The 56,331-nt window shown below is 59.1% G+C and carries 54 protein-coding genes (2 of these 54 running past the window's edge); 22 read left to right on the top strand and 32 right to left on the bottom strand.

Annotated elements, in window-relative coordinates; all coding sequences use genetic code 11:
* Both glpK and AACY49_RS05195 read right to left on the bottom strand, forming a co-directional pair.
* A protein-coding gene (gene glpK / locus AACY49_RS05190) for a glycerol kinase GlpK (protein ID WP_339522097.1) crosses the window boundary here: on the bottom strand, window positions 1–216 show its 5' end (the start). 1,290 nt of this gene lie to the left of the window's left edge; the window shows 216 of its 1,506 coding nt (coding positions 1–216); it begins with the start codon at window positions 214–216; the stop codon falls past the left edge of the window.
* A gap of 76 nt (window positions 217–292) precedes the next feature.
* Window positions 293–1,144, bottom strand: a complete 852-nt coding sequence (locus AACY49_RS05195) for an MIP/aquaporin family protein (RefSeq protein WP_339522099.1) — start codon at window positions 1,142–1,144, stop codon at window positions 293–295.
* Between the two features lie 369 nt (window positions 1,145–1,513).
* Between AACY49_RS05195 and ybaK the strand changes: the two genes are divergently transcribed.
* The gene (gene ybaK, locus AACY49_RS05200) at window positions 1,514–1,984 is read left to right on the top strand and encodes a Cys-tRNA(Pro) deacylase (protein ID WP_339522101.1); all 471 of its coding nucleotides are present in this window, start codon (window positions 1,514–1,516) and stop codon (window positions 1,982–1,984) included.
* A 125-nt stretch (window positions 1,985–2,109) separates the two neighbouring features.
* Here ybaK and AACY49_RS05205 read toward each other — a convergent pair whose 3' ends face one another.
* Both AACY49_RS05205 and argF read right to left on the bottom strand, forming a co-directional pair.
* Window positions 2,110–3,219, bottom strand: a complete 1,110-nt coding sequence (locus AACY49_RS05205) for an ABC transporter ATP-binding protein (RefSeq protein ID WP_258699308.1) — start codon at window positions 3,217–3,219, stop codon at window positions 2,110–2,112.
* Window positions 3,216–4,136, bottom strand: coding sequence for an ornithine carbamoyltransferase (argF, locus tag AACY49_RS05210; RefSeq protein ID WP_258699309.1), 921 nt, complete (start codon window positions 4,134–4,136; stop codon window positions 3,216–3,218). The genes AACY49_RS05205 and argF overlap by 4 nt, the downstream gene beginning before the upstream one ends.
* A gap of 405 nt (window positions 4,137–4,541) precedes the next feature.
* Between argF and AACY49_RS05215 the strand changes: the two genes are divergently transcribed.
* The 3 genes from AACY49_RS05215 to grxD all read left to right on the top strand — a co-directional run bounded on the left by AACY49_RS05215 (window position 4,542) and on the right by grxD (window position 7,514).
* Window positions 4,542–4,832, top strand: coding sequence for a hypothetical protein (locus AACY49_RS05215; RefSeq protein ID WP_258616910.1), 291 nt, complete (start codon window positions 4,542–4,544; stop codon window positions 4,830–4,832).
* Window positions 4,833–4,966: 134 nt separating this feature from the next.
* A complete protein-coding gene (locus AACY49_RS05220) occupies window positions 4,967–7,075 on the top strand; it encodes a molybdopterin oxidoreductase family protein (protein ID WP_339522107.1) in 2,109 nt (702 codons plus the stop codon).
* Window positions 7,076–7,172: 97 nt separating this feature from the next.
* Complete coding sequence (grxD, locus tag AACY49_RS05225; protein WP_258699311.1) at window positions 7,173–7,514, top strand: Grx4 family monothiol glutaredoxin; 342 nt, start codon at window positions 7,173–7,175, stop codon at window positions 7,512–7,514.
* A 197-nt stretch (window positions 7,515–7,711) separates the two neighbouring features.
* On the opposite strand, the gene bfr is transcribed toward grxD, so the two are convergent.
* Together bfr and AACY49_RS05235 are read right to left on the bottom strand one after the other, a co-directional pair.
* Entirely contained in the window at window positions 7,712–8,185 is a 474-nt protein-coding gene (bfr, locus tag AACY49_RS05230) for a bacterioferritin (RefSeq protein WP_007898512.1), read from the bottom strand.
* Between the two features lie 200 nt (window positions 8,186–8,385).
* Window positions 8,386–8,604: a bacterioferritin-associated ferredoxin gene (locus tag AACY49_RS05235; RefSeq protein WP_258699312.1), complete on the bottom strand. Its 219-nt coding sequence runs from the start codon at window positions 8,602–8,604 to the stop codon at window positions 8,386–8,388.
* A gap of 314 nt (window positions 8,605–8,918) precedes the next feature.
* Between AACY49_RS05235 and AACY49_RS05240 the strand changes: the two genes are divergently transcribed.
* Complete coding sequence (locus AACY49_RS05240; protein ID WP_253416557.1) at window positions 8,919–9,521, top strand: peroxiredoxin; 603 nt, start codon at window positions 8,919–8,921, stop codon at window positions 9,519–9,521.
* A gap of 196 nt (window positions 9,522–9,717) precedes the next feature.
* Here the strand turns inward: AACY49_RS05240 and rnt are convergent, their stop codons facing one another.
* Entirely contained in the window at window positions 9,718–10,395 is a 678-nt protein-coding gene (gene rnt / locus AACY49_RS05245; protein ID WP_007898509.1) for a ribonuclease T, read from the bottom strand.
* A complete protein-coding gene (gene pyrC / locus AACY49_RS05250; RefSeq protein ID WP_205887390.1) occupies window positions 10,392–11,438 on the bottom strand; it encodes a dihydroorotase in 1,047 nt (348 codons plus the stop codon). Before pyrC ends, rnt begins: the two co-directional genes overlap by 4 nt.
* Before the next feature lie 157 nt (window positions 11,439–11,595).
* On the opposite strand from pyrC, the gene AACY49_RS05255 reads away from it, so the two are divergent.
* Entirely contained in the window at window positions 11,596–12,504 is a 909-nt protein-coding gene (locus AACY49_RS05255; RefSeq protein WP_258699314.1) for a flagellar protein MotY, read from the top strand.
* A 129-nt stretch (window positions 12,505–12,633) separates the two neighbouring features.
* Window positions 12,634–13,851 (top strand): argininosuccinate synthase, encoded by a 1,218-nt coding sequence (locus AACY49_RS05260; RefSeq protein WP_007938916.1) that lies wholly within the window; start codon window positions 12,634–12,636, stop codon window positions 13,849–13,851.
* A 174-nt stretch (window positions 13,852–14,025) separates the two neighbouring features.
* Here AACY49_RS05260 and AACY49_RS05265 read toward each other — a convergent pair whose 3' ends face one another.
* Window positions 14,026–14,607 (bottom strand): hypothetical protein, encoded by a 582-nt coding sequence (locus AACY49_RS05265; protein WP_320393461.1) that lies wholly within the window; start codon window positions 14,605–14,607, stop codon window positions 14,026–14,028.
* 550 nt (window positions 14,608–15,157) lie between these two features.
* Here AACY49_RS05265 and AACY49_RS05270 point away from each other — a divergent pair.
* Entirely contained in the window at window positions 15,158–15,784 is a 627-nt protein-coding gene (locus tag AACY49_RS05270; protein ID WP_018926602.1) for a response regulator transcription factor, read from the top strand.
* Window positions 15,785–15,875: 91 nt separating this feature from the next.
* Here the strand turns inward: AACY49_RS05270 and AACY49_RS05275 are convergent, their stop codons facing one another.
* The 8 genes from AACY49_RS05275 to metG form a co-directional block, all read right to left on the bottom strand.
* Window positions 15,876–16,055 (bottom strand): PA3496 family putative envelope integrity protein, encoded by a 180-nt coding sequence (locus tag AACY49_RS05275; RefSeq protein ID WP_007898493.1) that lies wholly within the window; start codon window positions 16,053–16,055, stop codon window positions 15,876–15,878.
* A gap of 107 nt (window positions 16,056–16,162) precedes the next feature.
* Window positions 16,163–16,801: an endonuclease III gene (gene nth, locus AACY49_RS05280; RefSeq protein ID WP_258699318.1), complete on the bottom strand. Its 639-nt coding sequence runs from the start codon at window positions 16,799–16,801 to the stop codon at window positions 16,163–16,165.
* Entirely contained in the window at window positions 16,798–17,415 is a 618-nt protein-coding gene (locus AACY49_RS05285; protein WP_339522128.1) for an Rnf-Nqr domain containing protein, read from the bottom strand. The genes nth and AACY49_RS05285 overlap by 4 nt, the downstream gene beginning before the upstream one ends.
* Entirely contained in the window at window positions 17,408–18,019 is a 612-nt protein-coding gene (locus AACY49_RS05290) for an RnfABCDGE type electron transport complex subunit G (RefSeq protein WP_339522130.1), read from the bottom strand. Before AACY49_RS05290 ends, AACY49_RS05285 begins: the two co-directional genes overlap by 8 nt.
* Entirely contained in the window at window positions 18,016–19,008 is a 993-nt protein-coding gene (locus AACY49_RS05295) for an RnfABCDGE type electron transport complex subunit D (protein ID WP_320393465.1), read from the bottom strand. Before AACY49_RS05295 ends, AACY49_RS05290 begins: the two co-directional genes overlap by 4 nt.
* The gene (gene rsxB / locus AACY49_RS05300; RefSeq protein WP_339522132.1) at window positions 18,995–20,002 is read right to left on the bottom strand and encodes an electron transport complex subunit RsxB; all 1,008 of its coding nucleotides are present in this window, start codon (window positions 20,000–20,002) and stop codon (window positions 18,995–18,997) included. The genes AACY49_RS05295 and rsxB overlap by 14 nt, the downstream gene beginning before the upstream one ends.
* The gene (locus AACY49_RS05305; RefSeq protein ID WP_320393467.1) at window positions 19,999–20,568 is read right to left on the bottom strand and encodes an Rnf-Nqr domain containing protein; all 570 of its coding nucleotides are present in this window, start codon (window positions 20,566–20,568) and stop codon (window positions 19,999–20,001) included. The genes rsxB and AACY49_RS05305 overlap by 4 nt, the downstream gene beginning before the upstream one ends.
* A 129-nt stretch (window positions 20,569–20,697) precedes the next feature.
* Complete coding sequence (gene metG / locus AACY49_RS05310) at window positions 20,698–22,749, bottom strand: methionine--tRNA ligase (RefSeq protein ID WP_258699324.1); 2,052 nt, start codon at window positions 22,747–22,749, stop codon at window positions 20,698–20,700.
* Window positions 22,750–23,117: 368 nt separating this feature from the next.
* Between metG and apbC the strand changes: the two genes are divergently transcribed.
* Window positions 23,118–24,212, top strand: a complete 1,095-nt coding sequence (gene apbC, locus AACY49_RS05315; RefSeq protein WP_019581546.1) for an iron-sulfur cluster carrier protein ApbC — start codon at window positions 23,118–23,120, stop codon at window positions 24,210–24,212.
* Window positions 24,213–24,342: 130 nt separating this feature from the next.
* Here apbC and AACY49_RS05320 read toward each other — a convergent pair whose 3' ends face one another.
* The gene (locus tag AACY49_RS05320; RefSeq protein ID WP_258699325.1) at window positions 24,343–25,101 is read right to left on the bottom strand and encodes an SDR family oxidoreductase; all 759 of its coding nucleotides are present in this window, start codon (window positions 25,099–25,101) and stop codon (window positions 24,343–24,345) included.
* A 165-nt stretch (window positions 25,102–25,266) separates the two neighbouring features.
* Between AACY49_RS05320 and AACY49_RS05325 the strand changes: the two genes are divergently transcribed.
* The 4 genes from AACY49_RS05325 (at window position 25,267) to groL (ending at window position 28,775) form a co-directional block, all read left to right on the top strand.
* Window positions 25,267–25,998: a HugZ family pyridoxamine 5'-phosphate oxidase gene (locus tag AACY49_RS05325; RefSeq protein ID WP_339522137.1), complete on the top strand. Its 732-nt coding sequence runs from the start codon at window positions 25,267–25,269 to the stop codon at window positions 25,996–25,998.
* Window positions 25,999–26,064: 66 nt separating this feature from the next.
* A complete protein-coding gene (locus tag AACY49_RS05330) occupies window positions 26,065–26,541 on the top strand; it encodes an FxsA family protein (protein ID WP_258699327.1) in 477 nt (158 codons plus the stop codon).
* A gap of 247 nt (window positions 26,542–26,788) precedes the next feature.
* Entirely contained in the window at window positions 26,789–27,082 is a 294-nt protein-coding gene (locus AACY49_RS05335; protein ID WP_007898444.1) for a co-chaperone GroES, read from the top strand.
* Window positions 27,083–27,131: 49 nt separating this feature from the next.
* Window positions 27,132–28,775, top strand: coding sequence for a chaperonin GroEL (gene groL, locus AACY49_RS05340; protein ID WP_105345112.1), 1,644 nt, complete (start codon window positions 27,132–27,134; stop codon window positions 28,773–28,775).
* A 171-nt stretch (window positions 28,776–28,946) separates the two neighbouring features.
* On the opposite strand, the gene AACY49_RS05345 is transcribed toward groL, so the two are convergent.
* Both AACY49_RS05345 and AACY49_RS05350 read right to left on the bottom strand, forming a co-directional pair.
* Window positions 28,947–29,690 (bottom strand): phosphatase PAP2 family protein, encoded by a 744-nt coding sequence (locus AACY49_RS05345; RefSeq protein ID WP_258699328.1) that lies wholly within the window; start codon window positions 29,688–29,690, stop codon window positions 28,947–28,949.
* A 53-nt stretch (window positions 29,691–29,743) separates the two neighbouring features.
* On the bottom strand, window positions 29,744–31,702 hold the full coding sequence (locus tag AACY49_RS05350; RefSeq protein ID WP_339522143.1) for an LTA synthase family protein: 1,959 nt from the start codon (window positions 31,700–31,702) through the stop codon (window positions 29,744–29,746).
* A gap of 201 nt (window positions 31,703–31,903) precedes the next feature.
* On the opposite strand from AACY49_RS05350, the gene colR reads away from it, so the two are divergent.
* The 5 genes from colR to AACY49_RS05375 all read left to right on the top strand — a co-directional run bounded on the left by colR (window position 31,904) and on the right by AACY49_RS05375 (window position 35,699).
* The gene (gene colR / locus AACY49_RS05355; protein ID WP_007938890.1) at window positions 31,904–32,587 is read left to right on the top strand and encodes a two-component system response regulator ColR; all 684 of its coding nucleotides are present in this window, start codon (window positions 31,904–31,906) and stop codon (window positions 32,585–32,587) included.
* Window positions 32,577–33,857, top strand: a complete 1,281-nt coding sequence (locus AACY49_RS05360) for a sensor histidine kinase (RefSeq protein WP_258699330.1) — start codon at window positions 32,577–32,579, stop codon at window positions 33,855–33,857. The genes colR and AACY49_RS05360 overlap by 11 nt, the downstream gene beginning before the upstream one ends.
* A 225-nt stretch (window positions 33,858–34,082) precedes the next feature.
* The gene (locus AACY49_RS05365) at window positions 34,083–34,751 is read left to right on the top strand and encodes a class I SAM-dependent methyltransferase (protein ID WP_258699331.1); all 669 of its coding nucleotides are present in this window, start codon (window positions 34,083–34,085) and stop codon (window positions 34,749–34,751) included.
* A gap of 4 nt (window positions 34,752–34,755) precedes the next feature.
* Complete coding sequence (locus tag AACY49_RS05370) at window positions 34,756–35,469, top strand: lipopolysaccharide kinase InaA family protein (protein WP_339522148.1); 714 nt, start codon at window positions 34,756–34,758, stop codon at window positions 35,467–35,469.
* A gap of 2 nt (window positions 35,470–35,471) precedes the next feature.
* Complete coding sequence (locus AACY49_RS05375) at window positions 35,472–35,699, top strand: hypothetical protein (protein ID WP_026331876.1); 228 nt, start codon at window positions 35,472–35,474, stop codon at window positions 35,697–35,699.
* A gap of 186 nt (window positions 35,700–35,885) precedes the next feature.
* On the opposite strand, the gene AACY49_RS05380 is transcribed toward AACY49_RS05375, so the two are convergent.
* The 10 genes from AACY49_RS05380 to AACY49_RS05425 all read right to left on the bottom strand — a co-directional run bounded on the left by AACY49_RS05380 (window position 35,886) and on the right by AACY49_RS05425 (window position 50,051).
* Window positions 35,886–38,912, bottom strand: coding sequence for a multidrug efflux RND transporter permease subunit (locus AACY49_RS05380; RefSeq protein WP_339522152.1), 3,027 nt, complete (start codon window positions 38,910–38,912; stop codon window positions 35,886–35,888).
* Between the two features lie 13 nt (window positions 38,913–38,925).
* Window positions 38,926–40,074 carry an efflux RND transporter periplasmic adaptor subunit gene (locus tag AACY49_RS05385; RefSeq protein ID WP_339522154.1) on the bottom strand — a complete coding sequence of 383 codons (1,149 nt, stop codon included), beginning with the start codon at window positions 40,072–40,074 and terminating at the stop codon, window positions 38,926–38,928.
* Between the two features lie 154 nt (window positions 40,075–40,228).
* A complete protein-coding gene (locus AACY49_RS05390) occupies window positions 40,229–41,329 on the bottom strand; it encodes a DUF1513 domain-containing protein (RefSeq protein ID WP_339522156.1) in 1,101 nt (366 codons plus the stop codon).
* Between the two features lie 14 nt (window positions 41,330–41,343).
* The gene (locus AACY49_RS05395; RefSeq protein ID WP_258699337.1) at window positions 41,344–42,408 is read right to left on the bottom strand and encodes an imelysin family protein; all 1,065 of its coding nucleotides are present in this window, start codon (window positions 42,406–42,408) and stop codon (window positions 41,344–41,346) included.
* Window positions 42,409–42,435: 27 nt separating this feature from the next.
* Complete coding sequence (locus AACY49_RS05400; protein WP_339522159.1) at window positions 42,436–43,863, bottom strand: di-heme oxidoreductase family protein; 1,428 nt, start codon at window positions 43,861–43,863, stop codon at window positions 42,436–42,438.
* A gap of 268 nt (window positions 43,864–44,131) precedes the next feature.
* Window positions 44,132–45,475 carry an imelysin family protein gene (locus tag AACY49_RS05405; RefSeq protein ID WP_339522161.1) on the bottom strand — a complete coding sequence of 448 codons (1,344 nt, stop codon included), beginning with the start codon at window positions 45,473–45,475 and terminating at the stop codon, window positions 44,132–44,134.
* A gap of 236 nt (window positions 45,476–45,711) precedes the next feature.
* A complete protein-coding gene (locus AACY49_RS05410) occupies window positions 45,712–47,763 on the bottom strand; it encodes a putative bifunctional diguanylate cyclase/phosphodiesterase (protein ID WP_258699340.1) in 2,052 nt (683 codons plus the stop codon).
* 506 nt (window positions 47,764–48,269) lie between these two features.
* On the bottom strand, window positions 48,270–48,866 hold the full coding sequence (locus tag AACY49_RS05415; protein WP_056852722.1) for a superoxide dismutase: 597 nt from the start codon (window positions 48,864–48,866) through the stop codon (window positions 48,270–48,272).
* 175 nt (window positions 48,867–49,041) lie between these two features.
* Window positions 49,042–49,644, bottom strand: a complete 603-nt coding sequence (locus AACY49_RS05420; RefSeq protein ID WP_339522169.1) for a LysE/ArgO family amino acid transporter — start codon at window positions 49,642–49,644, stop codon at window positions 49,042–49,044.
* A 5-nt stretch (window positions 49,645–49,649) separates the two neighbouring features.
* Window positions 49,650–50,051, bottom strand: coding sequence for an ACT domain-containing protein (locus AACY49_RS05425; RefSeq protein WP_258699342.1), 402 nt, complete (start codon window positions 50,049–50,051; stop codon window positions 49,650–49,652).
* A gap of 96 nt (window positions 50,052–50,147) precedes the next feature.
* Between AACY49_RS05425 and AACY49_RS05430 the strand changes: the two genes are divergently transcribed.
* The 3 genes from AACY49_RS05430 (at window position 50,148) to AACY49_RS05440 (ending at window position 53,081) form a co-directional block, all read left to right on the top strand.
* Window positions 50,148–51,041, top strand: a complete 894-nt coding sequence (locus AACY49_RS05430; RefSeq protein ID WP_258699343.1) for a LysR family transcriptional regulator ArgP — start codon at window positions 50,148–50,150, stop codon at window positions 51,039–51,041.
* Between the two features lie 61 nt (window positions 51,042–51,102).
* Window positions 51,103–52,095 (top strand): NAD-dependent epimerase/dehydratase family protein, encoded by a 993-nt coding sequence (locus AACY49_RS05435; protein WP_339522173.1) that lies wholly within the window; start codon window positions 51,103–51,105, stop codon window positions 52,093–52,095.
* A 116-nt stretch (window positions 52,096–52,211) separates the two neighbouring features.
* Window positions 52,212–53,081, top strand: coding sequence for an ATPase (locus AACY49_RS05440; protein ID WP_258699345.1), 870 nt, complete (start codon window positions 52,212–52,214; stop codon window positions 53,079–53,081).
* Between the two features lie 143 nt (window positions 53,082–53,224).
* On the opposite strand, the gene AACY49_RS05445 is transcribed toward AACY49_RS05440, so the two are convergent.
* Window positions 53,225–54,742 (bottom strand): MDR family MFS transporter, encoded by a 1,518-nt coding sequence (locus AACY49_RS05445; protein WP_258699346.1) that lies wholly within the window; start codon window positions 54,740–54,742, stop codon window positions 53,225–53,227.
* A 79-nt stretch (window positions 54,743–54,821) separates the two neighbouring features.
* Window positions 54,822–56,015 carry a 4-hydroxybenzoate 3-monooxygenase gene (gene pobA, locus AACY49_RS05450; RefSeq protein ID WP_258699347.1) on the bottom strand — a complete coding sequence of 398 codons (1,194 nt, stop codon included), beginning with the start codon at window positions 56,013–56,015 and terminating at the stop codon, window positions 54,822–54,824.
* Window positions 56,016–56,194: 179 nt separating this feature from the next.
* Here pobA and AACY49_RS05455 point away from each other — a divergent pair, with 179 nt between their 5' ends.
* On the top strand, window positions 56,195–56,331 hold the start of the coding sequence (locus tag AACY49_RS05455; protein ID WP_339522177.1) for a helix-turn-helix domain-containing protein. Its footprint extends 760 nt past the window's final position; 137 of the gene's 897 nt are visible here — the first part of the coding sequence; the start codon lies at window positions 56,195–56,197; its stop codon lies off the right edge, out of view.

Genomic DNA, 56,331 nt, shown 5'->3' on the forward strand with positions numbered 1-56,331 from the left:
GCCGGCTTGGGCCAGGGCCTCGACCATCACGGCGCTTTGGGTGGCGAAGATTTCCATCGGGTCATGCTCGACCCAGCCGGCTTGTGGGTAATGCTGTGCGAATTCACGCTGGGCAGTGCAAACCACGTTCGCGTCGCGGTCGAAAATGATCGCGCGGGAACTGGTCGTACCCTGATCGAGGGCAATGATGTAGTTCTTATTCTGAATGTCGGTCATGTCGATTGCCTTGGACGAAATAAGGAAAGTGAAGTCAGGCGCGGGACCCAATGGGCAGGATCACGCGCCAACGGTTTCAAGACGTTCTTGGTTTGCCGTCAATGGCCGGTGTTGCGTTCTTTGTAGCAGGTATGACGCTGGGCAGATGACGGGCAATCAGCCCGCGATAAGCTGCAGCACCGAGGCAGGCACCGACAATCGGTGCAAAAACCGGAATCAGGAAGTACGGGATGTCGCGACCGCCAGTGAAGGAAATTTCACCCCAGCCTGCAAAGAAAGTCATCAATTTAGGGCCGAAATCACGCGCCGGGTTCATCGCAAAACCGGTCAGCGGGCCCATCGAGCTGCCAATCACGGCAATCAGCAGGCCGATCAGCAACGGCGCCATTGGCCCGTTGGGCAGGCCATTGTTGTCGTCGGTCAGCGACATGATCACGCCCATCAGGATGGCGGTGATGATCACTTCGACCAAAAAGGCCTGGGCCGTGGACAGGGCAGGGTTGGGGAAGGTGGAGAACACAGAGGCCAGCTCAAGGCTGGCCTCGGTGCCACGAATCATTTGGTGAGTTTGTTCGAAATCGAAAAACAGGCTGCTATACAGCGTGTAAACCAATAAGGCCCCGCAGAAGGCGCCGGCCACTTGGGCGAAGATATAAAAGGGTAGTTTGCGCTTTTCGAAGTCAGCGAAAATGCTCAGCGCAATACTCACGGCCGGGTTGAGGTGCGCGCCGGAAACGCCGGCGGTGAGGTAGATCGCCATGCTGACGCCAACCCCCCATATGATGCTGATTTCCCACAGACCGAAGCTGGCACTCGCCACCTTGAGCGCGGCAACGCATCCGGTGCCGAAAAATATCAGCAATGCAGTACCCAGAAACTCGGCCATGCATTGGCTCGAGAGCGACGGTTGTTGTAAAGCAGTTGTCATTGAAACCTCTTTTTTGTTGTTGTCTGGCGCTTCTTTCATCATGGCCAAAGCGCGATTTCCACCGAGGCAGGATCCCCATCCTGTGCTCGGCTTACTGCCGGGTGCTGTGGTGAGACATTCGTACAATATTCAGATTCGAAAAAATATAGACAAGAAACGCTGCTGTCAAAGGTCGAAAGTGAACCGTCAGTCACAAATCAACTACTAGTCACGTGAATGATTGCATCGTTCACGTGGCAGGCTGGCTGCGGACGAGTGGTCGAAGGTGCGGCCAAACCTTTGAAACGGCGCGGCAATAGAGCCTTTTGTTGATCAATGACCTAGAATCCGGCGCAGTATTTTTCTTCTGCCGCCTGGCCCGGAGCTGCCATGACCCCTGCATTGGATTTGTTGAAAAAAGTTCGTGCCGAACATCGCGTGCACAGCTACGAACATGATCCGAAGGCAGCGTCCTATGGTCTCGAGGCTGCGGAGAAACTGGGCCTGGACCCGGCGCAGGTGTTCAAGACGTTGCTGGTGGCCAGCGAGAAGGGGGAGTTGTTGGTGGCAGTGGTACCGGTCGTCGGAAGTCTTGACTTGAAGGCACTTGCGCAGGCCGCTGGCGTGAAAAAAGTCGAAATGGCCGATCCTGCTGCCGCACAGCGTTCGACGGGGTATCTGTTAGGCGGCATCAGCCCGCTCGGGCAGAAGAAGCGTCTGCGTACCTTTATCGATCATTCGGCTCAGCCTTTTTCCAGCATTTTCGTCAGCGCCGGACGGCGCGGTCTGGAAGTCGAGCTGGCGCCCGCTGTGCTGGCTGAACACACCCAGGCGAAGTTCGCCGATATCGGTCGCGCCTGAGCAGAAGGCCCCTAGGGGGAAGATTGGTGGGGATGAGCCGAAAAGATCGCAGCCTTCGGCAGCTCCTACAGGAGTACGCGTTGCATTGTAGGAGCTGCCGAAGGCGGCGATCTTTTAGCGGTGGTTCAGCTGGCGGGGCTGTAGCGCCGGACACTGGACTCGACCGCTGGAATCTGCGCCGCCGTGCTGCCGGAGGCCTGGAACAGCACCAGGTGTTCAGCCGCTACCCGGATGCCAACTTCAGCACCGACCAGATGATCGGCGTGACTCGGGAAGATCGACTCCAACTGCGCGCCTGTCGGCAATTGCAGGCGGTATAGGGTCGATGCACCCTGGAAACTCTTGCCGATAATCTGCGCCTTCAGAGGGCTGGCCGGCGCGTAGACGATATCGTCCGGCCGCAACAGCACGTCTACGGCGCCACCGATCGGCCAGGTGTAGGCACGATTGCCGCGCAGTTCGCCCAACTCGGTCTGTACCGACTCCGGGCTGCTCAACTGGCCGCGAATGAAGTAACCCTGGCCAATGAAACTGGCCACAAACGGCGTCAGGGGTTCGTGATAGAGGTTGTAGGGGGTGTCCCACTGCTCCAGGCGACCTTCCTTGAAAACACCGACATGGTCACTGACCGCGAAGGCTTCTTCCTGATCGTGGGTCACCAGAATCGCACTGGTGCCGCGCGCCTTGAGAATATCGCGTACTTCATGGCTGAGCTTGCGTCGCAGTTCGCCGTCGAGGTTGGAGAACGGTTCGTCGAGCAACAGCAGTTGCGGTTCCGGCGCCAGAGCGCGGGCCAGGGCGACACGTTGCTGCTGGCCGCCGGACAGCTCATGGGGGAAGCGCTTGCCGAGGTTCTTCAGGTTGACCAGTTCGAGCAACTCTTCGGTGACGCGATCCTTTTGCGGATGCTTGCGGATCCCGAAAGCGATGTTCTCGGCCACGCTCAAATGCGGAAACAGCGCGTAATCCTGGAACACCATGCCGATGCGGCGTTTCTCCGGAGCGAGGGTGAAGCCAGCGCTGGAGATAGTCTCGCCCGCCAGCTGGATTTCACCTTCGTGCACCGGTTCGAAACCGGCAATCGCTCGCAGGGTGGTGGTTTTGCCGCAGCCCGAAGACCCCAGCAGGCAACCGATATCGCCGGCATTCAAATGCAGGTTGAGGTTCTGCACAACCCGCTGGTTTTGATAACCGCAGGCGAGATTGCGCAGGTTCAGCAGTAATGGCTGGCTCATGCGTGGTGATACGACGGCGGGACAAGGAACTCGAGCAGGGCCTTTTGTGCGTGAAGACGGTTTTCGGCTTGATCCCAGGCCACCGAGCGTGGGTCGTCAAGCAAGTCGAGGCTGATTTCCTCGCCACGGTGGGCTGGCAAGCAATGCATGAACAGCACGTCCGGGGCGGCCAGGTCGAGCAGGGCGCGGTTGACCTGGAACGGTGCGAACAACTTCAGGCGCTTGGCGGTTTCCTCTTCCTGGCCCATGGAGGTCCAGACGTCGGTGCTCACCAGGTGTGCGCCGCGCACGGCTTCCTGCGGATCGCGGACGATGGTCACCCGATCGCCGGCCTTGGCCACGAATTCAGGATTGGGTTCGTAACCTTCCGGGCAGGCGATGCGCAACTGGAAGTCGAACTGAATCGCCGCTTCTATATAGCTGTTGCACATGTTGTTGCCGTCGCCGATCCAGGCCACGGTCTTGCCTTGAATCGAACCGCGATGCTCAAGGAAGGTTTGCATGTCGGCCAGCAACTGGCACGGGTGGAGGTCATCGGACAGGCCGTTGATGACGGGCACACGGGAGTTGGCAGCGAATTCGGTCAGAGTGTTGTGGGCAAAGGTACGGATCATCACTGCATCGAGCATGCTCGACATGACGATGGCGCAGTCGCCGATCGGCTCGCCACGGCCCAGTTGGGTGTCGCGCGGCGACAGGAAGATCGCCTGACCACCGAGCTGGATCATGCCGGCTTCGAACGAAATACGGGTGCGGGTCGAGGACTTCTCGAAAATCATCCCCAGGACGCGGTTCTTCAACGGCTCGAACAGTACGCCGCGGTTACGCAGGTCCTTGAGCTCAACGCCTCGACGGATCACGCTGACCAGCTCTTCGGGCGTGCAATCCATCAGGGAGAGAAAGTGCCTTGCGCTCATCATTGACTACCTTTTTGCAACAGACCGCAGATACTCAAAGCCTTGTTTAACTGAAAAACGGGCGAGACCTGCGGCGTAAGCCGCACGGGGCGACGAAATAGGGGAAGGCGCGATATTGACATTAAATGTCGCGTTTTTCCAATGGGCTACGGTGTTGGGGGATTTCAGAGGGGCTACGGGGTGACCGCAGTAGCGCTTTTGAAGCCTGTTTCCTGACAGTAGCTGACCATTTGTACACCGGCCCCGTCGGGCTTGGCAATCAAACGGGGCGTGGGCGATGCGTTGACGGTCGGTTTTTGACCTGTCATTCGAGCCTCTGGCGGGCAATGTGTGTTGTCCGAAATATTTGCTAAAGCAAAGTGCTGGGTTATAACTAAAGCACGAGCGACGCAGGAAGCCTTTGGAATGGAATCGAAAGAACAGCTGTTGATGGAGCTACTTGGCCTTACGGCACGCTCCCTGACCCACCTCACTGCTTCCATGACCTCGATGTCTTTCGAATTGTTGCGTAGTGAAGACGAAGTCACGAAGGTGGCCGGCCGGCGCATGATCGACCGCATGGCCACCATCAGCGCCGGGCTCGACGAGCATTGGCGACTGATCGGCGAGCTCACCGGCGTGCATGTTGCCCACGAGCAGATCGAAACCATCGAGGAGATCCAGTTGCAGGCGCCGCCGAGTCTGCCATCGAACTGATCCCTTGCTGCCATCGGCTGGCCTGATAGTCACCGATTCACAAGACGAACGTCGCTGGCAAAGGGGCGAGTCGCGCGCCATAGTTTTGTTCCCGCGGCCGATATTGCCCGCCCAGAACAAAACAGAGACTGGCCATGACCAAGACTCTCCATCACCGTGCGTGCCACCTGTGTGAAGCCATCTGCGGTCTGACCATCGAAACCACCGAGGTCGAAGGCAGCGGCGTGCAGATTACCTCGATCAAGGGGGATCCTCAGGACGCCTTCAGCCGTGGGCATATCTGCCCCAAAGCGGTCGCGCTGCAAGACATACAGAACGACCCGGATCGCCTGCGGCAGCCGATGCGGCGTGTGGGTGGCGAATGGCAGCCCATTGAGTGGGAAGACGCCTTCGCCCTTGTAGCCGAACGCCTGGCGGCGATTCAGGCACGTCACGGGCAAAATGCGGTGGCGGTCTATCAGGGCAATCCCAGCGTGCACAATTACGGGCTGATGACCCACAGCAATTATTTTCTCGGTCTGCTGAAAACCCGTAACCGGTTTTCAGCGACGTCGGTCGATCAGTTACCCCATCACTTGACCAGTCATTTGATGTACGGCCACGGCTTGCTGTTGCCGATCCCGGACATCGATCACACCGATTTCATGCTGATCCTGGGCGGCAATCCACTGGCGTCCAACGGCAGCATCATGACCGTGCCGGATGTAGAGAAGCGCCTCAAGGCGATTCAGGCCCGGGGCGGCAAAGTGGTGGTGGTCGATCCGCGTCGCAGCGAAACGGCGGCGATTGCCGATCAGCATCTGTTCGTGCGCCCCGGTGGCGATGCGGCGCTGTTGTTCGGGCTGCTTAATACGTTGTTTGCCGAAGGCCTGACCTGCGACAGTCATTTGCCGGTCGATGGTCTGGATGAGATGCGTCAGGCCATCGTCACCTTCACTGCCGAAGCCATGAGCCCGTTGTGCGCAGTGCCCGCCGAACAGATTCGTCAACTGGCGCGGAACTTCGCGGCAGCTCCGACTGCGGTCTGCTACGGTCGCATGGGCGTTTCGACCCAGGCTTTCGGCACCCTGTGTCATTGGCTGGTGCAACTGATCAATCTGGTCACCGGCAACCTCGATCGGGTGGGCGGTGCGTTATGCACCGAGCCTGCGGTGGACCTGGTAGCGTCTACTTCGGGCGGTCATTTCAATCTGTGGCAAAGCCGCGTGTCCGGGCGTCCTGAATACGGTGGCGAGTTACCGGTGTCGGCACTGGCCGAAGAGATGCTCACCGAAGGGGAAGGGCAGGTCCGCGCACTGATCACCGTTGCGGGTAATCCGGTGCTGTCCACGCCCAATGGCCGACAGCTCGAGCAGGCGCTGGACGGACTGGAGTTCATGGTCAGCGTCGATCTGTACATCAATGAAACCACGCGTTATGCCGACCTGATCCTGCCGTCGACGTCGGCGCTGGAAAACGATCATTACGACACCACCTTCAACATGTTCGCGGTGCGCAACGTCACTCGTTTCAACCGGGCAATCCTGGCCAAGCCTGAAGGCGCGCTGCATGACTGGGAAGTCTTCGTGGGGCTGGCCAAAGCCTTTGCGACCAAGACCGGCAAGGAGCTGAAACCGACCATCGCGCCGGCGCAGATGATCGATCGGGGGCTGCGGATGGGGCTGTATGGCGACGCTTCGGAACACAAGCTGTCACTGGCGACCTTGTTCGATCACCCTCACGGTATCGATCTCGGCGCGCTCAAACCCAACCTGACGCCACGCCTGAAAACCGCCAATCAACGAGTCCAGGCAGCGCCTGTCGAGATCCTCGTCGATCTGGCGCGCTTCGCGGCGCTACAAGCACCGGCCGCCGATGAGCTGCTGATGATCGGTCGCCGTCATGTGCGTAGTAACAATTCATGGATGCACAACTATCACCGTCTGGTGAAGGGCAAACCGCGCCATCAACTGCTGATGAACCCGGACGACCTCGCCAGCCGGGGGCTCAGCGATGGGCAGCGGGTGCGCGTCAGTTCGCGGGTTGGCGTGATCGAGGTTGAAGTGGTCGCCAGCCTGGATATGATGAAAGGTGTGGTCAGCCTGCCTCACGGTTGGGGTCATGCGCGGCCGGGCGTGCAGATGACGATTGCCAGTGGCCAGCCAGGTTCCAGCGCCAATGACCTGACTGACGAATGTCAACTCGATGAGTTGTCGGGCAACGCGGCGCTGAACGGCGTGCCGGTGACCGTGGCGGCGGCATGAACATGACTGTCGGGGAGGCCGAGCATGGCGCTCGGGTTTCCGTTACAATGCGCCACCGTGCCGACCACTGAGTCGGAAAGTTCAGCCGAGGTGCTCCATGGATATCATCGAAACGATTAAAGAGCAGATTGCCAACAACACCATTCTGCTTTACATGAAAGGCTCGCCGAATGCCCCACAGTGTGGGTTCTCCGCGAAAGCCGCTCAGGCTGTAATGGCCTGTGGCGAAAAGTTTGCCTATGTGGACATCCTGCAGAACCCGGAAATCCGCGCCAACCTGCCAAAGTACGCCAACTGGCCAACCTTCCCGCAACTGTGGGTCGGTGGTGAGCTGGTCGGTGGTAGCGACATCATGACTGAAATGTCTGCTGACGGTTCGTTGCAAGCGACGATCAAAGCCGCTGTTGAAGCTGCTGCTGCCAACAAGACCGACGCCTGATTCGCTGAGTGAGGGAGCGGGCTTGCTCGCGAAGACGGTACAACATTCAACAGATTGGTTGACTGACCTACCGCTTTCGCGAGCAAGCTCGCTCCCTCACTTGTTCCAGGGTGAGCCTGAAATTCGGTCATTAAAAAGCCCCGCCTCTTTAAAAGAGAGCGGGGCTTTTTATTGTCTCGAGGTTAGCGGGTGCTAACTTACTCTTCGCCCATCTGCGATTGCAGATAGTTCTCAAGACCGACTTTATCGATCAGGCCCAGCTGGGTTTCCAGCCAGTCGATATGTTCTTCTTCGGATTCGAGAATGTCTTCGAGCAGTTCACGGCTGCCGAAGTCGCCGACGGTTTCGCAATGAGCGATAGCGACTTTCAGATCGGCATGGCCGTCGCGTTCGATCTTCAGGTCACACTCAAGCATTTCCTTGGTGTGTTCGCCGATGTGCAGCTTGCCCAGGTCCTGGACATTCGGCAGGCCTTCAAGGAACAGGATGCGCTTGATCAGCTTGTCAGCGTGCTTCATCTCATCGATGGATTCGTGGTACTCGTGCTTGCCGAGCTTGTTCAGGCCCCAATCTTCATACATGCGCGCATGCAGGAAGTACTGATTGATCGCGACCAGCTCATTGGCAAGGATTTTGTTGAGATGCTGGATGACTGTAACGTCGCCTTTCATGATGGGAGTCCTGCCCTGTATTCGCTGTATATAAGGCAGAGTCTGAGCTGCGTAATTAACAGTGTCAAACCTAAGTTATTGAAACTTAAATGAAAATTAATCGGAATAAGAATGTTTGTGTTCCGCGTCTAGGGCCTAAGCGATTGATTTTCAGACATAAAAAAACCGGACATCAAGTCCGGTTCTTTGAAATACGGTAGTTATGCAGCGGTAAATTCTACGGGGTAGGCGATCGCTGCCTGGGCCGTTTGCAGTTTGCCCAGTGTTTCACGGACCACTTCCTTGGCAAGGCAGGCGCATTTACCGCATTGGCTGGCTACGCCGGTAGCCTGACGGACTTCCTTGTAGCTGCAGCAACCTTCATAGATTGCATCGCGGATTTGACCGTCGGTGACGCCAGTGCAGAGGCAGACATACATAAGTGAGAACCGTCGCTGGTTGTGACTCAATTGCGATGGATCTTAATGTTAACGAGAATGATTGTCAAAGTGGTTTCTGAAGGCTTTTCGTCATAAGGGCCTGTGACTGACGAACGGTTTGCTCTCGCGCCTGTGAAGAAAATATAGCGGCGGCCATTTTGCCCGTCTGAAAAAAACCGCTAAGGACAGGCGAAAAACGCGGTGTATGATGGTCGGCCTTTTGCGAAGGAGGTTCGTGTCACAGGGCTGTCGCTTGAGGGTGACAGGCTGGCATGAACCCTGTTCTTCAACGTTATTACACCAGGAGATATCCAATGAGCGTACTCGTAGGCAAACAAGCCCCTGACTTCACCGTACCGGCCGTACTCGGCAATGGCGAAATCGTAGACAGCTACACCCTGTCCTCGGCCATCAAAGGCAAATACGGCCTGGTGTTCTTCTACCCACTGGACTTCACCTTCGTTTGCCCGTCCGAGCTGATCGCTCTGGACAACCGCATGGCTGACTTCAAGGCACGCAACGTTGAAGTGGTCGCCGTTTCGATCGACTCTCACTTCACCCACAACGCATGGCGCAACACCCCGGTGAACAATGGCGGCATCGGCCAGGTTCGTTACACCATGGCTGCCGACATGAAGCACGAAATCGCCAAGGCCTACGACGTTGAGTCCGAAGGCGGCGTGGCTTTCCGTGGCGCGTTCCTGATCGATGACAAAGGCGTTGTCCGCTCGCAGATCATCAACGACCTGCCACTGGGCCGTAACATGGAAGAGCTGATCCGTCTGGTCGACGCTCTGCAATTCCACGAAGAGCACGGCGAAGTTTGCCCTGCCAACTGGAAAAAAGGCGACAAAGGCATGAACGCTTCGCCAGAAGGCGTTGCGGCTTACCTGACCGAGAATGCTGCTGCGCTGTAAGCCAGGCGTCCGGCAATAAAAAACCGGCCTCAGAGAGGCCGGTTTTTTTATGGGCGGGATAAACCCATGCTGTTCACCTGTGGCGAGGGAGCTTGCTCCCGCTGGACTGCACAGCAGTCCCATTCTTTCAGGAAGAGAGTGGGGCCGCTTCGCTGCCCAGCGGGAGCAAGCTCCCTCGCCACAGATTGGTGGCGGATCAGTCGTTGTAGTCTTCCCAGCCACCCATTTGTTTCCAGCGATTGACGATGCCGCAGAACAGGTCAGCCGTCTTCTCGGTGTCGTAGCGAGCCGAATGTGCCTCACGTCCGTCGAAGTCGATGTCCGCTGCCTGGCAGGCCTTGGCCAATACGGTTTGACCGTAGGCCAGACCGGCGAGGGTCGCGGTGTCGAAGCTGGAGAACGGGTGAAACGGGTTGCGTTTCATGTCCAGGCGCGCGACAGCGGCGTTGAGGAAGCCCAGGTCGAAGCTGCTGTTGTGCCCGACCAGAATCGCCCGTTTGCAACCGTTGGCCTTCAGGGCCTTGCGCACACCGCGAAAGATATCGGTCAGGGCCGCTTCTTCACTTACCGCCATGCGTAGCGGGTGGTCGAGCTTGATTCCGGTGAACTCCAGGGCTGCCGCTTCGATGTTCGCACCTTCGAAAGGCTCGACCCGGAAGAAGTAGGTGTGCTCAGGGTACACAAAGCCTTTTTCATCCATGCCAATCACGGTGGCGGCGATTTCCAGCAGGGCGTCGGTGGCCGAGTTGAAGCCACCGGTTTCTACGTCGACGACTACCGGCAGGTAACCCCGGAACCTGGCTGCCATTGGATGACGGGAACCGCCCCCGCCGCCATTACCGTCCTGTTCGTCATCGAAATGGTCTTCACTCACGCGTGTTCCTCCAGCAAGCGCCAGCGCAGTTTTTCACCGGCGCGCAGCGGGATTACGGTCAGCTCGCCAAATGGCAGGCTGGTTGGGGCGGTCCACTCGTCGCGGACCAGGGTGATGCGATCGGTGTTCGCCGGCAGGCCGTAGAAACGCGGGCCATTGAGGCTGGCGAAGGCTTCGAGCTTGTCCAGCGCATTACGCTGTTCGAAGGCTTCGGCATACATCTCGATCGCGGCATAAGCGGTGTAGCAGCCGGCACAACCGCACGCCGCTTCTTTGGCGTGCTGGGCATGGGGCGCCGAATCGGTGCCGAGGAAGAACTTGTCGCTGCCACTGGTGGCGGCGTCGAGCAGGGCTTCCTGGTGGGTATTACGCTTGAGGATCGGCAGGCAATAGAAGTGCGGCCGAATCCCGCCCACCAGCATGTGGTTACGGTTGTACAGCAGGTGGTGCGCGGTGATGGTCGCGCCGACGTTGGCCGAAGCCGCGTTGACGAACTGCACGGCGTCAGCGGTGGTGATGTGTTCGAACACCACTTTGAGGGTCGGAAAACGCTCGACTACCCGCCGCATATGCTCATCGATGAAGATTTTTTCGCGATCGAAAACGTCGACATCGCCGCGGGTGACTTCACCGTGAACCAGCAAGGGCATCCCGACTTCGGCCATGGCCTCGAGTGCAGGGAAAATCTTGTCGATGCTGGTGACGCCAGAATCCGAGTTGGTGGTCGCGCCGGCCGGGTACAGCTTGGCGGCGTGAATGAAACCGCTGGCCTTGGCCTCACGAATTTCTTCAGGCTGGGTGCGGTCGGTCAGGTACAGAACCATCAACGGTTCGAAGCGGCTGCCGGCCGGACGTGCGGCGAGAATCCGCTGGCGATAGCCATCGGCTTCAGCAGCGTTGCGCACCGGAGGTACCAGGTTGGGCATGATGATGGCGCGACCAAAGGTGCGCGCGACATCCGCGACGGTATTGGTCAACACAGCACCATCGCGAAGATGAATGTGCCAGTCGTCGGGACGCAGCAGGGTCAGGCGGTCGGACATGAGGGGATTCCAGGCGGGTCAAACTCAGGGGAATGCTACCGGAAAAGACTCTTCCAGGCACTCGCTATCAAGTTTTACGACAAGCATCCGATACCCAACAGGTATGCCCTAAACCTGTGTGTCGGTCTTTTCGTTGTAGAAGCCAGTGGAGCCTCCCGTGCGCCAGCGTTATTTAGCCTTGCTCAGTGTGTTTGCCAGCCTTCCTGCAATGGCGCTCACTTTCCAGACTCGTCTGGAGAGCATTGAGTGGACGGTCGAAGGTGACAAGTTCGAATGCCGTCTGACTCAACCGATCACCGATTTCGGTTCGGGTGAGTTCGTGCGTCGCGCTGGCGAGCAGGCAACATTTCGTCTTAAGGCCTACAACTCGATGATCGGAGGGGGTTCCGCAACCCTGCTGGCGGCCGCTGCGCCATGGCAGCCGGGGCGTGGCGACATCAATCTGGGCTCGGTGAGAATCGGCAGTGGCAACGTGCTGTTCAACAGCTCGCAAGCTCAGGCCGGGCGCCTGATCAGCGGGTTGATGGATGGTCGCAGCCCGGTCGTTCGACACTCCTCGGGCGACGGTCGGGTGTCTGAAGTCCGACTGCTGCCGGTCAAATTCGGCAAGGCCTACGGCGACTATCAGGGGTGCGTGGCCAAGTTGCTGCCGCAGAATTTCGAGCAGGTGAAGCAATCCGAGGTCGGGTTTACGGGTGAAGGCGTCGATCTCGATGCCAGGGCCAAGGCCCAGTTGCAGGTCATGCTGGAATTCATGAAAGCCGATCCAACGGTCAACCACATTGAGCTTGACGGCCATTCCGACAACAGCGGTAACCGCCTGATCAACCGTGAACTGTCACGACGCAGGGCGCTGGCGGTGATGGATTTCTTCAAGGCCAATGGTATTCAGGAATCGCAGATCACACTGCGTTTTCACGGTGAGCGCTATCCGCTGGCGCCGAACAACAACGCTGCCAATCGGGCGAAGAACCGCCGGGTTGCCGTACGTCTCGAACGGGTAGCCCCGACCGAGAAACCGGCGCCTCAAGCCACTGCCACCGCGAGCGGCGCTACAACCTCCTGAACCGGCTGAAATCGTCGCTCGCTCGACATAATCTGTCGCTTCGTCGTCATAAGCTGTCGCGCCTCTGTAAATTATCCTGCATGAGCGGTAGACTTGACAGCTTTCCGTAGAACCCCGTGGAGTGATGGCATGGCGGACGTAAACAAGGTCGTTCTGGCGTATTCCGGCGGCCTGGACACTTCGGTGATCCTCAAGTGGCTGCAGGATACTTATAACTGTGAAGTAGTGACCTTCACCGCTGACCTGGGTCAGGGCGAAGAGGTCGAGCCGGCCCGCGCCAAGGCACAGGCCATGGGCGTAAAAGAAATCTACATCGACGATCTGCGCGAAGAGTTCGTGCGCGATTTCGTGTTCCCGATGTTTCGCGCCAACACCGTTTACGAAGGTGAGTACCTGCTGGGTACTTCCATCGCTCGTCCGTTGATCGCCAAACGCCTGATCGAAATCGCCAACGAAACCGGCGCTGACGCCATTTCCCACGGCGCGACCGGCAAGGGCAACGATCAGGTTCGTTTCGAACTGGGCGCCTATGCCTTGAAGCCGGGCGTGAAAGTGATCGCTCCGTGGCGCGAATGGGACTTGCTGTCCCGTGAAAAGCTGATGGATTACGCCGAGAAGCACGCGATCCCGATCGAGCGTCACGGCAAGAAAAAATCCCCGTACTCGATGGATGCCAACCTGCTGCACATCTCCTATGAAGGCGGCGTGCTGGAAGACACCTGGACCGAGCACGAAGAAGACATGTGGCGCTGGACCGTCTCTCCGGAGAACGCTCCTGACAAGCCGCAATATCTGGAACTGACCTACCGCAACGGCGACATCGTGGCACTGGACGGCGTCGAAATGACTCCGGCCACCGTTCTGGCGACCTTGAACCGTATCGGCGGCGAACACGGTATTGGCCGTCTGGACATCGTCGAAAACCGCTACGTCGGCATGAAGTCCCGTGGCTGCTACGAGACGCCTGGCGGCACCATCATGCTGCGCGCTCACCGTGCGATCGAATCGATCACCCTGGACCGCGAAGTGGCTCACCTCAAAGACGAGCTGATGCCGAAATACGCCAGCCTGATCTACACCGGTTACTGGTGGAGCCCTGAGCGTCTGATGCTGCAACAGATGATCGACGCTTCCCAGGCTCATGTGAACGGCGTTGTGCGCCTGAAACTGTACAAGGGCAATGTGATCGTCACCGGCCGTAAGTCCGACGAGTCGTTGTTCGACGCCAACATCGCGACCTTCGAGGAAGATGGCGGCGCCTACAACCAGGCCGATGCGGCGGGCTTCATCAAGCTCAACGCCTTGCGCATGCGTATCGCGGCGAACAAGGGCCGGAAGCTGTTCTGAGACCTTTGATGCGGTAATGGATTTGTGGCCTTGTCGATGACAAGGCCACAATTCTGAAAAGGGGTTGCTGCATATTACGTTTCGCTTTCTTCTTGTTTCTTCCAACCGTTCCTTCTGCTTCCTGCCTTTGATCTCACTTCAAGGGCTGTCTTCTGCTGCGCGACAGATCAAACCCTAGCCCATAATCGTTACGCCATGTGAGCTCAAATTGTAAGAAATACAGAACGCTGCGCTGTTGCGTTTCTTTATTTGTTTCCAATGTTTGAGCGCGTTTTCCTTCAGTAATATCTCCGAATCGGCGCACGTGAGAAATACGATCACTTGTGCGGGATTATCCGGAGGGTGCTGGATACTCTCCATCAAGGCGCTGAACGCCATTTTTTTGTTGATCCACCGTGCGTCAATGATGTGCAGATCCTTTAGGGGGGTAGGCAGCTGCACATGGTGTTGGGTCGAGCTTTCAGGCTGTCCCCTGGAAGTGCTGCTTCCCGAGTGATCAGCGTTATCCATGACTTTTATAAAATGCTTTTCCTTCTCGAAATCGGAGGGCGCGTAAAGCGATCGATAATTGAAGTTGAGTGTGGCGAAGAAAAGAAAAAGCAAATAAAAGGGAAAGCTGATCAAAAACCAGACATAGAGTTCTCTCTCCTTATTGTCGAGGAAGGGAAGGGATACAGCGGCTGATGTTTCGGACAGTGCTGCAAATATCGCAATGATTGTCATAGGGGTGGTGATTCTTTTTTTGAGTTTTATCATGTTTTCTGCTCATGAGGTATTATCTTTTCTCTGTTGACTTATGGGGGTGTTTCAGTGGTGATAACGAATTTGTGAGTGTGTTTTCGTTGTGTTGAGTTCCTTTTTTGTGGGGTTGAAGTTGTTATAGTAGCTGTATTGTTTCTGGTTTGGGTATGACTGTTTATTTGTTTTAAGGTGATGTTGTTTTGTTTTGCTGTTGAAGTGTTGCTGTGTGTGAACTTTTCTTGAGTTGTGGGAGGCTGGGAAATGCCCGTTGCTTTTAAGGGTAGCTCATTATCCAAAGTGTGTCGGATTACCAGCATTGAACCCTGTTCTTTTGTTTTTTTTTGTTGTGAATTGATACAAAGAAACTGTCGTGGCGTTGAGCAAGTGTTCGGCCAATAAAGTCTCTGGCTCATCGCGTGCAATGATTTCTTGTAGGAATAATCCGCGTTGTTTGTAGGTGATGTCTCTCGGTGCGAGTGGCTAGGGGGGGCGGCATGCCATGGGTGAAACGACTAGGCTATGGTGCGGGCTCTAAAAATTCGAACAGCGAAAATTGGACTTGCCCATGAATAAAGTGCTGATCGTGGATGATCACCCCGTCATTCGTCTTGCGGTACGTATGCTAATGGAGCGTCATGGCTACGAAGTCATTGCAGAAACAGACAATGGCGTGGATGCATTGCAACTTGCCCGTGAACTTATGCCGGACATTGTCATTCTGGATATCGGAATACCAAAACTGGATGGACTGGAAGTTATCGCGCGCCTGACATCGGCGGCGATGCCTCTTAAAGTATTGATATTGACGTCTCAGGCGCCAGGGCATTTTTCCATGCGTTGCATGCAATCCGGTGCCGCCGGATATGTCTGCAAACAACAGGATCTCACTGAATTGCTCAGTGCGATAAAAGCGGTACTGTCAGGTTACAGCTACTTCCCTAATCAAGCGCTGCATACTGTGCGTTCGAGTCTTGGGAATGCCAGTGAAGCCGATATGGTGGATCGCCTGTCTGGGCGGGAAATGATGGTTCTGCAACAATTGGCGCGAGGAAAGACAAACAAGGAAATCGCCGATGGAATGTTCCTCAGCAATAAAACGGTTAGTACTTACAAGACCCGTCTGTTGTTAAAACTCAATGCTCGCTCACTGGTCGATCTCATTGAGCTGGCTCAACGCAATGGTCTGGTATGAGTGTGCCAGGGTTTGACGAGGCATGATGAACGGGCGTTTATCGGGGATCGGCACTTAGTAAAAAGCCTCCGTTTCGGGAGGCTTTTAGGTGTCATAGGTCAAAATCGTAATCGGCCAATTGCTTTTGCAGTCGGCGCTCCTCCAGCAGATTGTCGATGGTGCGGCGTTTGCTCAGGTTGGTCTTTGCCACTTCCACCACCGGTTCCGCGTCATCGGCCTCAACGGGGGTGAAGTCGTCTTCTACGTCCAATTGCTCTTTGCCAGTGCTCATAAGGTTAACTCCAGGCTAAGACTGCCTTTGGCGCTCCTTATATCGACAATCTCTCGGCGGGTAAAAAAGATTTTTTCAATCGGTTAATCAAAAAAACTAATAGCGCCTCAATCGTCGGAGGTCTTTTGCTTGTATTCGCATAGATCTTCGATCCGGCAGCTGCCACAGCGAGGCTTGCGGGCCAGGCAAACGTAGCGTCCATGGAGAATCAGCCAATGATGGGAGTCGAGAAGGTATTCTTTCGGCACGAACTTCATCAGTTTCTTCTCCACCTCGACCACATTCTTGCCTGGAGCAATGCCGGTACGGTTGCTGACCCGGAAAATGTGGGTGTCTACCGCCATGGTCAGCTGACGAAATGCGGTATTGAGCACCACGTTGGCGGTCTTGCGGCCGACGCCGGGCAGGGCTTCCAGCTCCTCGCGGGTCTGCGGTACTTCACCTCCATGCCGTTCCACCAGCAAGCGACAGGTTTCGATCACGTTTTTCGCTTTGCTGTTGAACAGGCCGATGGTCTTGATGTACTCCGACAGCCCTTCGACCCCCAAGGCATGAATCGCCGCCGGCGTATTGGCCACCGGAAACAGTTTGGCGGTGGCCTTGTTGACGCCGACATCGGTCGATTGCGCCGAGAGAATCACGGCGATCAGCAGTTCGAACGGCGAGGAATAGGCCAGTTCGGTCTTCGGCTCCGGGTTGTCCTCGTGAAACCTGCGGAAAATTTCAAGACGTTTTGCGGCATTCATGGGCGATGCGTTTCCTCGAAAGCGGTCAAGTGTGAGGGCGTCGGACGGGTCCAGGCCTGACGTGCGGCGATCAGCAGTCCGAGCAGAATAAACCCACCGGGGGCCAGTGTGGCCAAGCGCAGACCGCCGTCGGCGGTGAGCACCCAACCATGCCAGTCCGGTTGCGCAGCACCGGCCAGCCAGGACAGGTGGCTACCGATTGTCCCTTTGCCGATGAGCTCGCGCAGCAGGCTCAGGCCAGCCATCAAGGCGCCGAACAGGCCACACAGGCGCAGGCGATCGCGCCATGTGTTCTGGAAAAAACCATTGTGTTCCAGTACGACGCATTGCAAGGCGATCAATCCTGCATACAACCCCAGGTGCTGGTGCCATTGAAGTGACCAGGCTTGGGTGGCGAGTTCCGCGCAACTGGTCAGCGTGGCAGCCAGCAGGAGGCAGGCCAGCAAGTGTGTTGCCGGAATCAGTCGCGAGCGCAGGGCGCCCATGCTCACACCATAAATACTGAGCACCACGATAAACATCAGCCACAGGCCCAGGGCCGTTACCAATGAATCAGTGACGCCGATCAACGGCGTTAGCATCAGAGAGTTCTGCAGGGGCGATGACTTATTCATGGGCACTGCTCCCGATCAGCGATAGCCGGTGTTCATCGAAGTAGCGCAACGCGTCATGGGTGGCATTGATCACCGCTCTTGAGGTGATGGTTGCGCCTGCGATCTGATCGAATTGCCCTTGGTCCTTTTTCAAGGCCCAACCATTGTCGCCGGGTTCGGTTAGAGACTTGCCGGTAAATACCTGAAGCCAGGCATTGGGCCACTCGGCGAGCTTGCCACCCAGCCCCGGGGTTTCCGATTGCTTGAGGGTTTTGACTCCCATTAACTTGCCATTGATGTCGATAGCGATCAGCAAGTCGATGGAGCCGGCGTAGCCCAGTGTCTGGCTTCGCAGCAATACGGCACTCGGTTGGCCGGCCGTGGACGCCAGGTACCCGCCCAGCAGCGTGCTGTTGGCCAAGCGCGTGTTTTCGAGGCTGAGGGGCTGTTCCAGAGGCTGATTGTCATAGCTGCCGGGCGCTAGAAGATCCAGCAACTGATGGCTGTCGATCAGGCGTTGTTCGGCGGCAATACGCGCGGCGCTGGTGTGCTGCACGAAGTAAGTCGCGCCCATCCCCAGGCCTGCCAGCAATACCAGGCTCACAATGCTCGTCGCTCGGTTCATGGGGTAACCTGCTCCTGCCGGGACGCGGCAAACCGCTCCAGCGCCGGTACACAGAGGTTCATCAGCAAGACCGCAAACGCCACCCCGTCCGGATAACCGCCCCACGTCCGAATCAGGTAAGTCAGCAATCCCACGCCTACGCCGAAGAGTAATCGGGCAGTGGGGCTTTTCGCACCGGATACCGGCTCCGTCACGATGAAGAAGGCACCCAGCATGCTCGCGCCGGTGAGTAGATGAAACAGTGGCGAGCCATGAGAGTCGGAGCCTGTACCGTTCCAGCACAACAGGCTGATGATGAACAGGCTGGAGAGCATGCCGACCGGCGCATGCCAACTGAACACCCGCCGTTGCAGTAGAAACGCACCGCCCGCCAGAAAGGCCAGGTTGACCCATTCCACGCCTCGGCCGCCGAAATGGCCGAATGCCGGGTTGCCAGCGAAGAGTTCGTCCATGGTCAGGCTTTTGTTGATCCGCAGGCTGTCCAGCGCTGTAGCCTGGGCCCATGCATCTGGCGTCTGGCCGAGGCTGAAACCGAACACCTGTTGCAGACCACCAAGCAAGTCCATGCCATGGGGCGACGGCCAATGGGTCATTTGCTGGGGAAACGTCACCAGGACCAGCGCGAAACCAAGCATTGCCGGATTGAACGGATTTCTGCCGACGCCACCGTACAGTTGCTTGCCAAAAAAAAGTCCGAATGCCGCGGCGCTGATCGTCAGCCACCAGGGGCAATAAGGCGGCAAGGCCAGTGCCAGCAGCGTTGCACTGACGAGGGCGCTGCCATCGCTCAGCGTCGGTTTTACAGGTTGCTTGCGCAGCTGCAACACCGCCGCTTCAACGGCCAGTGCGGTGGCCGCCGCCAGAATCAGATTGATCAACACCCCCCAGCCGTACAGCCAAAACAACATCAGCATCCCCGGCACGGTGGCCAGCAATACCAGCTTCATGGCTTGCTGAAGGCGTTCGTCCACCGATTCAGGGCGTGACATAGGCATCCACCTGACGCTCGGCTTCGCTGAGCGCGTGTTCCAGTGCGGCGATCTGTTCGGCCGGCGCTTCGTTTGTTTGAGCCTTCTTGAGTTCGGCGCGGCGCATGGCCAACTGGATCTTCGCCCGTTTCAGTTCGGCATCTTTCGCCGGAACAGGTGGCGCAGACACCACTGGTGCATGGCTTTCCAGTTGCGCCAGCGCCTGCTCGGCGGCTTCGAACTGCTGTTGCAGCACGATCAGCTGCGATTGCTGTTCGAAGGTCGGTGGATGCCCGAAAGCCTTGAGCGACTTGTTCAACTGCGCCCGACTCATCGCCAGATCGACCTTGGCCTTTTTCAGTGCCGCATCGGCATTGGCGGCCTTCTGTGCGCGGACGCGTTCGAGTGCAGCCTGAACCGGGTCGAGCGTCACTTCGCTGTGCTGCACGGCGCGTTGGGCCCGTGCCTGGCGTTCGGCGAGTTTCTGTTCCTCTTCGCGATGCAAGCGGGCATTGCGCTGTTCGAAACGGCGTCGCGCACGGTTGCGCTTGGCGGCCCGGGCCTGTTGTTCCTCCAGGCTGAACGCCAGCCCGCCGACAATCGGCAGCACCGTGGCCAGCGGTAACGGATGCATCTCGATGCAATCCACCGGGCAGGGCGCCACGCAGAGATCGCAACCGGTGCATTCGTCGACGATGACGGTGTGCATGAATTTCGCCGCGCCGACAATGGCGTCGACCGGGCAGGCCTGAATGCACTTGGTGCAGCCGATGCATTCGGCTTCGCGGATGTAAGCGATTTGCGCCGGTGCCGAGCCGCGACTGGTGTCCAGCTCCAGCACCGGCACTTTCAGCAGATCGGCCAAGGCCGCAATGGTTTCGCTGCCGCCCGGTGGGCACTTGTTGATCGGCTCGCCGCTGGCGATGCCTTCAGCATAGGGTTTGCATCCGGGATGGCCACACTTGCCACATTGGGTTTGCGGCAAGAGGGCGTCGATGCGTTGAATCAGACTCATGTTTTGATCAGCCCGCTGAATCCGAGAAAAACCACCGCGATCAATCCGGCGCCGATCAACTCGATCGGCAGGCCGCGAAAGGGCAGGGGGATATCATTGTCGAGTGTGCGCTGGCGCAAGTCGCTGAACAGACTCAGCACCAGCCAGAAACCCAGCCCGGCGCCGAGGCTCAGGGCTATGGCTTGGAAAATTCCCTTGTCGTCTTGAGCGTTGAGCAAGGTCAGCCCAAGCACGCCGGCATTCCCCAGCAGCAGGGGCCAGAGGCCATCGAATGAAAGTTTCGCCAATAACCGTGAAAGCAGCTTCAGCAGCGGACCAATCAGCAGAACGCTCAACGGCAGGAACACGAACAGACGCAGCGACGTCAGCCCCAACGGCACCAGTAACCAGTGGTAGAGCGCATAGCCAAGTATGCCGACGATCAGCATCAGGCACGTCGTCGCGATGCCCAGCGCGTGGACCTGTGGCCGCTCGCTGCCCAGCACCGGATCGACGCCCAGCGGCCAGTGCAACACGAGGTTGTTGATCAGGGCAGCGCTGACAAGCGTAAGAAGCAGTTCGGTCATGATCGTGCCGGCAAAAGGAGGCCTGTCTAACAAGGTTAGGCATTATCCGGCAAGGAGGGAGGGTGGGCCAGACATGAAAATCCCACAGTCGCGCCGGGCACGACTGTGGGATCGGTTTACCGCGGAGCTTTACTTGATGCGTTGACCCGGCTTGGCGCCGCTGTCGGGGCTCAGCAGGTAGATTTCTTCACCGCCGGGGCCGGCCGCCATCACCATGCCTTCGGAGATCCCGAATTTCATTTTGCGGGGCTTGAGGTTGGCGATCATCATCGTCAGGCGACCATTGAGCTTGGACGGGTCCGGGTAGGCGCTCTTGATGCCGGAGAACACGTTGCGTTGCTCGTCACCGATGTCCAGGGTCAGGCGCAGCAGCTTGTCGGCACCTTCCACGGCTTCGGCCTTGACGATCAGCGCAACGCGCAGGTCTACAGCGGCAAAGGTGTCGAACTCGATCTCTGGCGACAACGGATCCTTGGCCAGTTCGCCGTTGCCGGCGGGTGCAGCTTCGCCGGTGTCGGTTGCGCTGGCGGTCAGGTCTTCTTTCGAGGCGTCGGTCATGGCTTGCACTTTTACCGGGTCGATGCGGGTCATCAGCGGTTTGAACTCGTTCAGCTGATGATTGCTGAGTAAGGTGGCGTGGTCGTTCCAGGTCAGCGGGGCGACATTCAGGAACGCCTCGGCATCGGCGGCCAGCAGCGGCAGCACCGGTTTGAGGAAAATCACCAGTTGGCGGAACAGGTTGATGCCCAAGGCGCAAATGGCCTGGACTTCATCCTGCTTGCCTTCCTGTTTGTTCAGCGACCACGGCGCCTTGTCGGCGATCCAGGCGTTGGCGCGGTCGGCCAGGCCCATGATTTCGCGCATGGCACGTGCGAAGTCGCGAGCTTCATAGGCTTCGGCAATGCTTGGCGCTGCGGCCAGGAAGGCATCGGTCAGTTCCGGCGCGGCGTTGCCGGCTACCAGTACACCGGCGTTGCCTTTATGGATGAATCCGGCGCAACGGCTGGCGATGTTGACGACTTTGCCGACCAGGTCGGAGTTGACCTTCTGCACGAAGTCTTCGAGGTTCAGGTCCAGGTCGTCGACGCCACGGCTCAGCTTGGCGGCGTAGTAGTAGCGCAGGTATTCCGGCGACAGGTGATCCAGGTAAGTCCGGGCCTTGACGAATGTGCCGCGGGACTTGGACATCTTCTGGCCGTTGACGGTCAGGTAGCCGTGTACGTTGATGCCGGTCGGTTTACGGAAACCCGCGCCTTCGAGCATCGCTGGCCAGAACAGGGCGTGGAAGTTGACGATGTCCTTGCCGATGAAATGGTACAGCTCGGCGGTGGAATCCTTGCCCCAGAACGCGTCGAAGTCCAGGTCCGGACGGCGGGCGCAGAGGTTCTTGAAACTGGCCATGTAGCCGATCGGCGCGTCCAGCCACACATAGAAGTATTTACCCGGCTCGTCGGGAATCTCGAAGCCGAAGTACGGCGCGTCGCGGGAGATATCCCACTGTTGCAGGCCGGCATCCAGCCATTCGGCGATCTTGTTGGCCACGGCTTCTTGCAACGTGCCGCTGCGGGTCCAGGTTTGCAGCATTTCCTGGAAGTCTGGCAGTTTGAAGAAGAAGTGCTGGGAATCCTTGAGCACCGGCGTGGCACCGGAAATCGCCGACTTCGGATCTTTGAGGTCGGTCGGTGCATAGGTTGCGCCGCATTTTTCGCAGTTGTCACCGTACTGGTCTTCGGTGCCGCATTTCGGGCAGGTGCCCTTGATGAAGCGGTCGGCCAGGAACATTTTCTTTTCCGGGTCGAAGTACTGAGTGATCGAACGCGTGGCGATGTGCCCGGCGTCGCGCAGCTTCAGGTAGATCTGGCTCGACAGCTCACGGTTTTCTTCGGCGTGAGTGGAGTGGAAGTTGTCGAAGTCCACCAGGAACTCGGCAAAGTCGGCGCTGTGTTCAGCCTGGACGTTGGCGATCAGTTGTTCCGGGGTGATGCCTTCCTTTTCCGCACGCAGCATGATGGCCGAACCGTGAGCGTCGTCGGCGCAGACATAAATGCATTGATTACCGCGATGCTTCTGGAAGCGCACCCACATATCGGTCTGGATGTACTCCAGCATATGGCCGAGGTGGATCGAACCATTGGCATAGGGCAGGGCGCTGGTGACGAGGATCTTGCGTGGCTCGGACATGGGGCTCGGCTACTTGATGAAACGGAGGTCGGCCACTATAAAGCGCCGGCGCATATTTTTCACCCTTCGGGCCTGTTTCCGGATGCATCGACCCTGAAAAAAGGTGGTGATGAGTTTGCTGGGTGCAAGAGGGCTTTTGTGGCGAGGGAGCCTGCTCCCGCTGGGTGGCGAAGCCGCCCCAACCCCAGCAACCCGGTTCCGACAGAAGGATCGCGTCAACGTGATTACGACTGCTGTGCAGTCGAGCGGGAGCAAGCTCCCTCGCCACAGGGATGTGTTTGCCACAAATCATCGTGGGGCATGCCGTCTATGATGTAGAACGGTTAGGATACCCGCCTGATTTTCCAGTCTTGCTATCGGAGTTGCCCATGAGCGCCGTCAATCGCGCAGCGGTGGAAGCCGTCCTTCGTCAATACACCGACCCTTACCTGAACCAGGACCCGGTCAGCGCCGGGTGCGTGCGCAGCATCGATATTCAGGGTGATCGCGTCAGCGTTCAGCTGGAGCTCGGTTACGCCGCCGGTCTGTTCAAGAGTGGCTGGGCGCAGTTGCTGCAACTGGCCATCGAAGGCCTGGACGGCGTGGTCACCGCCCGTGTCGAGATCACCAGCGTGATCGCCGCGCACAAGGCCCAGGCGCAGATTCCAGGGCTGGCCAACGTCAAAAACGTCGTGGCCGTGGCGTCTGGCAAGGGCGGTGTGGGTAAATCCACCACGGCGGCCAACCTGGCCCTGGCGCTGGCTCGTGAAGGTGCCAAGGTCGGGATTCTCGACGCGGACATCTACGGTCCGAGCCAGGGCATCATGTTCGGCATCCCGGAAGGCACCCGTCCTCAGGTCAAGGATCAGAAATGGTTCATTCCGATCGAGTCCCATGGCGTCGAGGTGATGTCCATGGCCTTCCTGACCGACGACAACACGCCGATGGTCTGGCGCGGGCCGATGGTTTCCGGCGCGTTGTTGCAGCTGGTCACGCAAACGGCCTGGGGCGACCTGGATTACCTGGTCATCGACATGCCACCAGGCACCGGCGACATCCAGCTGACCCTGGCGCAGAAAGTCCCGGTGGCCGGTGCGGTGATCGTGACCACGCCGCAGGATCTGGCATTGCTGGACGCGCGCAAGGGGGTGGAGATGTTCCGCAAGGTCAACATCCCGGTGCTGGGCGTGGTCGAGAACATGGCCGTGCACATCTGCTCCAACTGCGGGCATGCCGAGCATCTGTTCGGTGAGGGCGGTGGTGTGAAGCTGGCCAATCAGTACGGTGTCGAACTGTTGGCTTCGTTGCCGCTGTCGATGCTGATCCGTGAACAGGCTGATGGCGGCAAGCCAACGGTGATCGCCGAGCCTGACAGCCAGATTGCGATGGTTTACCAGGAACTGGCCCGCCATGTCGGCGCACGGATTGTGTTGCAGGAAGCGGCAACGCCGGCGATGCCGAACATTACCGTCAGCGACGACTGATTCGCTGAAGAAATGCGATCCAATGTGGGAGCGAGCCTGCTCGCGATAGCGATGTAACAGTCACCATCAATGGTGAGTGTTATGCCCTCATCGCGAGCAGGCTCGCTCCCACATTTGTTTTGTGTTGACCCTAGATCCGCAACCCGCCATCCAACTCCAGAATCCGACCGGTGTAGTAGTCGTTCTCGAAAATGTAGGCCGCCGACTGGGCGATTTCTTCGGGTTTGCCCATGCGCTTGAGCGGAATCCCGGAGGTCATTTTTTCCAGCGCTTCCGGCTTCATGCTCAGGGTCATTTCAGTTTCGATGAAGCCCGGCGCAATGCCCGCCACGCGAATGCCGTAGCGCGCCAGTTCCTTGGCCCAGGTCACGGTCGCCGCGGCAACACCGGCCTTGGCGGCGGAGTAGTTGGTCTGGCCGACGTTGCCGGCGCGCGAAATCGACGAGATATTGATGATCGCGCCGCTGTTGTTCAGCTCGACCATTTTTGCCGCGACTTCGCGGGTGCACAGGAACACGCCGGTCAGATTGACGTCGATCACCGCCTGCCATTGGGCCAGGCTCATCTTGGTCATTTCGCCGTCCTTGACCTTCAGCAACAGGCCATCGCGCAGAATGCCGGCGTTGTTGATCAGGCCATGGATCGCACCGAAGTCGTCGGCCACCTGGGCGACCATGTGGGTCACTTGCTCTTCATCGGCGACGTTGCACAGGTAGGCACGGGCCTCGACACCCTTGGCTTTGCAAGCCGCGACGGCGGCGTCGAGTTTTTCCTGGTTCAGGTCCACCAGGGCCAGCTTGGCGCCACGACCTGCAAGATACTCGGCCATGGAACGGCCTAAACCCTGGCAACCGCCGGTGATAATGATTACTTTGTCAGTGAGTTGCATTCGCATAGCCCCATAGCCGATCGGAGTGTTTCTCCTTCTAGAGGGCCTCTCGATCTGAGCCTGATGTGGCCTGGCTGCACATGAGAACTGCCCCTGTGGCGTACTGGAACTTTCACCCAGACGCCTGTCCGTTTTTTCGACGGAATCTATATAAGGAGTCATAAATTGAGCGTTGTAGTGGCTAAGCATGCCCGAGAATTGCTTCTCAAGGAATACCGTGGAGTGCTCTCGACGCACTCCAAGGCGATGCCCGGTTTCCCGTTTGGCTCCGTGGTTCCGTACTGTCTGGACGAACAGGGCCGGCCGCTGATCCTTATCAGCCGCATCGCTCAGCACACTCACAACCTGCTGAAGGATCCGAAATGCTCGCTGCTGGTGGGTGAACGCGAGGCCGAAGACGTACAAGCCGTTGGTCGCCTGACTTACCTGGCGGAAGCGGAAAAGCTCGAAGACGCGGCAGCCATCGAAGCGGCCGCCGAGCGTTACTACCGCTACTTCCCGGATTCGCAGAACTATCACAAGGCCCACGATTTCGATTTCTGGGTGCTTAAACCGGTACGTCACCGCTACATCGGTGGCTTCGGCGCAATTCACTGGGTCGATCAGCTGACCCTCGCCAACCCATTCGTTGGCAAGGCCGAAACGAGCATGGTCGAGCACATGAATGCCGATCACGCCAAAGCCATCGCCCACTATGTCGAGCTGGCAGGCCTGCCGAAAACCGCTCCGGCGCAATTGGCCGGCATCGACACCGAAGGCATGCACTTGCGCATCGGTCAGGGACTTTACTGGCTACCGTTCCAAGCGCCCTGTAATACGCCGACACAAGTCCGGGAAGCCTTGGTTTTCCTGGCTCACGCCGAGCATTGGCCGAAAAATGAAGTGGCCGATGCTTGAATTCACGAAACGGCGACGTCATCTAAGGAACACTGGCAAGGCATTCTTGCGTTGAGGAACCATTTGATGCGCCCTTTTTTGTTGCTCTTTGTACTGTTCTCGGTGTTGGAGCTGTTCGTATTCGTCAAGGTCAGCGGGGCTATCGGGTTTTTCCCGGCCCTGCTGCTGATCATTCTCGGCTCGATGCTCGGCATGTTCGTGCTGCGTATCGCCGGTTTGGCTACTGCGCTACGCGCCCGTGAAAGTCTGAGCCGCGGCGAGTTGCCGGCCCAGACCATGCTGGAAGGTCTGATGCTGGCCCTGGCTGGCGGTCTGTTGATCCTGCCGGGCTTCGTCACCGACGTGCTGGGTCTGATCATGTTGCTGCCGATTTCTCGTCGACTGCTGGCCAACAAAATGCGCCAGCGCGCCGAGGAACAAGCGATGCGTCAGCGCGCGTTCGCCGATGACCTTCAGCCACGGGGCGGTCCTGCTCCACGCCAGCCGCTGGGCCGTGAGCCCAACGTGATCGAAGGCGAGTTCGAACACCGCGACTCCAAGTAACGCTTCCATCGACACGGCACCTTCGGGTGCCGTGTTCGTTTTCAGGGCATCGAGGTAAAAAATATTCGTTCACTGCCCTTGAAATAAGCTCATGCGCCCTTATGTAACGGTCACCGCAAGGTTGCTGGCGATTACGCCAGACAGACTTCCGCGGTTCGCTTGACGAACCGCACCCGGCACCGCCGGATTTGTTAAACCCGCCGGGACTACACCGGCCGATGAAAACCACAATTAGGAGAGATCGACAATGAAGCTTCGTCCTCTGCATGACCGCGTCGTCGTCCGTCGCAGCGAAGAAGAAAAGAAAACCGCTGGCGGTATCGTCCTGCCAGGTTCGGCTGCTGAAAAGCCAAACCAGGGTGAAGTCCTCGCCGTAGGCCCAGGCAAAGCACTGGACAACGGTGAAGTGCGTGCGCTGGCCGTGAAAGTGGGTGACAAGGTTGTGTTCGGCCCTTACTCCGGCAGCAACACTGTGAAAGTCGACGGCGAAGACCTGCTGGTCATTGGCGAGAGCGAAATCCTCGCAGTAATCGAAGGCTGATTCCCCGCTCATTTTCCCGCTACTACAAAGTATTTAAGGAATATCGATCATGGCTGCTAAAGAAGTTAAATTCGGCGATTCCGCCCGCAAGAAAATGCTCGCCGGTGTCAACGTCCTGGCTGACGCAGTAAAAGCGACCCTGGGCCCTAAAGGCCGTAACGTGATCATCGAGAAGAGCTTCGGCGCTCCGACCATCACCAAGGACGGCGTTTCCGTTGCCAAAGAAATCGAGCTGAAAGATCGCTTCGAAAACATGGGCGCGCAGCTGGTCAAAGACGTTGCCTCCCGTGCCAACGATGACGCAGGCGACGGCACCACCACCGCTACCGTTCTGGCTCAGTCGATCGTCAACGAAGGCCTGAAAGCCGTCGCTGCCGGCATGAACCCGATGGACCTGAAGCGCGGTATCGACAAAGCGACCATCGCGATCGTCAAAGAACTGAAAGCCCTGTCCAAGCCTTGCGCTGACACCAAGGCCATCGCTCAGGTCGGCACCATCTCGGCCAACTCCGACAACTCCATCGGCGACATCATTGCCGAAGCCATGGAAAAAGTCGGCAAAGAAGGCGTGATCACCGTTGAAGAAGGCTCGGGCCTGGAAAACGAACTGTCGGTTGTTGAAGGCATGCAGTTCGACCGCGGCTACCTGTCGCCGTACTTCGTCAACAAGCCAGAGACCATGACCGCCGAACTCGACGGTCCGCTGATCCTGCTGGTCGACAAAAAGATCTCGAACATCCGCGAAATGCTGCCAGTACTGGAAGCTGTTGCCAAAGCTGGCCGTCCACTGCTGATCGTGGCCGAAGACGTTGAAGGCGAAGCCCTGGCGACTCTGGTTGTGAACAACATGCGTGGCATCGTTAAAGTCGCAGCCGTCAAGGCTCCAGGCTTCGGCGACCGTCGCAAGGCCATGCTGCAGGACATCGCCGTTCTGACCGGCGGTACCGTAATCTCCGAAGAGATCGGTCTGAGCCTGGAAAGCACTACCCTGGAACACCTGGGTAATGCCAAGCGCGTGATCCTGTCCAAAGAAAACACCACCGTGATCGACGGTGCCGGCGTTGAGGCTGATATCCAGGCTCGCGTGACCCAGATCCGTCAACAAGTGGCCGACACTTCGTCCGACTACGACCGTGAAAAACTGCAAGAGCGTCTGGCCAAACTGTCTGGCGGCGTTGCAGTGATCAAGGTTGGCGCCGGTTCCGAAGTTGAAATGAAAGAGAAGAAAGCCCGCGTTGAAGACGCCCTGCACGCTACCCGCGCAGCCGTTGAAGAAGGCGTGGTACCTGGCGGTGGCGTGGCACTGGTTCGCGCTCTGCAGGCTATCTCCGAGCTGAAAGGCGACAACGATGACCAGAACGTTGGCATCCAGTTGCTGCGTCGCGCTGTTGAAGCGCCACTGCGTCAAATCGTTGCCAACTCCGGCGACGAGCCAAGCGTGGTCGTCGACAAGGTCAAGCAGGGTTCGGGTAACTACGGTTACAACGCTGCTACCGGCGAATACGGCGACATGATCGAAATGGGTATCCTGGACCCGGCCAAAGTGACTCGTTCGGCTCTGCAAGCGGCTTCGTCGATTGCCAGCCTGATGATCACCACTGAAGCCATGATCGCCGAGATCAAGGAAGACGCACCAGCTGGCGGCGGCATGCCAGACATGGGCGGTATGGGCGGCATGGGCGGCATGATGTAAGCCAGCCTTACCCCTATAAAAAAGCCCCGCCTGTGCTAAGCAGGCGGGGCTTTTTATTGCCTTCATTTTGCTAGGTCTGGAGACCGAGTCGCGGCCATCGCGGGCAAGCCACGCTCCCACAGTCGATTGCATTGAACCTGTGGGAGCGGGCTTGCCCGCGATGGCGTCGGCTCAGACGCTGACCGGTTCTGCCTCGCTCACCCGTTCAGCCTTGGAAGCCGGTCGATAGAGGATGTAGTAATACGCCCCCAGACAAATCAGCCAGCAGAAAATCGCCGTCCACACGTTGTGCGAGAAGAAGTGCGCGCCTTGCATCATCCGGCTGATGGAAAACACCGAGCCTAACGCGAAGGCGACGACAAACGCCTTGCGGGCCAGCCGTGGACGACGGTCACGCAGGACGAAGAACAGCGCAAACAACGTGAAGCCGGTCGCTGCATGACCGCCTGGCCAGCAGCGGCCCGGCTTGTCGGTGTGCGGACGAGGGCTGAGCAATTCGCTGTAGGTTTCGTGCCCGCCAAATTGTTCCAGGCTCCATGGGCATTGCACCGCCGTCACCGCCTTGACCGGGGTGACAAAGGAGGTTGCCAGCGCCAGGGACAGCACCAGGCAGCCCAGTTCCCGTTTGAACGGTTTGAGCCTGTCCATGAAAAAGGAGCCGATGAAGCCCAGGATGGCGAACACCGAAAAGGCGATGACCACTTGCTTGGCCCGGTCATGCAGGATGTTTTCCAGGAAGTAACTGTGCCGCCCGATGAATGCCCCGGCGACCGGGTCATAGAACAGCTTGGCAAGGTCCATGTCCAGGGACGTCAGTTCGAGCAACAGCAGGGTGATCGCCGCAATGGCGGGCACTCCCAGGCACAGCCAGACATTCAGCGGCCTGGAGACGGGACGGACAGCGGTTGATGACATGGTGGATCCTGAAGAATGGAAAAGCCCCGGGGCATCAGCCCGGGGCCATTCTGTTAACGGTCGCTGACTTGGCGGGTGCCCTCCTTGGGCGCTTTCCAACCGAGCAGCTGTTGCTTGAAGCCATGACTGGCAGTTTGGTAATAAGTGATTGCGCGGGTGATCAACGGATTGCTGGCGGTGGCCCGTGATTCGCGACTGTCGGTCAGCGCATCATCGTGGCGACGCAGACCCTGACGCGGGCTCAGGATCGCTAAATCCTTGCCGTCGAACAAGCCCAGATGCTGATAGTTGCCAACCACCACTCGCGGCGGCAGTGGATTGTCCTGCAACAGGTTGCGCCCGAAGAACGTCGACTGGTAATCCAGGTTCAGCAGGCCCAGCAACGTTGGCGCCAGGTCAATCTGGCTGGCCAGTTGTGCGGTCTCCCGAGCGTCGATCAGCTTCGGTGCATAGATGAACAGTGGAATCTGATAGTTGCTGATCGGCAAGTCTTCTTTGCCGGCGCTGCCTGCAGTGTGGTCGGCGACGAAGACGAAGATCGTGTTATCGAACCAGGGTTTTTTACGCGCCTGATCGAGGAACTGGCCGATGGCGAAGTCGGTGTACTTCACCGCACCGTCGCGGCCGTTACCGGATTTGATGTCGATCCGGTTATCCGGGTAGGTGTAGGGGCGATGGTTGGAGGTGGTCATCAGTTGCAGCAGAAACGGCTGTTGCCTGGCGTAGTCGGCGTCGGCCAGTTTCAGGGTCTGGTTATAGAGGTCTTCGTCAGCCATGCCCCAGGCGTTCTTGAAGTGAATTTCTGATTCATCGACGCTGCTCTGGTCGACGACGCGATAGCCGTTGCCGCTGAAGAACGCGTTCATGTTGTCGAAGTAACCGCGCCCGCCGTACACGAACACGCTGTCGTAACCCACGGCGCTGAGCTGTTGGCCGAGGCTGGCGAAACCACTTTCGCGACCCACACGCTTGACGATCGAACGCCCCGGTGTCGGCGGAATGGCCAGGGTGATGGCCTCCAGGCCACGATCGGTGCGGGTGCCGGTGGCGTAGAAATTGTTGAAGTACAGGCTTTGTTTACGCAACGCATCGAGGTTCGGTGTCAGGTTGCGATCGTCACCATTGCTGCCCATGTACTTGGCACTGAAGCTTTCGATGGTCACCAGCACGATGTTGGGCTTTCGCTCGGTGCCGGGATTGTCGATCATCCGGCGGATGTCCTGCGGATCCTCGCCAATGAAGCGGGCGTTGGGCTCAGCCAGTTCAGCGCGAATCTGCTGCGCGACGACGGAGGTCGGCAGGCTGCTGTAGAACGGCGGGTAATCCAGTTCGTTATTGCGGAAAGCGGCGAAGAATTGGTACGGGCCATTGCTCGCCAGTTCGTTCTGATAGGCATTGCCACCCTGAGCACGCGGTGCATCCTGGCTGAGCAGTTGCAGGCTCAGGCCCGCGACGATCAGCAGGCCCAGCGCATTCAACAGACGCCCGCGCATTGCAGGCAATGGTGCGTCCAGCGCGGCATTGAAGGGTTTGCGCAACGCGAAGCTCAGGGCCACGGCCAGCACGGCCAGCACGGCGAGCAGGCTCAGCAGCTTGCCGATCGGGTACGATTCCAGCAGGTTATTCAGCACTTCGTCGGAATACACCAGGTAGTCGACGGCGATGAAGTTGAAGCGCACACCGAACTCATCCCAGAACAACCATTCGGCCACCGAAGTGAACAGCATGGCAAACAGGCTGACGGTCAGCAGCCCCTGAAGAAACCAGCGATGGCCACGGCGGCGCCACAAGGCCGGCGGGCAGAGCAGCAGATAGAGGCCCATGGGCAGCGCCGCGTAGGCAATGAAACCCAGGTCATAGAGCAGGCCGATGCCAAACACCGACAGGAATCCGCTGCCGGCCTCATCCAATTGAGTGAGGAGCAGAACACTTCGAGTCAGGAGAAAAATGACCAGCCAGGAGCCGGTTACCAGCAGCAGAAAGCGCATTGGCGCCGTCTTCAAACAATCCACTATCTACATTCCCTATATTAATGGCGCGACAGCTTCTCTTGAACGCTGTAGTCAGGTTGTGAACCGACAGTGAAAAACTTGTTAACACGATCATTTGGCTGAGCGCATCGATTCTACGAGCGGTCACCCTAGCCCTGAGTCACGCTTGGCCTTAAGCTGCGCGGGCCAAGACGGCCGTTACTGTGTACGGAGGAGGTGCCGATGCGAATTCTATTGGTTGAAGACAACCGCGATATCCTGGCCAACCTGGCCGATTATCTGGGGCTCAAAGGTTACACCGTGGATTGCGCGCAGGACGGTTTATCTGGCCTGCACCTGGCGGCCACCGAGCATTACGATTTGATCGTACTCGATATCATGCTGCCCGGAATCGATGGTTACACTCTGTGCAAGCGCTTGCGCGAAGACGCCCGCCGCGACACGCCGGTGATCATGCTCACTGCTCGCGATCAACTGGACGACCGCTTGCAAGGCTTCAAGTCCGGTGCCGACGATTACCTGATCAAACCCTTTGCCCTGTCCGAACTGGCGGCGCGCATCGAGGCGGTCATGCGCCGTGCCCAGGGTGGCGGTCGCCGTGCCTTGCAGGTCGGCGATCTGAGCTACGACCTCGACACCCTCGAAGTGACCCGCGAAGGCCGTCTGCTGAAACTCAACCCGGTGGGCCTGAAATTGCTGGCCGTGTTGATGCAGAAAAGCCCGCACGTGCTGCGCCGGGAAATTCTCGAAGAGGCCCTGTGGGGCGATGACTGTCCGGACAGCGACAGCCTGCGCAGCCACGTCCATCAATTGCGCCAGGTGATCGACAAACCGTTCGCCAAACCCTTGCTGCACACGGTACACGGCGTCGGTTATCGCTTGGCCGAGGGCCGTGATGGAGTTTAAGCAGAGCCTTGCGCAACGGATCATCATCGCCTTTGCGTTGATGAGCGCACTGGTCGCGGGAGCCTTCGCCCTGGGCATCATAGCGACTGTGCATCTGGTGGAAGAGAAACTGATTTCGGCAGGTTTGGGCGGCGATTTGCAGCGCCTGTTGCTGATGGACAGTGTGTCGGACTGGAGCCACCGCCCCGAGCCGGACCAGCTGTTCTATTTCAGCGGCGGGCCGGGCGACTTTGAGTTGCCCAAGGATTTGCGGCACCTGGACTCGGGTTTTCATGAAGTCTTCCGCGAGAATCTGTCGTATCACGCGATGGTCGAAATCGTCGACGGACGGCGTTATGTACTGTTGCAGGACCAGAGCGATTTCGAAGAGCGTGAACGGGTGCTGTTTGCCGTGGTGCTGGTGGGGTTCGTGTTGAGCCTGGCATTGGCGGTATTTCTGGGCTGGGTGTTGGCGCGCAAGGTGATGGCGCCGGTGGTGCGACTGGCCCGTCAGGTGCGTCATCGCGATCAGTTGTTGGGCCTGGCGCCGCCACTGGCTCCGGATTATGCCGCCGATGAAGTGGGCGAACTGGCCGTGGCCTTCGACGCCACCCTCGGGCGCTTGCGTCAGGCGTTGACCCGTGAGCGGCTGTTCACCAGTGACGTCAGCCACGAGCTGCGCACGCCGTTGATGGTGCTGGCCAGTTCCTGTGAACTGTTGCTGGAAAACCCCGCCATCGATCAGCGCGGACGTGCCCAGGTCGAGCGAATTGCCCGTGCGTGCGCAGAGATGCGCGAGCTGGTACAAACTTTCCTCATGCTGGCCCGCGCCCAGCATGAAGACGCCAGCATGGCCCCCCGGCAGAGCCTCAGTCAGGTGGCCGACGGGCTGCTTTGCCAATGGCGCGAGCCGATCGAAGCCAAGGGCCTGACGTTGAACGTTGAGTTGGGCAATCCTCCGGACACTCGCTATAACGCGACGCTTTTGCACGCGGTGATGGGTAACCTGTTGCGTAATGCGCTGCATTACACCGAGCGTGGGTTTATCCGCTTGGCCCTGACCGATACGGGGTTTGTGGTCGAAGACAGTGGTGTAGGCATTCCCGAGGAAAAACGCGAGGCGATGTTCGAGCCTTTCGTGCGCGGCAGCGAGAAGCGTGGCGAGGGCCTGGGGCTTGGACTGTCGCTGGTGCAGCGGATCTGCGAGAACCAGGGCTGGAGTGTCAGCCTGACGAATATGGAACCCAATGGCTGCCGTTTTCAGGTGGAGTTGGGGGCGTCCCGGGTTTGATTGGGCCGGACGGGACCGCTAAAAGCAAAAGATCGCAGCCTTCGACAGCTCCTACGCGCCTGTGGGCGCCTCCGAAGGCTGCGATCTTTTGCTTTTAGCGGTCCCCTGTAATACCCCCGAAATGATCCCGGTTTTTACATGACGATTTTTTCACCAAGTCATCACCTGACGCCGACACAGCCCTACCTAAGGTGGTTGTCATCAGAAGTTCAGGAGATTGCAGTGATGGCTGGCCCGATCAAACTCGATTTTTCCGAAAAGTACGACGATGAACACTCCCGCAAGTATTTGCGCAAGCATCAAGCGGGGCTCGGTCGCCGGCTGTCCCACTGGCGCGACGAGCAACTGGCGCGAAAAGCGCTGGCGCTGGCCGGTGAGCCTGGCCTGATCCTCGACTTGCCCTGCGGTGCCGGGCGTTTCTGGCCGCTGCTGGCGCAAAAGCACAACCGTGTCATCATCGGCGCCGACAACTCGAAGTCCATGTTGAAGACTGCCATGCAGGCGCAACCCGCCGAGGTGGTAAAACGGGTACAACCCTTGCAAACTTCTGCATTCGACATTGCCTTGCCCGATAACGCCGTCGACAGCATTTTCTGCATGCGTTTGCTCCATCACATCGGTGAAGCCGAGCATCGACTGACCATTCTGCGCGAATTCGAGCGTGTCACCCGCGACAGCGTGATTGTTTCGTTGTGGGTAGACGGCAATTTCAAGGCCTGGAAACGCAAGCGCGCCGAGAAACGGCGTGGGCAGGAGGGTTTCCAGAATCGATTTGTGTTACCGGCTGCCACGGTTGAAAAAGAATTCGAGCAGGCGGGTTTCCGTATTCAGGAACAACTAGACTTTTTACTGCTCTATGCCATGTGGCGGGTTTACGTATTACGCAAGAGGTAACAGGATGGCAGTGCAATGTGCAGCAGAAACGGAAGTCGCTTCTCAGGACCGCTTCGACTACTTCTGGAATCGGCGCGGTGAATGGGTAGAAGAACCCAACGTTCGTCGCGGTGGAGAAAGTGGCGTGCAGCGCGTCATGGGCAGTGATGGACAGCTGCTCTATGCCAAGCGTCAAACCGGTCATATCTATCGCAGCTGGTTGCACCCGTTCGGTCGGCCGACGGTGTTGCGTGAGCGCGATGCACTCATCGGCCTGCGCCTGCTCGACGTTCGCGTTCCAGAGATCGTTTTCTGCGGCGCACAACGCGATCCCGTTCACATATGGCGCGCATTGCTGGTCACCAAGTCGCTGGATGGCTTTGAGGAAATCGAACATTGGTACGCAGGCGGCGGTCGCGAGCGTTACGGTGAGGCGGTGCATGATCGCGTATTGAAGGATCTGGCCGACAACCTGGCCCGTATGCACAAGGGCCGTTGGCAGCACAGCTGCCTCTACATCAAGCACGTATTCGTGCGGGTCACCGGGGAAGGTGGGTCGGCGAAGGTCGAAGTTGCCCTGATTGATCTGGAGAAATGCCGGCAGCGTTTGACCGCCCGTCAGGCAGCGACCCATGACCTGAAGCAACTGCGTCGCCACTCGTCGTTCAGCGATACGGACTGGAAAAAACTCGTCTATTTTTACGAGAAGGCGTCTGGCAGCGCTATCAAAGGCTTATAGCGATGAAACTCGAAATTGCACGAGGTTTGTTTTTGGCAGGAGCCTTGGCAGTTGCTTCATTGGCGGTGGCGGCTTGGGAGCAACCCCGTACGCAAGTCCTCAGTTCAGTGCACGGTGATGCACATTGTCCATTGCCCCGGGTTGCCAAAGCACCCGTGGCCACTCAACCCGATCATGACTTGTTGCTGTTCATGTTCGGACTTTCTCAAGGGCTGAGGCCGCAGAGTTGAACAGATTGAAGCCCAAATAAGAGGCCTCGCAGATGCGAGGCCTTTTTTGTGTCCGATGGCTCAAGTCTTGCGCGATCCATTGTGGGAGCGAGCCTGCTCGCGATAGCGGTGTGTCAGTCACCTCAATGCTGGCTGTGCCATCGCTATCGCGAGCAGGCTCGCTCCCACTGGGATATGTTGTGTTCTTCAGGGTTTATCGGGCTTGGCCAGCAACGTGTAAATGCACGGCAGCACGAACAATGTGAACAGCGTCCCGATTGACATCCCCGTCGCGATCACCGTGCCAATGTCGAACCGGCTGACCGCCCCCGCGCCCGTGGCGATGATCAACGGCACCATGCCAAACACCATCGCTGCCGTGGTCATCAATACCGGACGCAGGCGAATGGCCGCCGCTTCCTCCACCGCTTCGCGAGGCGTCAGCCCCTTCTCCTTGCGTAACTGGTTGGCGAACTCGACGATCAGGATCCCGTGCTTGCTGATCAGCCCGATCAACGTCACCAGCCCGACCTGGGTATAGATGTTCATGCTCGACCAGCCAAGGAATAGCGGAATCAACGCGCCACAGATCGACAGCGGCACGGTCACCAGAATCACCAGCGGATCGCGGAAGCTTTCGAACTGGGCCGCCAGCACCAGGAAGATGATCGCCAATGCCAGGGCGAAGGTGACCCACAGTGCGCTGCCTTCCTGAACGTATTGCCGTGACGCACCGGCATAGTCGACGGCGTAACCCGCCGGCGCTTCTTCCCGAGCGATCTGGCGCACGGTGTCGATGGCTTCACCCATGCTGACCAGCGGGACCCCGGAAAGAATCGCCGAGTTGAGTTGCTGGAACTGGTTCAACTGACGCGGTCGCGCCCGGTCCGTCACGGTGATCAGGGTCGACAGGGGCAGCAATTCGCCTTTGGTGTTCTTCACGTAATAATGGTTTAGCCAGTCGGGGTTATCCCGGAAGGGACGTTCCACCTGCGCAATGACTTTGTAGCTGCGGCCTTCGATGGTGAAACGGTTGATCTCTGCTTCACCCAGCATCGTCGCGAGGGTGCCGCCCAGGTCCTGCATCGATACACCCATTTGTGCGGCCTTGGCGCGATCGATATCCACCACGACTTCGGGTTTGTCGAAGGCCAGGTCGACGTCGACAAAAGCAAACTTGCCGGATTCCATCGCTCTTTTTTTCACCCGGTCCATCACTTCCAACAATGACTCATAGCTGTTGGCCGAGTTGATCACGAATTGAAACGGCAAGCCTTCACCCGTGCCCGGCAGGGAAGGCAGGTTGAAGCCGAAAATCTGCAAGCCCGGAATGCTTGCCAGTTTGCCCTGAACCTCGGGCAGGATCTGCATCTGGGTTCGGCTGCGTTCGTTCCAGGGTTTGAGCAGGAAGCCACCGATCCCCGATTGCACGCCGTTGAAGCCGTTGATCTGGAACGAGGAGTAGTACTCGGGGAACTCCTTGAAAATCGCGAGGAACTCGTCGGTGTAGGTGTTCATGTAGTCGAGGTTGGCCGGTTGCGGGGCATTGGCCATCATGAAGATGACGCCCTGGTCTTCGTCCGGCGCCAGTTCCGACTGGGTGAGTTTGAGCAGCACCGGAATCAGGCAGAGCACGATCACCGCGAACACCAGCACCACCGGCCGGGTGTTGAGGGTGCCATGAAGCACACTCTGATAGCGGCGTTTGAGGCCTTCGAAGATCATGTCCAGGCGATGGGCCAGGCCGGTAGGGTTTTCATCGTGGCGCAGCAGCAGGGCGCACATCATCGGCGACAGCGTCAGCGCTACTACGCCGGAAATCACCACCGCCCCGGCCAGGGTCAGGGCGAACTCCTTGAATAACGCCCCCGTCAGGCCGGTCAGGAAGCCGATCGGCGCATAGACCGCCGCCAGGGTAATGGTCATCGACACCACCGGCATCGCGATTTCCGCAGCGCCTTCAAGCGCGGCATCCAGCGGTGTCTTGCCCTCTTCGATGTGCCGGTGAATGTTTTCCACCACCACGATGGCGTCGTCCACCACCAGGCCGATGGCTAATACCATCGCGAGCAAGGTCAGCAGGTTGATCGAGTAGCCCATCATCTGCATGAAGAACATCACGCCGATCATCGACAGTGGAATGGTCACCACCGGGATCACCACCGAGCGCAGGGCGCCCAGGAACAGGAACACCACCACGATCACGATCAGTACCGCTTCGAACAGGGTTTTCACCACTTCGTCGATAGAGGCCTGAATGAACAACGTGGCGTCGTAGGCAATTTCGCCTTTGAGGTTCGGCGGCAGCTGGGCTTCCAGGTCCGGCATGATCTTGCGCACTTCCCTGATCACGTCCAGCGGGTTGGCACCGGGCGTGGCCTTGATGCCGATGTACACCGAAGGCGTGCCGCCGAAGGAGCTGACGGAGTTGTAGTTCTCCGCGCCCATCTCGACCCGCGCCACGTCCCGCAGCAACACGCGACTGTCACCGTCGACCTTGAGCGGGATCGCGCCGAAGGCTTCAGCGGATTTGAGTTCGGTGTTGGCGTTGATACTGGTGACCACGTACTCGCCTTTCACTTCGCCGGCGGCGGAGAGGAAGTTGTAGTGGCGCACGGCGTCGGTCACATCGCTGGCGCTCAGGCCGAAACCGGCGAGTTTCACCGGGTCTAGCCACAGACGCATGGCGAACACCTGGTTGCCGAGAATCTCGGCTTCGGCCATGCCCGGCAGGGTCGCCAGTTTCGGCTGGATGACCCGTGACAGGTAGTCGGTGATCTGCGGGTTACTCAGCTCCTTGCTGAAGAAACTGATGTACATCAGCACCGACGCGTCGGCGGCTTCCTTGCTCAACACCGGGTCTTCGGCGTCCTGAGGCAGTTGGTTCTTGACCTCGTTGGCCTTGGCCAGCAGTTCGGTGAACAGGCGATCGCTGTTGGAACCGATGCGCGCGTAGATCGAGATCACCGAAAAGTTCTGGCGACTGACCGAGGTCATGTAGTCGATGCCCTCGGCGCTGGCCAGGCTCTGCTGCATCGGTTGGGTGATGTAACCCTGGATGGTTTCGGCGTTGGCCCCGGGGTAAGCGGTGGTCACCGTGATCAGGGCGTTTTCCATTTGCGGGTATTGGCGCAGCGGCAACTTGCTCCAGGCCTGGAAGCCCAGCAGCACAATCAACAGGCTGACCACGGTGGCGAGCACCGGGCGGCGGATGAACGGGTCGGTAAAAGCCATGGGGATTCCTTGATCAGTCAGCGCGTGGCTGGCTGCTCTTCTCGGCTAGGGTCTTGTCGTCGCTGATGGCAATGTGCGCGCCGTGGTCCAGTTTGATCTGGCCGGCGGTGACCACTTTTTCGCCGTTCTGCACGCCTTTGGTGATCATGACCATCCCGTCGCGGCGCTCGCCGGTTTCGACGAAGCGTCGTTCGGCAATCAGGATCGGCTCGCCCTTGTCGTCTTTTTCGAGGCTGCCGTCTTCGGCCTTTTTCTGCGCAACGACGTACAGCGAGTTGCCATAAAGGGTGTAGGTGATCGCGCTTTCCGGCACGACGATGCGTGGCTGCGGATCGGGCAACAGCACCTGCAGGCTGGCGAACATCCCCGGCAGCAGTTTGTCATCGGGGTTGGCCAGGGTGGCGCGTACCATCACGTTGCGGGTGCTGCTCTCGACCTTCGGGTTGATCGCACTGACAGTGCCGGGGAAACTCTCTGTCGGGTAGGCCGAGACAATGACTTGTACCGGTTGGCCGAGGGCGATTTTCGGCACCGATTGTTCGGGCACAAAGAAGTCGACGTAGAGGCTGCTGATGTCTTGCAGGGTGGCGATCATCGTGCCGCTGGCCACGTAGTCGCCGACGTCTACCTGTCGAATGCCGATGGTCCCGCTGAACGGGGCGAGGATGCGCCTTCTCTCCAGGGCCGCCTTGAGCTGATTGACCGTGGCCCGGCTCTTTTGCAATACCGCCGAGAGCCGGTCGAACTCGCCTTTGGAAATGGCCTGGCTGCCCACCAATTGGCTGCCGCGACCATAATCCAGTTGTGCCAGTCCCAGGTCGGCTTGAGCGGTTGCCAGCAGGGCAGTTTCAACGGAGGTCTCGAGTTGCAGGATCGGTTGACCTGCCTTTACCTTCTGCCCGGACTCGAACTGCACTTCCTTGACGGTGCCGGCGATCTCCAGACTCAGGTCGACTCCTTGCAGCGCGGTGAGGGTGCCGACCGTTGGCAAACGGCTTTGCCACGGACGTTCGGTGGCGGTGGCCACGGCGACATTTATCGGCGGTTTCGGCACGGAAAAGCCCTGCATCATCGTATAGATGGAGAAGGCTTTGTAACCGGCCAGGACCAGCACGATCAGCAGAACAACACCCAACATGATCAGCATGCGGCGGCGCAGCATATTTCCAGTTCCTTGGAGAAAATCAGGTGAGACAGGCGGGAACATTACTCCCACTGCGAGGGGGATTCCAATGGATGTTTTTTGCGTGATCTTACGAAAAAGATCGCAGCCTGCGGCAGCTCCAGGTACGCATTCCCCCGCAGGCTGCGATCTTTTAAACCATCAGATGAAGATGGTTGTCCCAGAGCCCCGCAGGTAACTCCAGAGGTTTTGCAACAAGGGTTGTCTGGCGGCAATCGTAGTACCGGCAACGGCCCTGGCCCGAGGTTACGACAAAACCATCGGCCACGGCCCCTACGCCGGCGCAATCGGGAAGTGGCGCGTCCAGGCGTACTTCACCGCTGTCCAGGTCCCAGATAAAAAAGCGGTTGCCCCGCGGCGCGGTCAGGGCGACCAGACGCAGTTCGCTGTGCACGGCAACGCTGGCGGTGTAATGCCCCATGGCCTGCAACTGATGCTCGGGCACCGGGAAGGCCACGAATGGTTGGCCGGGCCGCTTGATCGCCAGCAGCTCCGAAGACTCGTGAGCAGCGCCCATGAACTGCTGACCGGCGACGATGGTGCCGTCGCTGGCTATCCCTAAGTGCCGCACGCTGTTCATCTGCTGGGCCAATGTTTCCTTGCTCAGCAGCGTGCCGTCGCGTTGCATCAGCACCAGGCTCGGCTCCATGGCGTTGAGGTTCATTTCGACCCGGCTTTCGGCCTCGGTGCGAATGCCGCCGTTGGCTACCACCAGCGTCTCGCCATCGGGCATCCACGACACTTGATGCGGGCCGACGCCATGGGTGGAAAGCTCGCCGCTGTGTACCAGTCGTTCACCCTCGAACTGATACACACCGAGCAGGCCACGGCCCGGATCGGAGGTGTCGTTCTCGGTGGCGTACAGCCATTCGCCGCTCTTGTGAATCACCGCATGACCGTAGAAGTGCCGGTTCGGCTGCGAGACCACGGTTTGCAGCAGCGTGCCGTCGCGCAGGTCGATCAGGTAACTCTCGGTGCCCGGACGCCGGGCGACGAACAGCGCCATCGGCAGGGTCGGGTGGTTGATGATGTCGTGGCAACGCTGGCCGACCTGGGTGGCAAACACCCGGGTGCCGTCCAGCCGATAACCGACGGCGTAGTGCTTGCCGTCGCCATCGTCCCGCGCCGAGAGTAGCAGCGGGCTTTTGTCCTTTTGCTTGAACAGCGTCCAGCCGCCCAGTGTCACCGCACCCAGCAGCAACCCCCCCAACGTCAGAGCCTGGCGTCGCAGCATGGCACTTGCCCTCATCAGTCACCGTCGTTGGCGTTGAAGCCCAGTTGAATGCCCAGCGCCTTGGCCAGTTCGCCTTCGTGCAGGCGATGGACAACGTTGAGGCTGTCGTAGATAGCGTTGAGCTGCTGGCGCCCGGCATCGTCAGTGAGCATGTCGGTCAGTGAGCGCTGGTTGCTGGCGAGCAGTTTCAGGGACGCTGCGTAGGCCCCGTCGATCTTGTCGGCCAAGGGTTTCTGCTCGCTCGGCAACAGACCGCGCAAGCCTTTGTTGTCGACACCGACCCAGACGGTTTGCGCAGCAGTCAGGCTCGCTTCCATGCTTTTCAGCGAAGATTGGCTGCGCCAGGCATCGGCCTGGAACGGCTGTGGCGTGCCCTTGCTCTGACGGCCCATCGGCGTGCCGAGTTTTTTCTTCAGGGTGTCCAGCGCCGTCACTTGCACGCGCAGCAGATCGGCGATCGCTTCATGGGAATCGGCGTAGCGCTGGTTGGGGAATTTGCTCATCTGCGCGAGCATGCCGTCGTTGGTGTTCCAGCGCGACAGGATCTCTTCGGCCAATTGCTTCTGACGTTCGCCAATGGCGGTCAGCAGCGGGCAGTATTTGGCTTTCTGCGTGCTGTCGGCCATGTCGATCTTGCTGTCGAACAGGATGTATTCATAGGCCGAGAGGCCTTGCACCACGACGCTGGACTTGGCCAGGGCGGCAGCATCGATTTGCGGTTGCGCGGTGACCAGTTGCTCGACCTGACGGCCTACCAGGTTCTTCTTGTCCGGCCAGAACTGCACCTGCCACGAACGGTTGCCCTCGGCCAATGGCCCGATCAGCAGCGGTTGCAACTCGGCCCAGGCTTTCTGCGCGTGCAGGAAGTCGGCGCGGGCGGTGTCCAGGGTTTCCTTGCCTTGGCAGAAGGCCAGGGCGCTGACTGCCAGTTGCCGGTCGGCTTCGACCCAGCGGCTGTAGGTCGGCAGGATCACTTGCTTGGCGATGGCCGCCGAGGTGACCGCTTGCGGATCCTGGGGCGAACAGGCGCCCAGGGCGAGGGCGGCAAGGCTGGTGAACAACAATTTGGGACGGAACATGTCGGGCTCCCGCTGAAGGAATACGTATTAAAGGGAATTCAAAAACGCCAGCAACGCCGCGCGCTGCTCGGCATTGAAAGACAAAACCTGTTGCTGCGCCGCCTTTGCCTCGCCGCCATGCCAGAGCACGGCTTCGAGCAGGTTGCGGGCGCGGCCGTCATGCAAAAACTGGGTGTGGCCGCTGACCGTCTGCGTCAGGCCAATGCCCCACAACGGCGGCGTGCGCCAGTCGCGGCCGCTGGCCTGGAATTCGCTGCGGTTGTCGGCCAGGCCATCGCCCATGTCGTGCAGCAGCAGATCGCTGTAAGGGCGAATCACTTGATTGGCCAATTCAGGTTCCGCGGCGTTGGCGGCGGTGGTGTATTGAGGCGTGTGACAAGACTGGCATCCCGCCTGGAAAAACAGACTCTTGCCGGCCAGCACTTGCGGCGCGCCGACATTGCGACGGGCCGGCACCGCGAGGTTACGGCTGTAGAACAGCACCAGACGCAGGATGTTATCGCTGACTTCCGGCTCGCCATCCGGGCCATTGCCGTTGGGCGCCTGCTTGCAAGCGGTTTGCGCGTCGGTGCAGTCATCATAGGGTCTCAGGCTGGTCGTGAGGCCCATGTCACCAGAGAACGCGTGAACATTTTGTTGATTGAGGTTCGGTTGCCCGGCTTTCCAGCCAAATCGTCCGAGAACCGTCTTCTGCTGCGCGTCGTCCCAGACCCGGTTCGGTCGTCCGGCGATGCCGTTTTTCTCCCGGGCCTGGGCCTCTGCGTTGGCCAGGATGGCCTCGTCAGGGATCGCTTCAAGCAAGCCCAGGCCAATCATCGGTGGTGCGATGCGTGCCGAGAAACGCGTGTCGGGGTGCATCGGGCCGTAGCCGAGTTGGGTCATCTGCAAGGTCGGTTCACGCAACTCGATTTCGCTGCCGTCCTTGAAACGCACCGGGACCGGCGTGTAATCGACGCGCACCTTGCCTTCCGGAGCGACGCCGGGCACCGACATGTCCTGGAACTGGCCGCCGTAGACCGGCTCTGGCACCACGCCCTGTTGTTCGATGACCTTGGCATAGGCGGGTGCATTGGGGATCGACAGGCGCACCAGCATCGACACCGCATTCGGCGCATCGGGCGTCGGTGGATGACCGCGGCCGTCCTTGATGTGACAGTTCTGGCAGGCGTTGGTATTGAACAGTGGGCCAAGGCCATCGCGGGCGGTGGTGGTCGACGGCGCGATCACCCAGGGGCTGCGAAAGAAACTGTTGCCGACGCTGAAATCGACGCGTCGTGACGGCGGCAGGTTGGCGGAGGGCAGGGAGAATGCGTTCTGATCGGTTTTGCGCACCGTCGCGCTGCCACCGGACCGGGCTTCGCCGGGTTCGGCCCGGGTAAAACGCGGGGCGTCATCGCAGGCACTCAGGCCCAGGGCCAGCAACAGTGCAGACAAGCGAAGAGGCAGCGAGGGCATCGGACATCCTGCAAGACGAGCAAAACAAGGGCGCAAAGTCTAACAGGGCAGGGGAGTTTGAATAAGAGGAATTATCGTTTGGTTGATCTGAGGCAACTGATCATTCCCACGCTCTGCGTGGGAATGCCTCAACGGACGCTCCGCGTTCGGCTCTGGATGGGACGCGGAGCGTCCCGGGCTGCATTCCCACGCAGAGCGTGGGAACGATCGGCGCGAGGGCATGAAAAAGGCGACCCGCGGGTCGCCTTTTTCACTCAGCCAGCGTTGATCAGAACTCGTGATCAGCGTTGTCCGGGTTCAGGTCGCTGATGCCCAGTTTGCCGGCGGCCGCTTCGATCGAACCGGTTTGCTTGACCAGCGAGGCGATGGCGTCGCGAACGATCTGGTTGCCAGCAGTGTTGCCTGCCGCGATCAGTTGGTCGTAGTGCTCACCCTTGTTGGCGTGATCGACCATGACCTGGATCTTGGCTTCGGTGGCGGCCAGGTCGGCTTTCAGCGTGGTGTCGGCTGCCGGGTCGGCTTTGGCGACCAGGGACGACAGGCTGGCGCCGGTCAGCTTGGTGCCATCGACGCGGGTGTATTCGCCCAGGTACACGTTACGCACGCCTTTGGCATCGTAGAAGTGCGAGTTGTGGGTGTTGTCGCTGAAGCAATCCTGTTCGTCTTCCGGGGAGTTGGCTTCCAGGGAAACCTTCATGCGCTCGCCCGCCAGTTCGCCCAAGGACAGGCTGCCCATGCCGAACAGCATTTTGCGCAGACCGGTTTCAGCCGGTTCCGCTTCCAGCGTAGCGCGGTAGTTGTCGGCCACGTCCGGCTTCCAGTTACCGACCATTTCTTCCAGATCGTTGACCAGCAGTTGGGTCACGGATTTCAGGTAAGCGCGACGACGATCGTTGTGACCGCCGGTAGCGCCTTTGCCTTCCAGGTAGTCAGAGGCTGGACGGTTGCCGGCGCCAGGGCCGGTGCCGTTCAGGTCCTGGCCCCAGAGCAGGAATTCGATGGCATGGTAGCCGGTGGCGACGTTGGCCTCGGAACCGCCCAGCTCGTTCAGGCTGGCGAGTTTTTCCGGGGTGATGTCTTTGACGTCGACCTTGTCTTCGCCGACCTGAACCTGGGTGTTGGCGATGATGTTGGCGGTGGCGCCCGGGTTACCCAGTGCGTGTTCGTAGGATTTGTCGACGTAGTCGATCAGGCCTTCGTCCAATGGCCAGGCGTTCACCTGACCTTCCCAATCGTCGATGATGGTGTTGCCGAAGCGGAACACTTCACTCTGCAGGTAAGGCACGCGGGCCGCGACCCAGGCAGCCTTGGCGGCTTTTAGGGTGTCGGCGTTCGGCTTGGCGAGGAATGCGTCGACGGCGGATTGCAGGGTTTTCGCGGTGGATTCGGCATCGCTGTAAACGGCGAAGACCATGTCGGCATAGTGCGCAACCACAGCCTTGGCGGCGGCTTCGTCGACTTTACCGGTGGCAGCAGGTGCAGCCGGGGCAGCTGTGCTGGCAGCCGGGGTCGGCGCTTGTGGAGCGGCAGCCTTGTCTTTGCCTTCGCCGCAACCGGCGAGGGAAATAGCGATGGCCAGCAGACTGGCGGTGGCCAGAGGCATACGAATCATGGCGAACATCCTGCTTCGGTGATGGAGTGGGCGCGCACGGGTGGCGCGCAAAACTGCGACATAATGCAAATCTTTCGCATTATGTGTAAAGGGTTGTACCTGTAAATATTTCTTATTCACGCAAAGAGGCTGGACGCATTAAAAGATCGCAGCCTCGTCTCACTCGACAGCTCCAGGGAGACGCGGTCCACGTAGGAGCTGCCGAAGGCTGCGATCTTTTCGCTATGAAGAAGAACTTACAAAATGGCCGCGTTACTGCGCTGGGCCTGCTTGAGGTAGGCGCTCAACTCCCGCGCCGGCAGCGGTTTGCTGTAGTGATAGCCCTGACCTTCGTGGCAGCCTTCGGAGATGATGTAGGCCTCTTGCTCGGCGGTTTCCACGCCTTCGGCAATCACCTGCATGCCCAGGCTCTTGCCCAGCTGGATGATGGCCCGAACGATGGTCGCATCGTCGTCGTCATCGAGCAGGTCCTGCACGAAGCTCTTGTCGATCTTGATCTTGTCCAGCGGCAGGCTTTTCAGGTAGCTCAATGACGAATAACCGGTGCCGAAGTCGTCGATGGCGATCAGCGCACCGGAGCGACGCAGGCTCAGCAAGTGCTGGGCGGCGGTGCTGATGTCTTCCATCAGGCCGGTTTCGGTGACTTCCAGCTCCAGGCTGCGCGGTGGCAGACGGTATATCTGCAGCAGATTATTGACCACCCGCGGCAACTCGGCGTGGTGCAGTTGCACGGTGGACAGGTTCACCGCCATGCGCAGGTCGACGAAGCCCTGATCGTGCCATTCGCGCAATTGTTTGCAGGCCTGATCCAGCACCCATTCGCCAATGGCGATGATGGTGCCGTTCTGCTCGGCGAGCGGAATGAACAGGTCCGGCGGCACTAGCCCATGCTCCGGATGCTGCCAGCGAATCAATGCCTCGACACCCACCACGCGATGATCGCGGTAGCTGATCTGCGGCTGGTAGACGAGGTAGAACTGGTCGCGGATCAAGGCATCGCGCAGGTCTTTTTCCAGCTCGCGGCGGCGCCGCATTTCCGTATCGACGCTGGCAATATAAAACTGATAGCGGTTGCGCGAGCGAGTCTTGGCCAGGGTCATGGTCTGCTCGGCTTTTTGCAGCAGCTTCTCGGTGCTGTCACCGTCCTCGGGGAACAGGGTGATGCCGATGGTGGCGCGCAGGCGGATTTTCTGATGATCGAGGGCGAACGCCGCTTCCAGATCATCGAGAATGCTTTGGGCCAGTTCGGCGGCTTCATAGGGTTGTTCGATGTCGGCCTGGACCAGTGCGAACTGGTCACCCCCCAAACGGGCGAGGGCGCCAAGGCGACCGCTGTGAGCCCGCAGGCGATCGGCCAGGGCCAGCAGCAACTGGTCGCCGGCCTGATAACTGAACTGTTCGTTGATGCCTTTGAAATCATCGAGCCCGACACACAGCACTGCGACCCGTCGCTGCAATTTGCCGGCGTCGACGAGGATTTTGTCCAGCTGTTGCTGTAATTGCTGGCGGTTCGGCAGACCGGTGAGGAAGTCGTACTGGGCCATGCGCAGCAGGCTGTTTTCCGCTACGTGGCGCAGGTGAGTGTTGCGTTCGATGGACTCGAGCAACTGGTTGGCGGTGTTGATCCAGATCCCCAGTTCGTTTTTCTCATGACCCTTGAGCTGCGGAATCTTGTGTTCGCTGGGCCGATCCGGGTTGACTTCGGTCAGGTGTTCGATGATCCGCGACAACGGTTTGGTCAGCAGCCAGTGGTAGACCAGATACAGCACCAGGGCCATGGCCATGGCGCGCAATACACCAGAGATGAAAATGATCACCGAGCTGACGATGAATCCCTTACCGTAGGTGGCGGTGTCGAGCGTAATGCTCAGGTCGCCGTAGTACTCGCTGTAGGGGCCGCGACCCACCAATTGAGTGGTGAAGGTGCGTTCCTTGCCGAGGATCAGATCGGTCAGCCAGCGACTGTGGGAGTGCTGCAACTCGCGAGATTTTTGCGCGAGCATGGCTTCGTGGGGGTGGCCGATGGAGGCCATGCGCACGGCGTCGTCCTGGAACAGGCCTTCGATTACCTGCATGCCCATTTCCCGGTCCAGGCTGTAGACGGCCTGGGTGGAGGGGTCGCGGAACATGTCGAGGATGCGCTGGGCATCGTTGGCCACAGCCTGGCGTGTTTTATAGGCATCGAAAACGATCTGCGCGCAGCTCAAGACCACGCCGACGATCAATGCCGACAAGAGCACGACCCGGAGCAACTTCACCGACAAGCTGTTCTTGAGTTCCAGCTTCAAAGGGTTATTCCTTGTTCCGTGCGGGTAGCGTCAAGTTGCCATGAGTATTGGCAATCCCGTGATGGCAGTCAAAGGGACAATCCAACCCAGGGGATTTTGCCGGTGGCTTGGCCGATATGCTGCTGTTTGGAGTATTTGCCTATTGGTACTGTGTCGGTTGTCGGGGCCTTCAACTTGAGGCGATTGAAACAATTTTTCCTTGGGGTTGATGTTAAACCGCTGTGCTGTGGGGACAAGAGGGCGAATGCCGCTCACATTGTGGGAAAGCGAGCTGATTTTTCATAGAAGCACCCAATCCAACTGTGTGCGGGCTTGCTCGAGAAAGCGGTGTGACAGCCAACCCATCCATGGCGGTTGTACACAAACCCATGTAGGAGCTGCCGAAGGCTGCGATCTTTTGATCTTGAACATCAACGTCAAAAGATCGCAGCCTTCGGCGCTCCTACGGGATTGTCGAGCCCATAAAAAACCCGGCATAAAGCCGGGTTTCTTGACTGGCGCGAAGCTTAAGCGGTGAAGGTTTTGCCTTCGAACTGCTCAGCCACGAATTTCCAGTTGACCAGGTTCCAGAACGCTTCGACGTACTTAGGACGAAGGTTGCGGTAGTCGATGTAGTAAGCGTGTTCCCAGACGTCGCAGGTCAGCAGCGGGGTGTCGCCGCTGGTCAGCGGGTTGCCGGCGCCGATGGTGCTGGCCAGGGCCAGGGAACCGTCAGCCTTTTTCACCAGCCAGCCCCAACCGGAACCGAAGGTGCCGATGGACGTTTTGCTGAACTCTTCCTTGAACTTGTCGAACGAACCGAAGGCTGCGTTGATGGCATCAGCCAGCGCGCCGGTTGGTTGACCGCCGGCATTTGGCGCCAGGCAGTTCCAGTAGAACGTGTGGTTCCAGACCTGAGCGGCGTTGTTGAAGATACCGCCCGAGGAAGTCTTGACGATTTCTTCCAGGGTCTTGCCTTCGAACTCGGTGCCTGGCACCAGATTGTTCAGGTTCACGACATAGGTGTTGTGGTGCTTGTCGTGGTGGTATTCCAGAGTTTCCTTGGAAATGTGCGGCTGCAGGGCATCGTGTGCATAAGGCAGCGGCGGCAATTCGAAAGCCATGATGATTCTCCTAATCAGGTCAGTTGCGGTGAGCGCAAGGCCGATCACGGGCGGCCAGACATGCGCCGGGGAGTTTGTACTCTTTGCGGCGCAGGGATCGGATCATAGCACCGGGGGTGCGGCATAACCACGCAACAACTGTGTGGAATAGAGGTTCCAGAGCCTTTTGGAATAATCAGCCAGCCGCGATTAATTGAAAGGCCACAGCGAACATCATGACGGCGACCAACAGATCGAGGATTCGCCAGGTGCTTGGCCGTGCCAGCCATGGTGCGAGCCATGCCGCGCCAAGGGCTAAAGTGAAAAACCACAACAATGACGCACTGGCCGCGCCCACGACATAAGCACCGGGCTCGGTCTGTTGTGCGCCGAGAGAGCCGATCAGCAACACGGTGTCCAGATAAACGTGCGGGTTGAGCAGGGTCACCGCCAAAGCGCTGAGCAGCACCGCCCGCAGTGAACGTACAGTCTGGTTTTCGCCTTGTTGCAGGCTTTGCTTCGAGCACGCCCGACGCAGGGCCAGGCTGCCATACCAGATCAAAAACGCCGCGCCACCCCAACGGGCGATGGCCAGCAGGGTCGGGTTTTGCGCCAGCACCGTCGCCAGGCCGAATACCCCGGCGGCCACCAGCAACGCATCGCAGGTTACGCAGAGCGCCGCCACCGGCAGGTGATGTTCGCGCCGAAGGCTCTGAGCCAGCACAAACGCATTCTGGGTGCCGATCGCCATGATCAGCCCCGCAGCCACCAACAGGCCGTTCACATAGCTTTGCCACATACGTTTTACTCCGCGTTGCTCGCCAGATCCCGCAGTACCTGCAGGGCGCGTTCGGCATCGGCCTGGCCGACGAACAAATGATCGTGGTAATAGCCGGCAATCACGTTGCAACTGATGCCGGCCTTGCCCAGTGCCGTGGCGAACGCGGCGGTCAGGCCGACGGCTTCGAGGGCCGAGTGCACGTTCAAGGTGATCCAGGCGGCGACGTAGTCGAAACTGAAACCGGCTTTTTCGGCGTGAGAACGTTGCAGAATTACCGTCAGCCCTTCCTGTTCGCGAAAGCTGCCGACGATCTCAAGGCCTGCGGGCAATTGGCCGTCGGGCAAGGTGCAGAACACGTATTCGCCGTCGTTGAGTTGCGGGCTCATGCTGCGCAGCAGGGTGGCCAATGACGTTTCGCCAGCCATGTCGGTGATCCTTGTTCAAGAGTTCTTGCTGGCCATTCTCCGGTGGGAAGATGTATAAGAAAAACAAATAATTCTGATCGCTCATTAGGAAAACTGATGTTCGACTACAAATTACTGTCCGCGCTCGCCGCTGTGATCGAACAGGCCGGATTCGAACGCGCCGCGCAAGTGTTGGGTTTGTCCCAATCGGCGATCTCCCAGCGCATCAAACTGCTGGAGGCACGGGTCGGCCAACCGGTGCTGGTGCGCGTAACGCCACCGGCCCCGACGGAGATTGGCCGGCGATTGCTCAACCATGTGCAGCAGGTGCGGTTGCTGGAGCGGGATCTGCAAACCCTGGTGCCGGCGCTGGACGAAGAAGGCCTGCCGGAGCGCCTGCGCATCGCGCTGAACGCTGACAGCCTGGCCACCTGGTGGGCTGCGGCTGTGGGGGACTTTTGCGCACAGGAGCATCTGTTGCTCGACCTGGTGGTGGAAGACCAGACCGTCGGCCTCAAACGCATGCGCGCAGGCGAAGTAGCGGGATGTCTCTGCGCCAGTGAACGACCGGTGGCCGGTGCGCGCAGCGTTCTGTTGGGGGCGATGCGTTACCGTGCGCTGGCCAGTCCGGCGTTCATTGCCCGGCATTTTCCCGACGGTGTGCGCGCCGACCAGTTGGCCAAAACCCCGGCTCTGGTGTTTGGCCCAGACGATTTCCTACAGCATCGTTACCTCGCGTCTTTAGGCGTGGATGGTGGTTTCGAACACCATTTATGCCCTTCGTCCGAAGGGTTTCTTCGTCTCACGGAAGCGGGGCTTGGCTGGGGCCTGGTGCCTGAATTGCAGGTGCGCGAGCAACTGGAGCGCGGAATCCTGCGCGAGCTTTTGCCAGATAAGCCGATCGATGTGCCGCTGTACTGGCATTATTGGCGCAATGGCGGTCAGTTGTTGGGGTTACTCACCGATCAATTGGTGCGCTCGTCGAAGCAATGGCTGGTGCCGTTGGATTGACGGGCAGCGTCAAGACCTCACGCCATACGCAAAACGCAAAGCGAAATATTCGGAGCAATTCATGAAGATTCTGGTCACCGGCGCAAGCGGCTTCATTGGCGGACGCTTTGCGCGTTTCGCCCTGGAGCAGGGCCTGGACGTGCGGGTCAACGGTCGCCGGGCCGAGAGCGTCGAGCATTTGGTGCGCCGTGGCGCCGAGTTCATTCAGGGCGACTTGAGCGACCCGCAACTGGCGCGCGACCTGTGTTCAGACGTCGAAGCCGTGGTCCATTGCGCCGGCGCTGTCGGTTTGTGGGGGCGGTATCAGGACTTTCATCAAGGCAATGTCCAGGTCACCGAGAACGTGGTCGAGGCCTGCCTGAAACAGCGAGTGCGGCGCCTGGTGCACTTGTCGTCGCCGTCGATCTACTTCGATAGCCGCGATCATTTGGGTTTGACCGAAGAGCAGGTGCCCAAGCGTTTCAAACATCCCTACGCCGCGACCAAATACCTGGCCGAGCAAAAAGTCTTCGGTGCGCAGGAGTTCGGTCTCGAGACTCTGGCCCTAAGGCCACGTTTCGTGACGGGGGCCGGGGACATGAGCATTTTCCCCAGGCTGCTGAAGATGCAGCGCAAAGGGCGGTTGGCGATTATCGGCAATGGCCTGAACAAGGTCGACTTCACCAGCGTGCAAAACCTCAATGCAGCGTTGCTCAGCAGTTTGCTGGCCAGCGGTTCGGCCCTGGGCAAGGCCTACAACATCAGCAATGGAGCGCCGGTGCCGTTGTGGGATGTGGTCAATTACGTGATGCGCCAAATGGATGTCCCACAGGTGACCCGTTACCGTTCCTACGGCTTGGCCTACAGCCTTGCCGCGCTCAACGAGGGTGTGTGCAAGCTGTGGCCAGGTCGTCCCGAGCCGACCCTGTCGCGGCTGGGGATGCAGGTGATGAACAAAAATTTCACCCTGGACATCAGCCGCGCACGACATTATCTGGACTACGATCCGAAAGTCAGCCTCTGGACCGCCCTCGATGAATTTTGCGGCTGGTGGAAGGCTCAGGACATTCGCTGACACACAAGGACCGTCCCGTACTGAACCGAGTTCGGGGTTCAGGGTCAACCGGTGCGGCAGCGGGGGTTATACTTCGCCGCATCAAGCCATCACCGCGTTTTACAAAGGTTGACTCAATGTCCATGCGTAACGATGCCAACGACGACTTCGACGATGTCCCGAGCCTGCGTGCCGACAGCCTCGACGACGATGATTTTCCGACCACCGCTCGCACTTCCGTGCGTTCGCGCACCACACCGGTAGTCAAGGTCAAGGGCCCGAGCACCGGCCCGTTGTGGGCGTTGGTCGGTGCGTTGTTCTTTGCCTTCGCCGGGCTTGCCTGGTGGAGTTTTCAGCAGATCTCGCTGATGGAGCAGCAACTGGTGGCGACCCAGGAAAGTTTCGCGCGCATCAGTGAGGAAGCGGCGGGGCGCTTGCAGGACATTTCCGGCAAGGTCGTGGCCAGCCAATCCAACGTCAACACCGACAGTGAAGCGTTGAAGCTGCAAATCAAACAACTGGAAGGCAAACTCCAGGACCAGAGCAAACAGCTGGAAAGCAAACTTCAGGACCAGAGCAAACAGCAACAAGGCGTGCTCGGCCAGACCTCCGATCTGGACAAGCGCCTGGCGCAAATGACTGCGCAAACCACCGAACAACAAGCGGCCAATGCTCAGTTGCAGGCTCAGGTCAAAGCCTTGAGCGGCGAACTGGCCGCGTTGAAGAGCGCACCGGCCGATACCAGCAAAGTCGATGCCCAACTCAAAAGCCTTGGCGCCGACATCACCGCGTTGAAGAGACAAGGCAACCCGAGTGCCGCCATCGAACGCCTGGAGCAAGACATGATCGTGCTCAAAAGCCAACAGGACAATCGCCCGGCCGCTGCGCAAGGCGGCACCAACACCGCCGAGTTCGACGCCTTCCGCGGCCTGGTTACCCGCAACATCAACACCCTGCAGGCGCAGATTCAGAATCTGCAGCAACAGCTGCGCCCCCGGCCTCAATAGCCCGATGCAGTGATGAGGCCTGTGGTTGATCGTTCCCACGCTCTGCGTGTGAATGCAGCCCGGGACGCTCTGCGTCCCATTGGAACGCGGAGCGTCCCTTGAGGCGTTCCCACGCAGAGCGTGGGAACGATCGGTCGGAGGGGTTAGCGGACCGTGTCCTCCCGCCCCCGCAACACCCTGTTCGGCATGGCAATCGCCGCCGCCAACCCCAGCAGCGACACCGCTGCACTGACCATCAGCAAATGCCGAAAAGTCAGCAGCAACTCAGCGCGCAAGGCGTTCTGCGCATCCCCCGGCGCGGCGTTCAAACCATCGAGCAAGACATTCCCCGAACGGCCCTCGGCAATCAGCGACGAACCGGCCAGGTGCGCGAAACTCGAATCCTGCAGCAACGCCAGCAACAGTGCTGACATCAACGCCACTCCCACCGCGCCGCCCAGAGCACGGAACAGATTGGTGGTGCTGGTGGCGACGCCAATGTCCCGTTGTTCCACCGAGTTTTGCGTGCCCACCAACGAGGTCGGGAACTGCATGCCGCCAGCGATCCCGCAGAGCAACATGAACAAGCTGCTCAGCACAAACGCCTGAGGCGCACTGAACGCCATGCCGAGAATCGCGAATGGCATCAGCAGGGCGCCGGTCAGGATCATCGGTTTGTAACGACCGGTCACCGAGGTCCGGCGCCCGGCGAAATACGCGCCGATCGGCAAGCCCATGGCCAGCGGCAACAGGTGCAACGCAGCGCTGTCGGCGCCGGCGCCGGTGACGCTCTGGAAGCGCAACGGCATCAGCACGATCAGGGAAATCGCCTGGAAACTGGTGAAGAAAATCGTGCACCAGCAGAGGATCGCATTGCGGTTGGCGAACAAGTGCATCGGCAGCAACGGTTCCCGCGCCCGCCGTTCATGCCAGACGAACACGGCCAGCACGACTACCGCACAACCGAGCAAACCCGCCACTTCGGCGCTGCGCCACGAATGGCCCTGGCCAACCTGAGTGATGCCCAGCAGCAACGCCGTCAGGCCAATGATCATCAGCAACGTGCCGAGGTAGTCGATGATCGGCTTGCGCTGCGGCACCGGCAGCCCCACCAGTGTGCGGTAGGCCACCAGCCAGGCACCCAGGCCCAACGGAAGATTGATCAGAAACACCCAGCGCCAGGACAGGTATTCGGTCATGTAGCCACCGAGTACCGGGCCAGCCACGCTGGCCACCGCGTACATGCTGCTGAAGTAACCCTGATAGCGACCGCGTTCGCGCGGTGGGACGATGTCGCCGATGATCGCCTGGCTCACCGAAATCATCCCGCCGGCGCCGATGCCTTGAAAGATCCGCGCCAGCACCAGTTGCTCCATGCTTTGCGCCATGCCGCAGAACAATGACGCCAGGGTGAACAAGCCCATGCCAAACAGCATCAACCTGCGGCGGCCATACAGATCGCCGAGCTTGCCGTAAATCGGCACCGCCACGGTCATCGCCACCATGTAGCCGGAAATGACCCAGGCCAGCAGGTTGACGTCCTTGAACTGCGCGGAAATCGCCGGCATCGACACAGCGACGATGGTCTGGTCCAGCGCACCCAGAAAGATCGCCAGCATCAGGGCGATCAGCACGCTGCGAATGGCCGGTTTGGGCGTGTCAGGCTGGTTGAGATTGGTCACGGGTAAAACCTGCGGGCAGTGATGGACCCGCAAGAGCCAAGGCGAGCGGGAATGCTCGCCAGTGTAAGTCGGTAGCAGGCTATTCGATAGCCTCATAAGGAAGGCCGACGTAATTTTCTGCGATGGTTTTTCGGCCCGCCTCGGAGTCAACGAAATAGGCCAGCTCCGACTCGCTGATGCGTTGGCTGAACGCATCGTGGTCGTCGAAGCGGTGCAGCATCGAGGTCATCCACCAGGAAAACCGCTCGGCCTTCCACACTCGCCGCAGGCAGACCTCGGAATATTTCTCCAGCAAATCCACACGCCCTTCGCGGTAAACCTTCAGCAGAATATTGAACAACGTACTGACGTCGCTGGCCGCCAGGTTCAAGCCCTTGGCGCCGGTGGGCGGGACGATGTGCGCGGCGTCGCCGACCAGGAACATCCGCCCGTACTGCATCGGCTCGACCACGAAACTGCGCAGCGGCGCGATGCTTTTTTCAATCGAGGGGCCAGTCACCAGAGAGGCGGCGAGGGCGGCCGGCAGACGGGATTTGAGCTCATCCCAGAAGCGTTGGTCAGACCAATCCTCGACTTGATCCTGAGCCGGTACCTGGAGGTAATAACGGGTACGTGTCGTCGAACGCATGCTGCACAGTGCAAACCCACGTTCATGCCGTGCGTAGACCAACTCTTGGTGAACCGGTGGCGTGTCGGCGAGAATCCCCAGCCAGCCGAACGGATACACCCGCTCGAATACCTTCAGGCAGTCGGCAGGAATCGACTGCCGCGCTACGCCATGGAAACCGTCGCAACCGGCGATGTAGTCACAATCGAGTCGCCAGGTTTCGCCGTCCTTATCGAAGGTGACATAGGGTTCAGCGGTTTTCATGTCATGGGGGACGACGTTTTTCGCTTCGTAGATCGTCTGCGCGCCAGCGTCCCGACGGGCGGCCATCAGGTCGCGGGTGACCTCTGTCTGGCCATAGATCATCACGGTTTTACCGCCGGTCAACGCCTGCAGATCGATGTGCACGAGGCGTGCGTCGAGGGCCAGTTCGAAGCCTGCGTGAACCAGCCCTTCGGTGTCCATGCGCTGACCCACTCCGGCCTGACGCAACAGCTCTACCATGCCTTGTTCGAGCACCCCGGCGCGGATGCGACCCAGCACATAGTCCGGGGTCTGGCGTTCGAGGATCAGGGTGTCGATGCCGGCGTTATGCAGCAATTGGCCGAGTAGCAAACCAGAGGGGCCGGCGCCGATGATGGCGACTTGGGTTTTTAGTGTTTTCATTGTTTTTATGACTCGCAAGCTCCACGCGACCAAGGCCGGTGAATGATTTTTATGGATCGATTACTTGCATTTTTCACTTGCGAGTCTGTCAATTGAAGGTGAAAACTGAGCCGATACCTGTACATTCTGCCAATCGGTGCGATTATCGCCCCGTTACCCTCGAGGCCTGGATTGAAGTGATGAACAAGCCTGACCTGCCATCGATTCCGGTGTTCAAACTCTACGGTGAAAGCCTGGACTGGCCGACCCCGGATTTGTTGCACTGTGAAACCATTTCAAAACGCAGCCGCGAACATCAATGGGAAATCAAACCCCA

It is taken from the genome of Pseudomonas sp. EL_65y_Pfl2_R96 (assembly GCF_963970905.1).
Taxonomy (GTDB): domain Bacteria; phylum Pseudomonadota; class Gammaproteobacteria; order Pseudomonadales; family Pseudomonadaceae; genus Aquipseudomonas.

Excerpts from the sequence above, each read along its gene's own strand:
- AACY49_RS05265 (WP_320393461.1), bottom strand. The coding sequence starts at position 14,607 with ATGATAAAACTCAAAAAAAGAATCACCACCCCTATGACAATCATTGCG.
- AACY49_RS05345 (WP_258699328.1), bottom strand. The coding sequence starts at position 29,690 with ATGTCATCAACCGCTGTCCGTCCCGTCTCCAGGCCGCTGAATGTCTGG.
- AACY49_RS05365 (WP_258699331.1), top strand. The coding sequence starts at position 34,083 with ATGGCTGGCCCGATCAAACTCGATTTTTCCGAAAAGTACGACGATGAA.
- AACY49_RS05220 (WP_339522107.1), top strand. The coding sequence starts at position 4,967 with ATGACCAAGACTCTCCATCACCGTGCGTGCCACCTGTGTGAAGCCATC.
- AACY49_RS05370 (WP_339522148.1), top strand. The coding sequence starts at position 34,756 with ATGGCAGTGCAATGTGCAGCAGAAACGGAAGTCGCTTCTCAGGACCGC.
- bfr (WP_007898512.1), bottom strand. The coding sequence starts at position 8,185 with ATGAAAGGCGACGTTACAGTCATCCAGCATCTCAACAAAATCCTTGCC.
- AACY49_RS05415 (WP_056852722.1), bottom strand. The coding sequence starts at position 48,866 with ATGGCTTTCGAATTGCCGCCGCTGCCTTATGCACACGATGCCCTGCAG.
- AACY49_RS05375 (WP_026331876.1), top strand. The coding sequence starts at position 35,472 with ATGAAACTCGAAATTGCACGAGGTTTGTTTTTGGCAGGAGCCTTGGCA.
- AACY49_RS05295 (WP_320393465.1), bottom strand. The coding sequence starts at position 19,008 with ATGTCACGCCCTGAATCGGTGGACGAACGCCTTCAGCAAGCCATGAAG.
- AACY49_RS05275 (WP_007898493.1), bottom strand. The coding sequence starts at position 16,055 with ATGAGCACTGGCAAAGAGCAATTGGACGTAGAAGACGACTTCACCCCC.
- AACY49_RS05390 (WP_339522156.1), bottom strand. The coding sequence starts at position 41,329 with ATGCTGCGACGCCAGGCTCTGACGTTGGGGGGGTTGCTGCTGGGTGCG.
- AACY49_RS05385 (WP_339522154.1), bottom strand. The coding sequence starts at position 40,074 with ATGCTGCGCCGCCGCATGCTGATCATGTTGGGTGTTGTTCTGCTGATC.
- AACY49_RS05235 (WP_258699312.1), bottom strand. The coding sequence starts at position 8,604 with ATGTATGTCTGCCTCTGCACTGGCGTCACCGACGGTCAAATCCGCGAT.
- AACY49_RS05195 (WP_339522099.1), bottom strand. The coding sequence starts at position 1,144 with ATGACAACTGCTTTACAACAACCGTCGCTCTCGAGCCAATGCATGGCC.
- AACY49_RS05330 (WP_258699327.1), top strand. The coding sequence starts at position 26,065 with ATGCGCCCTTTTTTGTTGCTCTTTGTACTGTTCTCGGTGTTGGAGCTG.
- AACY49_RS05305 (WP_320393467.1), bottom strand. The coding sequence starts at position 20,568 with ATGACCGAACTGCTTCTTACGCTTGTCAGCGCTGCCCTGATCAACAAC.
- apbC (WP_019581546.1), top strand. The coding sequence starts at position 23,118 with ATGAGCGCCGTCAATCGCGCAGCGGTGGAAGCCGTCCTTCGTCAATAC.
- pobA (WP_258699347.1), bottom strand. The coding sequence starts at position 56,015 with ATGAAAACACTAAAAACCCAAGTCGCCATCATCGGCGCCGGCCCCTCT.
- AACY49_RS05270 (WP_018926602.1), top strand. The coding sequence starts at position 15,158 with ATGAATAAAGTGCTGATCGTGGATGATCACCCCGTCATTCGTCTTGCG.
- AACY49_RS05290 (WP_339522130.1), bottom strand. The coding sequence starts at position 18,019 with ATGAACCGAGCGACGAGCATTGTGAGCCTGGTATTGCTGGCAGGCCTG.
- AACY49_RS05320 (WP_258699325.1), bottom strand. The coding sequence starts at position 25,101 with ATGCAACTCACTGACAAAGTAATCATTATCACCGGCGGTTGCCAGGGT.
- AACY49_RS05205 (WP_258699308.1), bottom strand. The coding sequence starts at position 3,219 with ATGAGCCAGCCATTACTGCTGAACCTGCGCAATCTCGCCTGCGGTTAT.
- AACY49_RS05400 (WP_339522159.1), bottom strand. The coding sequence starts at position 43,863 with ATGCCCTCGCTGCCTCTTCGCTTGTCTGCACTGTTGCTGGCCCTGGGC.
- AACY49_RS05430 (WP_258699343.1), top strand. The coding sequence starts at position 50,148 with ATGTTCGACTACAAATTACTGTCCGCGCTCGCCGCTGTGATCGAACAG.
- AACY49_RS05335 (WP_007898444.1), top strand. The coding sequence starts at position 26,789 with ATGAAGCTTCGTCCTCTGCATGACCGCGTCGTCGTCCGTCGCAGCGAA.
- colR (WP_007938890.1), top strand. The coding sequence starts at position 31,904 with ATGCGAATTCTATTGGTTGAAGACAACCGCGATATCCTGGCCAACCTG.
- nth (WP_258699318.1), bottom strand. The coding sequence starts at position 16,801 with ATGAATGCCGCAAAACGTCTTGAAATTTTCCGCAGGTTTCACGAGGAC.
- argF (WP_258699309.1), bottom strand. The coding sequence starts at position 4,136 with ATGAGCGCAAGGCACTTTCTCTCCCTGATGGATTGCACGCCCGAAGAG.
- AACY49_RS05405 (WP_339522161.1), bottom strand. The coding sequence starts at position 45,475 with ATGATTCGTATGCCTCTGGCCACCGCCAGTCTGCTGGCCATCGCTATT.
- AACY49_RS05215 (WP_258616910.1), top strand. The coding sequence starts at position 4,542 with ATGGAATCGAAAGAACAGCTGTTGATGGAGCTACTTGGCCTTACGGCA.
- ybaK (WP_339522101.1), top strand. The coding sequence starts at position 1,514 with ATGACCCCTGCATTGGATTTGTTGAAAAAAGTTCGTGCCGAACATCGC.
- pyrC (WP_205887390.1), bottom strand. The coding sequence starts at position 11,438 with ATGTCCGACCGCCTGACCCTGCTGCGTCCCGACGACTGGCACATTCAT.
- metG (WP_258699324.1), bottom strand. The coding sequence starts at position 22,749 with ATGTCCGAGCCACGCAAGATCCTCGTCACCAGCGCCCTGCCCTATGCC.
- AACY49_RS05395 (WP_258699337.1), bottom strand. The coding sequence starts at position 42,408 with ATGTTCCGTCCCAAATTGTTGTTCACCAGCCTTGCCGCCCTCGCCCTG.
- AACY49_RS05285 (WP_339522128.1), bottom strand. The coding sequence starts at position 17,415 with ATGAATAAGTCATCGCCCCTGCAGAACTCTCTGATGCTAACGCCGTTG.
- groL (WP_105345112.1), top strand. The coding sequence starts at position 27,132 with ATGGCTGCTAAAGAAGTTAAATTCGGCGATTCCGCCCGCAAGAAAATG.
- grxD (WP_258699311.1), top strand. The coding sequence starts at position 7,173 with ATGGATATCATCGAAACGATTAAAGAGCAGATTGCCAACAACACCATT.
- AACY49_RS05260 (WP_007938916.1), top strand. The coding sequence starts at position 12,634 with ATGGCGGACGTAAACAAGGTCGTTCTGGCGTATTCCGGCGGCCTGGAC.
- AACY49_RS05380 (WP_339522152.1), bottom strand. The coding sequence starts at position 38,912 with ATGGCTTTTACCGACCCGTTCATCCGCCGCCCGGTGCTCGCCACCGTG.
- AACY49_RS05435 (WP_339522173.1), top strand. The coding sequence starts at position 51,103 with ATGAAGATTCTGGTCACCGGCGCAAGCGGCTTCATTGGCGGACGCTTT.
- AACY49_RS05360 (WP_258699330.1), top strand. The coding sequence starts at position 32,577 with ATGGAGTTTAAGCAGAGCCTTGCGCAACGGATCATCATCGCCTTTGCG.
- rsxB (WP_339522132.1), bottom strand. The coding sequence starts at position 20,002 with ATGAGTCTGATTCAACGCATCGACGCCCTCTTGCCGCAAACCCAATGT.
- AACY49_RS05420 (WP_339522169.1), bottom strand. The coding sequence starts at position 49,644 with ATGTGGCAAAGCTATGTGAACGGCCTGTTGGTGGCTGCGGGGCTGATC.
- AACY49_RS05240 (WP_253416557.1), top strand. The coding sequence starts at position 8,919 with ATGAGCGTACTCGTAGGCAAACAAGCCCCTGACTTCACCGTACCGGCC.
- AACY49_RS05425 (WP_258699342.1), bottom strand. The coding sequence starts at position 50,051 with ATGGCTGGCGAAACGTCATTGGCCACCCTGCTGCGCAGCATGAGCCCG.
- AACY49_RS05440 (WP_258699345.1), top strand. The coding sequence starts at position 52,212 with ATGTCCATGCGTAACGATGCCAACGACGACTTCGACGATGTCCCGAGC.